This window comes from Candidatus Gorgyraea atricola (genome assembly GCA_030765235.1).
Lineage (GTDB): Bacteria > Omnitrophota > Gorgyraeia > Gorgyraeales > Gorgyraeaceae > Gorgyraea > Gorgyraea atricola.
The window spans coordinates 1-45,667 of record JAVCCW010000023.1; the positions used below are offsets into that span (position 1 = coordinate 1).

General features: G+C 41.0%; 1 protein-coding gene. It reads right to left on the bottom strand.

Going from position 1 to position 45,667, the window contains the following annotated elements:
* Positions 1–45,667 (bottom strand): hypothetical protein (locus P9L93_04725; GenBank protein MDP8230392.1); only part of this gene is annotated, 45,667 nt, incomplete at both ends.

Below are 45,667 nucleotides of genomic sequence, written 5' to 3' on the forward strand. Positions count from 1 at the left end.
ATCCTCTTCCCTTATTTCCTTGGCATCTTCATCAAACTTAACACTATATGTAAATGGTGCATAAAGCTTATCATCTTCTGTTCTCTTTAATGTCCATTCAAGGAAAAAGCTAAACTGATCCTCTATATTCCATCTTGTATTTTTGTCATATAGATTCCTCATGTTAAGCAGCATATTTAATGCCTGATTAGTAGTAGTCATCTTGTTATCTTTATCGAAAAATACTTTCATGGTTAGATCATTCTTTTTAGCATCATAGAGTCTTGTCCTCTCATTGGCAGCAGTTATGTCTTTCCAGTAGAACTCCAGAAACCCCTCTTCTGCAAAAATCTCAAGAGTTTTTAAGACTTCCTTAGACCTGGCAAAGTAACCCTTCTCTATAAACTTACAATATTCCCTTATCCTTGTTTTGAAAGGTTTTTTCAAGTAATCTCCCAGTTCAATCTGAACTTCTTCTGGTAGTTTTTTTATATCTTTACTTGCTAGACTAAATCGTAATTCATGCACACTGGCGTTTGTCTTTCCAGTCAAGTATTTCTTTGTAGAAGCGCTAAGGCCTTTTAGGATATCATCTGAAACAGCAATAGGGCCTTTATCTAATGTTTCCTTTATTATCCCTGTAGGTGCCTCTGGCTCCTGTGCCAGGCCTAACCAGTAAAAAATCTGGGCAGGTATGTTTTCATAAGCAAGGTTTTTTTCCTGTGAAGGATCTCCTTGATTATCCATCTGTATATGCGAAAATCTATCCTTGGCCCTCCATGTCTTTGTTCCAAAGGCCATATATTTCTCTATGTTAATATTATAATCAGGATCAATACTCATAAGATATGTGCCTGCTTTTTCGTCTTTAGGATCCTTGACTACCCAGTGATACTTATTAATCTCGCCTGTATCCTGTCTAAAGGTAATTACAGGGCTATAGGGCCTGTCAAACAAGATAATTTCTTTATACTTACGCTTCTGTCCTGCCTGGACCTGCGTATCGTAATACACATCATTTATCTCGCAAAATACAGGCAGTTCAGGATTGTCAGTATATATAGTTATCTTTTCAGTGTTATCTACCAAATCATTGGCAGTTACAGTTATGTATTTAGTTGTACCTATGACTATTGTCCTGCTCTGGTATGTCTCTATTACATTCTTAACTTCTATATCTCGGCCAGAGGCATCCTGCACTGTCATGGTAATTCCCTTTTTCCCTTTAGTATCAACAGCATACTTAGGCCTTGATTCTTCTCCTGTATTGTCAATAAACACCTTTTTATTATCCTTCACATAGGTTATTGACTGTACCTTGTTTGTCTTTTCCGACCTGCGCTCTATGAATAAGGGAACTCTATCTTTGTCTTCTATGGTTATATCTCTGTATTTATTTCCGCTATCATCAATGTCCCAGAATCTACCTTTATCCTTATAGAGCTCCTTGTCAAGCACATGGAAAAATATACTGCCGTCTGGGGTAACCTGTAATTTAAGATAGTCTGGAGGAACACCTTTTTCGCCAAAACCCCATACATAAGATCCTGACTCCAAGCCTTCTTTAGGGATATAATGCCTGGTAAGTGCATCATTAATACGTTTGAACATATTTTTGACTATCTCTGGATCTAGCTTTTTAAGCGCAGTACTATCGCTCCTGGACATATCCAGGCCAGGAATAGTAAAGCTGGAGATATTGTTTTGTGTCGAATCAATGCCTGACTTCTTAAAGACAAATTTATCATTCAGTATCTTTCCAATGCCAAAATGTCCGCCTTTTTCTCCAAGCAGCTTTTCACTACTGATCTTTGCAGGCACATCCTGCACTTCAAATAAATAACCTCCCCAGCAATATCCTGTATTTGAGCCTGGAAGATTTCTCACTATATTCTGCCACTGCTCATAATTTTTCTTCCTCTGCTCGTCTTCGCCTATTCCATAGCTGCTTTTTCCGTATTCACTAAAATATACTGGCTTACCTGTTTCTACTCCGAATTTATTGATTGAAAGCTGCTTACTGTCTTCAAAGTCATTCACAGCATAACTATCTATATAATCCATTACCTCTAAGCAATTACCCTTTAGGTTCGGGTCTTTATCCAGTCTATATTCAAACGTCTTGATAAAACGAATCATACCTTCTGCACCTTGCCTGTACTCCTCTTGCGCAGCATCCTCATATACGGTTACAGCAGCTTCATAGTCATCCAAGAGGCCCTTGTCTTCAAGTTCCTTCTTCCATTCTTTAATCCCTATCTTAGCGATATTTTCCTTTTGTTTCTCTCTATTCAAGCCACTCTTTTCCAGCGGCTTTAAAAACGTATCTCCTAATGCAGCAAAAAGCTTCTCAGCCTCGTCTTCTCTAAGCTTTTGATTTACTGCATCTTTTCCATTTACTTCAAATTGGCCTTCAAGGAATTTCAAGGTGTTGGCAGCAATAACCTCTGTGGACAGATCGCTGGCATGAGGTGTCCAATTCCCAAGCACTATAGAGAAAATATGTTTTCCTGGTATAAGCGACTCTTTAAAGTTTTTTACCTGTTGTTCCGGCGTAAGCTCTGTATATTTGTATTTACTGCAATATTCCTCTGCAGCAGACTGTAGAAATGATTCATAGCCAGGGGATAGTTTACCTAAGAACGACTCTACATCCTCATAATTTAACGTGTATTTTGGATATTCATAGTCTTCATCCACGAGTTCGTGTTTCTTAAGGAGTCTGAAGAAATTCTCTGTTGCCTCTACTACTACCTCTTTCTCAGCTAGCTTACCTCTACCACACGTGAGATTCTGAAAACCAGATAGCTTAGGATGTCCCCAATCGTATTTTGCCTTTCTTCCCTCGACTCCATTGCCATTGCCATCTTCGTTTGCAAAAAGATTTGGTTCATTAGATACGAAGAAATCTGATACATATTCTTCGGGTGACCATGTCCTTACATATTTTGCATATTCATCCAGATTCTGGATTCTATCCTGGCGTGCATCTTTTTCGCCTTTATGCTCACCTGCAAAATGACCCAGGGCTATCCACTGCCCGCCTCCATTATAGAAATTCCACCTCATTATGTCCTTTGTCCTTTTTACATCATATCTTGATGTACCAAACTCGTAGAACCTAAAGGACTTGTTGTTAAACGGGTCAGCAGCTAATATCCTGCCCAGGTCAAAACCTCCTTGTTCCTCAGGTAATAATGATTTAATCCAGTAAGACATATCCATGCTGTAATCTCCCTGTAATGTTCCATTAGCAGGTGTCTCATATACAGCTCCTGGTTGATGTTCCTTAAGAATATTTACTTCGCGATCTACTTTAACGCCGTTTGCATACCCTACTTCATACCTAAAAGGCTTGCCATCTATATATCTTACCTCATACTGCCTAGGAGGGCCTGTGGGTACATCCCATGCATAAAGCGGTGGGAGTTCTGTTTGTTTTTTCTGGAGTTTAGAAAGAAAATCTGCAATAATAGGATGTTCTTTTATGTCCTTTAGTAAGCTGGATGCGACACTGGGTTCAGAATCATCTGGAGGCAAGCTATCATCTTGCTGTGTAGTCTCTTTTGTCTTTCCATAACTTACAGTAGGTAAAATAAGATTTATAATGTCATCTACAAAAGATGGCGCTGATGTATCAATAGGCTCATTATAAGATGTTCTTCTGTCAGGCTTGCCGCTGTCTGTTGAATCAGGCTTAGTCTTTGTTCTTGTCGTATCAGGTGGGGTCGTTCTTCTACTAGGCTTGCCGCTCTCTGTTGTATCAGACTTGGTCTTTGTGCGATCTGCTTTCTTGGCTGCTTCCTCGGCTGCTGCCTTCTTGGCTGCTTTCTCAGCTTCCTTGGCCTCCTTAACCTTATCAACCTTGACTTTATCGTAGGTGCGATCAAATTTACTCTTATATCCTCTTAAACGCCACTCATGTAGATCATCATCCCTAGGACCTGGGGGAGAATTATAAGGCCATTTTACTACCCCTCCATAATTAAACCAGTCAGGCAGTGGGTCAATAATATCATCATTTTCTCTTGTCTCAACATCAAAAGGCTTAGGGATATGGCAGTGACCTTTATGATAATTTGTACCTAATTTTATGCTATTATCCTCACCAGTGTCTGGTCTAAATAAATCAAGCTCTATCTTGTTGGGGAAATTAACCTGAAATTCTCGATACATCTTAGAATTAAAATTATCCTTTGATATATTAAATACAGATCCTTCTTCGCCGTTTGCTGAGATATGAATCTCTTTTAATCCGCGTGTTCCAAACTCATATGAGCCGTAAAACATGGCTATGTATCTAAAATACCACTTTCTTGATGTACGATCATAAGCCATGGCAGGATTACCGTCTTTGTCCAGTAGCAATGCAGCTATCATCGACACTTCAGGTTTACTTCCTGTAAACTCAGCCCTTACAAAACAATCTGCCATAGTGTCTTCGCCGCCATTTACATTAATAAAAGAGACATTCCATGTGTACTGAGTTATCTTTTGATCTGGATCCAAAGACGCCTTTGTCAAGCCAAGCTCATCCTTGAAATAATCTACAGGTGCTTTATCAGGATTAGCACCCAGGTACTCGTATATCTTGCTAAACAATTGGTCTGCCGTATATATATCCTTGGCTTCCAAGTCTCTTTTTGGCTTGGTTAGAAGCTTGTCGAAAAATAATTCTACAAGTCGTTTCCTGTCCTCACGAAATCCAGAATCAAAAAGCTCTCTATCGCTAAATATTGCAGAATCGAATATATTCACCTCTTTTACAGCTCTTTCGAAAAATTTCTGGTCCTTTGAATTAAAGGCATTTTGATATTCTGTGTCTTTATCACCGTGCATATCATACATAAGGCTGCCATCTACCCCTGGAAATCTAGTAAGCCGGCCCAGGTTATCAGTAACAGGGTTATCAAGGACTGTCCATGCTGAACTGCCTCTATCTCCTTCACCCAGCCATTCTCCCGTACGCATATTGCGTTCTTCAATCACACCATTTTTTGGATGTATAGAGCCATCTATATAAGAATATGGTATAAAGCGCATGGTAGGACTCTGGATACTCTTCCTTATACCAAAAGCAAACTCTTCTGTCTTGATCTTGCGGCCAGAAAGAAGCTGATATACATCTGTATCATGTTTAAATCTGCTTCTGTGGTTGGCCATTATATCACTCATTTCCCAGCCTTTATCTGTCCTAATAAGAGCCCTATTCACATCCACTGGCCTATGTAATATAGTATGGATTACATATCTCTCTTTACCAACCGGCCAGTTATTGTTATTTCTATACTCCTCGGCATGTTCATCTCCTATAATATCCTCGAGCTTCTTTAGGCCAAGCTCTTCTATCTTTGTTTCACCTTTGTACAATCGGAGTCCACTGCGACGAGACTTGGCTGTGAACTTCGTAGCCATGTCTGTACCATATGCAAATTCTGTATTATCAGTTGTCACTTCATAGCCAATGGCTTTTACTGGTTGACTCTTGAAATTAAAATACTCTCTTAGATAATCAATAACGCGGTCAGCAGCATTAGCATACGTAACATTATATACAAGGTTGCCAGCACTATCTCTCTTGTATTTTCCGTCCACTTTCTGCAATTCTCTATTAACAACAATGTCGTCTTCTTTTCGGGCAGAACCCTCTGTCCATACAGTCTTTGCCTCAATCGCTTCGACTGAATACTTGGATACAAACTTATCCTCATCTGTTGTAGTTATGTTCTCGTCAAGCGTACCTTCTCCTTTGATTACCCTAACTGGCTGGCCATAGTTATTTGGGTTTTCTATCCACTTGAATAGGCTGTTTGCAGCGTTTACTTTAAAGGTGCCGTCATCGTTAAGTTTTGGTATAGTAGCTTTGTCTTTCTTCATCTCGAATTCTCTTACAGCTGCATAGCCCTCTTTATCAACTGTCATGCTCTTTAGTGCTATGTTTGTGCCTTCGAGGAATTCTATGTTGTAAGATACGGTATAATCGCTCATGTCATGATTATATTCGATCTTCATTACTGTCTGGCCTTTAGGATTTACATATATGCGCTGTGTCTTGCCTAAGCTGTCTTCTACTAGATATACCACCACATCACCTATCACTTTTTCCTGTGTACCTTCTGCCAGGTAGCCATCCTCATCTATGTGCACGAATTTCTTAAAGCCTGGTTCTACTGTTATCTTTATGCCGTTGCTAGGATTAATGAATGTCCATGTAAAGTCACTTGGAGGCACTTTTATCCAGGTCTTAATCTTATTAATGGCTGCTGCCTTCTTCTTATCTGTACCAGCCTGGTCAAACTCATCTTTAGCATCCTGAAGGCCATCTGAATAATCTATGTCCAGAAGCAGCTGTTTATACCATCTAAGAGTCTCGTCTACATTATCTTTCGTAAGTCTATTTGCAAGGCCTTCAACTATATTAAAATAATGGCCCCTTGCTATTGCACCTGCATAGCTTCCGTAAGTAAAGTCTCTTTTTGCAGGCTCACCTTCTTCATCAAGGAGAATACCTTGGTTAATAATCCTATTTATCTCTTTTATCTGGTTTTTATCAGATTCTGTTAGGCCATCAAGAGCTCCTGCTCGAGCTACTAATGCTTGGCATCCTGTTACAGATTTTGCAAAATCGCCATCAATCTGTGGTTCACTTACATCAGCATCAAAAGGCGCCTCGGTAACCTTGCGATCTTCCCTCTCTTCATCCCTTGCTGTTTTTTCTACCGGTTTCGCCTCCATCTCTTTTCTGATATTATAAATCTCTCTATCAAGGTCTCTTACTTTTTGTTTAGTACCGCTAAGTAGCTTTATAAAATTGAGTTCCATGCCTAGTTTTTTAAAGCCTTCTTTTCCTATACCAAAATCTACCTTAAGCCAGGGTCTTTGCACAGAGACCTGGACTGCAGAACCTGGTGTAAATGGTGATTCTGCATACTTGTCTCCATCTTTAACATAACTATAGCTCGCGCCAAAAGAAGTCTCTTCGAATCTAACGTTTGCCCCTAGTTCAACAGATACGGGAGAAATACTTGAATAGACCTTTGCTGCTCTCTCAGGAGTATATGTGCCGTATTCTAAGCCAGCTTTCCATGTTATACGATTTAAGCTCGCGGTCACTTCTGCATTGGCTTTTAACAAGCTTTCCTTACTGAATTCTTCTTTTGTTGAGTAAGTTAGCGGCAAGGTTATATAGGGAGATATCCCCTCTTTAGTGTTTTCTACGCCAAGATCTACAGGCTCTAAAGTAAGTCCATGAGGCGCTATTGGTATACGCTGGAACTTAAGTCCAAGTGTCTGTCTTGCTGGCCCGCTTAATCCTCTTGCACCACTACTAATCCCTAACTTAGCATGATCTCGATCAAATCGCGTAACCCCAATCCCTATATCAGTTATTAAGTTGCTATAACCAAAGCCGCTTGGGAAATTTACGCCGAACTCGTAATGCTCTTTCCAGTAATCTCCTTTAGTAGCATCAAGCTTTGCTGCAGAGGCAGTCTCTGCTAAGAACTTAAGCCTTGCGCCTCCGCCTATATCAACATAGGCATGAAACATAAAGTCCATGAACTGGTTTCTTATGGCATTAAATGGCTGATCTAATATATCCAATAGATCCTGTACTTCTTTTATCTCGTCATCTATGTTTTTCGGGCCTTGTTCTAATGCCCACTCAGTGTCACCGCCCTGCTCAAGGATAATCTTGTCCATGTATAGCTTCTCTAAGTCCTCGCGTATACCCTTAAGGCGCAATTCGTGCTGCTTAGAGGTAGTGAAATTCATTCCTCCTGAGGACCTTATAGCAATCTCAGTGCCATCCTTCTTGTAATCTACAGGTAGCAGCCATCGCAATCCTGGCAGGAATTCAGTCTTAAAATGCGGCATATTTCTATATTCTGCAGTAAGGTAAGTACTTTCTTCTATTGTCTCCCAGAGCTTGGCCCATGTAGTTATGTATTGATTGCTTATTGCTTTCTTTAAGTCAGCGTATATCTTTGACTTTATGTGCTTTGCCTCGACATCTAAGAACTTCTGGAATAGCTCAGGCTTGTACTTTGCTAACTCTGTAATGGTATAACCCTTACACTCTTTATCTTTTATTCCTAATGCTTTCAGATATTTCTCGGTATTTAACAGTAGCTGATCTCTATAATTCTTTTTTGCAGCCTCAAGACTTCCAGGAACATCAGGATCATATCCAAAATCTTCCATAAACTTTAAGTACCGAGTCCTCTGCTCGTTTATCTCGGCCTTGTGCTGCTCGCCCATCTCTATATCAGACGCTATTGTGCCGCCTTCTTGCAAGGCCATCTTATATTTATCTATAGCCAAACCTACGTCAACTATTCTATCTTCATAATCCTTAATAGCTACATTAGTACCCTGTACAATAGTGCTCCTATATAGATCTCCATCGCGCTGGTAGTAGTAAGTGTTCTCTGTAGCATTGTACTGCACAGGATCCTTAAACGAACCTTTAATCCCTGCCTCTCTGGACAGGCGCTTCTCAGCATCCTCAACTGCACCAATGCCTAATTTTATTGCATCACGATGGGTAGTCAGGTTAGTCGTTACGTCCATTCCTTCATAGTCCCCTATGCCTGAAGTCGAACTATTAGACATCATCTCTTCTATTAACGTAATCCTAGGGTCTTGAGACCTCTCTCCAAAAAGCACCCAGCCTGTTTTGCCAGGCTCCTTAGAAAATATCCTTTCGGGTATCTTTTCTTCACTGCCAATTAATTCCCTGACCCATTCCAGGACCTTACCTGCCTCAACCTTTTCCACCTCTGGTGGTAATTCTGCTGTTCCTTGATAGTAATAATATTCAAAATAGAATTTAGACTCATCTCCTGATGCTGCATCCCCTGTCTTCCTGGCACCTGCGCCAAAATTATCTCCCTTAACCATGGCAATCTCTTTTATCTCATCGTATCTTTCAGCAGCCTTTCTAAATTCAGCAGCTATCTTATAATCTCCAATATATGGCGGGGCTTTTAAGGCAAGGATATATCTTGCTATATTAGCCCTCTTCATACGGGTATTTTCTGCTGATGGCTGTTGATGCTGCAGCTCCCCTAACGCTATGTCAGCCCGCCTGATTTCCTCATCCAGCCATTCATCATCGCGCATTGCCTGGTCCTTGTCTTCTAATAGGGCCTCTGTGCTTAATTCAATTGAATAACCATCTTTACTTGCTATATCCAGGATCTTTACGCGTCCGACATTTTCATAAGGCAGCCATTTATCCACAACCTGGCCGCCTTTTTGAGAGTAAAGCACTCTATACATTGATTTTTTCTGTATATCATCTATAACATCTGAAACGCTCTTATCGCTATCCTGGTAATAAACCTTGGTGGGCATCCATTCATCATCGTGCTCTATTGCAAGGATATCCCCACTATAGGCCTTGCCGTCAATTACAGGTGAATAGTCATCTCCAAGAATAGCTTCTCCTTCTTTCACCTCTTTGCGCGCTATAGCCCTGTCAAGTGCTGCCTTGTCCTCAAAACACGCCTTTACAACCAATACTGGTTTGGTCTTTTCTGTTCTCTCCCATGTTATCTCGTCTTCTCCTAATGCATTCTTAGTTACTTTGGATTCATATTCATAATATGTAAATTCCTTTTCTCCCAGTATAGTTGCATATCTTAATTTGGCCTTGCATTTTATCTTTCTATTATTGATCTCTATATCCTCTAACTGCTCCTTCATCTTCTGCATGGCAATATTTACTCCGCTCTCTATTTCGTGAGCTTTAGCTTTGATAACCTCTTCCACAGTGGAAATACCCTGTGCATCTACACCCTTATCTATGAGAAAGATCCTGATGTTAGCTCCGGAGCGGCCATCATCATCTTTATCTTCTTCATCACTAACCCTCTTAACATCAGTCAACTGTGCCAATTCCCATTCATTAAGTATTTTGCTACCTGATTCATTGAAGTATAACAGTCTTCCTTTCTGGTGCAGGTGTCCAAGGGTCGTGATTTTCTCGTCCTTCCCGTCGGTTTTGACATGGATTATTTCGTAGTCGCCTGTCTTATACTCGTCTTGATTATAGATCTTTTCGTACTTTTCTTTACTAATACCCTTGATCTTAAACTCGCCTGTCTTAAGGCCTCTAAGAACCTGCTTCTGTGTATAACGTATCTCTCCGCCTACAATGCTCATATCTTTGTTCTCATATCTGTAAGGTGCATTGTATTTGTCTCCCTTGCAGATAATATTCAGAGACCCGCCATCTCTGGCAAGATCTTTTGCATTTTCCCTTCTCTGTACTGGCGCTGGTACAGCACCTTCTCCTGTGCCAGGATGTACATAGCCTTTTTCACCTGGTTTCTTATCCAAATTCCAGCCTTCTGCCATGTCCTTGACTGGACCCATAAGCTGGAGAGGCTTATGCAATGTCTTTTCCAGATCAGGAGGTGGAGGAGGAGGCGACCCTGCAGAAGGATCGTATGGCGGTTCATACTCAGTTTCACGTGGTCCCTTATCAATCCACTCTCCAAGCTCATTCTTATAGACCTCTTCTCCCTCTTCGTCTTCTGGATCTGGGCCAGGACCCGATCCTGCGCTTAAAACTTGAACTTCATGTGATTCCCTGATATCACGGTCTGCACGGTCTGCTAATACAGGTTTACCTTCTTCGCGTTCTTCCTCAATCTCTTCTTCGTCAGGGGTCTCTTCCTTGGGTTTCTTTAGGTCTGCAGCATATTTTTCAGTCTCTCCCTTATGTTCTTTTAGCTGCTTCAGATAGTTATCTTCGGTACTTACCAACTCTGAGAGTTTCTCAGGCTCAAGATTTTCTACATCTTGGAGGCTGTTTATTCCTACCTCAAGGTCCTCTAATGATGAGTAGCTCTTCAGGCTGCTTTCAGTCATGTATGACAAATAGACCAGGGCATTATATGCGCCTGCTTTCTTACCTTTGATCTCAGCTTCTATATCAGGCCTTGATTTCTTTAATAAACTAAAAATCTCTTTTTCTTCTTCGCTTGATAAGACTTCTTTTCTCTCTACCTTAGATTTCAATGCAGCCAATTTTTCATTCTGCTCATTTAATTCCTCAACTGTCTTTATGGTTTCTTTTGTTTTCTCTAACTGCCTGGCTGCAATTTTCTTTAGTAAATCCTTATCATTCTCATCCAGCTTCCCTTCCTTAGCCCTTTCTTTGATGGCCTGCAGCGTTTCTGTAGTAGGCAAGTCTGCAATCTCCTTCTCAAGGCCTCTGATCTGTGCAGATACCGACGCATACTGCTGGGCTTCCTTTATATCAACAAAATCTCCTCCGCTAAACTTATAAAAAATATCACTGACATCAACATGTGTAATAGTCGTAAATATGTCTCCTACCCTGCCACCCAGGGAAATAGCTCCTTCATCTCCCTCTATCATGCCTGCTAAATAATGAATAGCGCCAAAACTCTTTATACCAAGGGCCCCTCCCAAAACAACATCCAATCCATGAGCAGCCTGTAGTACTCCTGCAATCTCAAACTCCACGAACCATATGCCGCCTGCCGCAAGGAGAATAGCTGCTAAGTTGGGCACTGTGAATATCTTTAATGAACTTGCCAGAGTATTTGCTATGCCCCTTAAAACAATGTTATGCCACTTTCTTAAATCTTCCTTTTTCTCTAAGATCTCTTTCTTCTGGTATTCTGTGGATAAGTTCCTGATTTGTCCATACATCCATTCTTTCTGTACTTTAGAGGCCTTGATTCTTCCCTTTAAGAGATCATCACTCAAGGCCTTTACGAGCATGTTAATTGTCTGCTGGGTAAGCTTGTCTTTATTGGCTGATGCTGTATTTAACATCCTGCGTATGGCCTCGAAATTATAACCGCCGAACCTGCCTAATACCTTTTCCAGTTTAGGGTCCCCTATAAGCTTTGTCTGGTCATTCCATTCCTTGCTGTTCAGGAGATGTTTTTTAGCCCATCTTTCTTCCTTTGCCTTGCGCGAGAACTTGGTCAGGTTAAGTCCGAGTGCTGTAAAGATAGGTGATGCCATACCCTGGATACTAAAACTATTCTGGAACTTTGCAGCGCCATGGGCAGCTGTAGATGCAGCATCACCAGTCCCTGGGAGTATTGTACTTAAAAACGTGGATACGGCATCAGATCCAGGGAGCAGTGTCGTCAAAACGTCTCCACCCCCAAGCAAGCCAAACATTACACCTGTACCTATGCCGCTGATAATAAACATCACAGACCTGCGTTTTAAAAATCTTAGAGTAGCCCGGAGAATAACATCGTTAGAGATTATATCTGAAAGCATCATCATGAACTGATTCTTAACAAACGCATCACCTAAGCGGTTTGTGAATCTATTAAACCCTGTGGCTCGCATGTATGAATCTTCTTCGCCCTCAAGTATCACCCTGCCATCTTTATCTAACCTGGCAATATCTGTCTCTACTATCTCTCGGATCTCATCCTTTGCATATTTCTCTACTACGTCTCTATAATCACTGGCAAGGTTAATAGCGGCAAAGTAACGGTAAAATGCTGTAAAGAACATATCCATGAGGTGCAAGCCTTTTTTAGCTACTTTCATAGTAATCTTAAAAGGAACAGCGGGAAGCTTGGCAAGCTTAAAAGGTATGGTTTTAGGATTTTTCCTTAAATCCTTGATCTCATGCATGGTAGCCTGGCCTAGCCTCTTGAGCTTTTCCTTCATGGGCACCTTTGGTCCCTTTAGCTTGGCATCTACTGTTTGTTTATTCTCAACAACGATCTTATGTATATCCTGGCACATCCTGTAAAGTTTTTTCTGGCTATAGGCGCTTAAATCTCCTGTCTCCCCAACATCCTTAAGCCACTGGCGTATTTCTTCTGCTGAAGAGTTACGATAGATCCTTCCCTTCTGACGCAGGAACTTAACTCCAGAGCTGGCCAGGAAATTCATAAATGCATTAGCAAAGCTTAAGCCTATTATTGCCTTTACAACTACAAGGCCAAAAAGGCCTGCAGAAGAAACAACACCAAAACTAGGCACGAGGGCAACTAATGCCACAGTCGCAATAGGCCAAAGCACTCCAAAAAGAACGCTGAGCTTTACAATAGAAATCTTCTCGTTCCAACCTCTCAGGATGTCATATATCAATAAAGGTATAAGTCCTACTGCTACACTAGCCCAGGAAGCTACCTCATTCGTCCAGAAGCCAGTGTCATATTTTGCTGCCATTCTTTGCTGGATTGTCTCTTTTCTATAGATTAGGAATTGGATTGGCTTAGGATACTGGGCTATTAAAGGTATTTGATTGTCTCTATCATCTACGAAGGTCTTATAATGTACGTTTCTGTCTGTAGGATCATAATAATAAGGGCCCTTGCCTTTATTGTTATTGTCTAAAACTACCTTGCCTTCCTCAATGGCCTTTTTAATGGAAGGGTGCAGATCTTCTATAGACGGCGGCCCTGCGCGTATCTCGTCCAAGTTCTTTATATCCTTGGCCTTCTTAAGCATGACTGATAGAGCAGTAAACATTGCAGAGCTGAACGAGCCAACAAGTATCATTGTCCTATTCACTATAGTCGATAAGTCTATGCCGCCAATGTCAATACCCAGCGCACTGAGCAGACCCACTATACCAATCCCAGCAAATAATACTGCTATCCCAGCTGCCACCTTAGGCATCATAGGCTGCTTAGAAGTTGCGGTTTTGCGTTTAGACCTTGCTTTGCCTGTTTTTTCAAGGTAAGCCTGATATTTATCGGATGGCGTGTATTCTAATCTTTCAAATATCTCATCAGGGATAGCTCTTCTGTATTTTTTAATCTTCTTTAAAGTAGCTTTTTCCCATTTTCTATAGAATACTGGATTGGATGATTTAAGGTCTATTTCTCCTGCCTTCATTAATCCTTCGTTATGACATATAAATTCATCTAAAGCAAACCATACGGTACGGGCTTTATCTTTACCTAGTTCATCAATAAAACCGTTATATAATTCATTATCTTTATTTAAGCCTTCATCAATGCCAATATGTCGGAATTCATGTAATGCTATTTCCTTCAATATAAACTCTTTGGTATCTCTAGGTCTCTTGCTAATCTCAGGTAATATAACTGATCTCAAACCTTGATGTCCTGCTGATGCAGGCGGCGCTGCTTCGCCTCTAGAGTAGTCTTTTCTACCGCCATCGCTACGTATCCAGCCAACCTTTTCCCATACTCCAAATTCGAAACTAAACCAGTTATGTCCAACGACTCTAGTCTTACCAAGATCAACTTCGTATGTGCGACTACCATCTCTATTAGCAATTTTAACGACAGATTTCCCTACATAAGTTTCATTGTATTCGAAATTATTTAATATTTCATTCAGCATTCCTATTGTTTCTGAGGAAAATAGTTTGTCAACATCTGGCTTAAACCCTGAAAAATAATTCCTTATCTTTCTCTTCTTAACCTCAGCTGTGTCTTTCTTACCAGCAGCCTTACTTATATCTTTTTTGTCAATAGTACAAGATGAGAAGAATATCATCAGACTGACCAATGGTATCAACAGTAAACCAAACATTCTCCTTATGGAGCGAGTACCTATAGCGTCTGCTTTGGCTCGCAATGACAAGCGAGGAATAAGGGCGCCCGCGGCTTTTGCGGGGGCAAGGCCGGTGTCTGTCTTAGCAACAACAGGGGCGCCCTCCTCTTTAACAGAAACTCTCTTCTTAAGCTTAGCCATGGTCTTGGTCCAAGTCTTTTTCAAGATCGACCGGATGCTCGGAGCTTCGGGGGTGAGGTCGTTGCTCGTTAGACTGGCAGGGTCTTCCGAGTACCCTTTAAAATATTTTACTACGTTTGTATTAGAATTATCTATCAGGACAGTGGTCTTGAATAATGAGCTTAGCTCTGGAGATCCGCCATAATAATCTTCTAGTTCAGCTTTATGCTCGTCAGTAGGGATAATCGCAAAGATATTTCTTCCTCTCCAGTGCTTCTGGAGTATCTCTTGTTTGCTTATAGCTACGTCTTTCCCATCTAATGTCCTTGTTACAAAGTAGTTTTCGCCTTTTCTATCACTATATGCTCCAACTATTGGCATGAAATGGTCAGGCACCAAGAGAATAAAATTGGTGCCTAAGCTCTCTATCTCATCTATATTTATACTGACTAATTTTGCATTACTGACTCCGTGTTTCGCAGCTACCTTACTGATCAATTTGCTGTTAATCTTGCCTTCCATTAGATTCTTAAGCATGGTTGCGTCACTCAGGCCCAGTTTAATCATGTTCACAAGCTCATCACTCATCTCTTTTGCCAATGTATTTCTTGTAACCTTTCCGCCTCCCCACTGCTCAAGCACAACACTAAGCGAATGTACTCCACAATTAACAGCTGAGACCGCGCCAATAGCTATCTCAGCTGTAATTCCTTTAGTATTCTTTACATCTTTTCCAAAAAGCATCTCTATGATGGATTGTGACACTGAAGGATCATCTCGAAGCATCTTATATATAGGTGAGCTTAGTATGGCCTTGGCATCATCAAAAACCTTTTCGACAAATATGTCTACATTGGCCTGATTCGGCATGCCTTCTAACTCTAAGGTTTGCTTGAGGAGTGTGAAGAAAAGCAATGTTTTTAAGGGGAGTTTTTGAGATTCCTTAGAAGCGAGTAATCTGTCAATTTCAGGGCTACCCCTTTCACCATTTCTTACTGCATCATTTAACCATTCATGAGCAATCCCTAATGCAACCATATCCTGGTATCTAGCCTTTGCTCCAGTAATCTTTTCTATTGCGATCTTTATCTGGGTATCTTCTCTTCCTTCAATTATATCTATTTCTCTTTCAGCCCTGGAAACTGGCAATTCTATGGCATTGTCTGCTTCTGTCTTCGGCCTTAACTTGCCGAATGCCTTTATTAACTTTCCTAAACCAAGGCCTGCAGACTTCACAACGCCAAATATAGCCTTATGAGAAGCTCTTGCCCTGGCCCTCTCAGCAGATGATGATTTTCTAGGAGTGGGCTTCTTGACTGATGGGCTGGTCAATTCTTCTCCGTCTTCGCCTTTTGCACCTGCTAGACTTCCATCTCTAGTCTCGCTAATTTTCCAATCCCCATCATAGCCATCTTCAGTACCAACTGTTTTAGGTTTAACTCCAGCTGGAACTTTTTTGCTGACTTTAAAGGCAGGGCCTTTGCCATCTTCTATTGGTAAGCCTACTACTATAAATTGACCTCTTGAGGTATCATAAGCAAGCTTGAATTGATCATCCTGGCCGTCTTCCACCTGAAGTTCCTTAGCAGCTTCAGCCGCAGATGTCTCTATTGTCTCGCCGCCAACATCTATCTGGCTAATCTCTGCAACTTTTACAGCCTTAGGCATCTCACCCTTTGCTTGAGTCTCAAGACCTGTCTCATCATAACCAAGCTGCTGTATTTGAGCATCTTCTGCCTGCACCTTTATCTCTGTCCTTCTATCAGCGCGACTGAATGTATTTGTCTTTTTGTCATACTTTAAGCTGAAAGACACATTACCTACTGAGATCCTTACATCTTTTCCTTCTTTGGCCAACTGCTGTGCACGCTCTATAATATATGGAGCAATAAGATCTGAGGATGTCACGCCTGGTATACCTGTATCAGGCGCTATTCCTTTTTTACTGCCTATATCCATGCCTGCGCCTGCGTCTTCTAAAACTCCTCCTGCTCCGATAATAGCAGGCGCCTTAGTCTCCTTGCTTATACTGCTTATATCGCTTGGTGTAAGTCTGCCCTCGCCTATTATACCTGCATCAATATTTTTCATGTCCAATGCAACATCACTCTGCTGACCATCTATTAATAGGTTCCGCACAGATGCAGAAACAGGACTACCAGGCATTACCATGCCTTCAGGAGTCTCCACTGGCTGCTGAATCCTGCCTGAGATATCTTGCTGGCCAGCTCCTGTTAATACTCCTGAGTCTTTTTCTAATTCTGCACCCACGCCTGCTGGGGCAAGCCCTGCTGCCTTAGAATCTTGCGTTGCTACTGCAGGCGGGTTATTTAGTAATTCTAATAATGCATCTGCTGCCTGATCTAAATCAGCGCCTGGAGCCAACTGCACATTCACAAGCAACACTTCTTCTGACTTCTTTAAATCTTCTGATTCATCTGGCTTTGCCTCTTTTGGAGCCTCTAATAATTTCTTTGCTATCCTTCTTGCCTTTGCAGCAGTCCTGTTCTTAGGATTCTTCATTTCTTCGCTAACTTTAACCAAATAATCCATTTGCTTATCCTGAGGCATTTTCTTAAAGGATTCGTTTATTGCTATCCCGACAGCTGGATCAATGCCTGTCATTTCAGCAAAACTCTCTAATTTCTGAACAGTATCCCATGTTATGTCTGCTGTATTTATATATGCAACGTTTGTCAGAAAATCATAAACACTGCATGCCTTTTCCATCCTGGCAGCCATGTCTTTGGCACCTAAGCCTTGTTCACCTACAAATGAACTCAATATACCTAATTTCTCCTCATTAGATTTCTCCTTCATTACCCTGGTCATAAGACCTTCGAGGCTATTAGCCAGCTTAACTGAATATGCCTTGTTTTCCTTGCCGGAGAGATTAGAAAGCTTTAATGCATTGGCTGGCATGTGGCTCATCTGTGCCATCTCTGCAAACTCTGGCATCTGCGTGATCTTTTCAAACTGCTCAGGATCTTTCTCTTTCATCTGCATAAGCTTTTCAGGCAATTGATTGGCTGGCGTGATTAGCCATGCTGCGAATTCAGGATCTATATTGCTTAGCATATCATAGACATCAAAGGCCTTGCTCATGGTCTCAGAATCAGACAGTACCCTCACATCATATGAATTGGCTAAATTAGCATTTATATCAAGCAATCTCCTCTGGTTTGTCCTGACGAGTTTTTCTTTTTCTGTGCCAGTCTGTCCTATGGCTATGGCATATGCCTTTTTCTTGGATATGCCCATCTTACGTCCGAGACGCCACACTGTATCAAGGGTTATTATCTGGCCAGGTGTCCATATACCTTTATATAGCTGCACTGGTTCTTTTTGAGTGCCTTGAATCATGCTATTATACATATTCATAAAGTTAAGCTCTTCTTTTACCTTAATAAGCTCTTTCTTTTCCTCGTCTGAGAGATAGTATTGCTTGACTAGATTAAGGATAAACTTATCCTGGTCTTTGCCTCCACCAGGAGCAGTACCGTCTATGACTACATTCCTGTAATCCACTAATGCAGACTTCACATCCTTTGAAGAAGCGCCTGATATGGCATTCTTAAATATCGAGAATAACGGAGACTCGCTCTGGACACCTGAAATAGTCTTTGATATCCTTGCCCTGAACTTCTTAAGGCCTTCTTTGTCCTCAGCGCGAGCCTTATCTTTGGTAAGCATTATTGCGCTTGTCGGTAACTGGCTTAAGATCCTTACTATCAAGCTAGGAGCACTAAGTGAGAATACATTAAGGACTTTTGTTACTAGCTCTAATGCAGGCACAGCTATGGCTATGGCCAAAATCCCTGTCAGCATAAGACCTTTTTTAAGAGTCATTTTCTTGAGGTTTAGCTGGCCCTGCATGATCATTCCTATTAAGACAGCTACGGGTAATAAAGCCGGTGCCCATAGAAAAGCAGCTATGCTCAGGCCAAGCGAGAATAATGTCTTGCCTATAGAAGCGCCTTGACCCATCATCTTTGGCATGGTAATCTGCGAGCTCAGTGTCTTGACACTAATGCCTTGTTCTTGCAACTTGCGTATATCTTTTTCAACCCTTTCTGTATCTGTCTTTTTCTTACCTATCTTTACAAAATTATCCTTTACGAGCTGATTAGCACCAGCATTTACGTTCTCACCAGTCGCGTCTATATCCTGGATAAAACTATTCTTGCCTGCTCTTATGCCTTTAGCAGATACATTTTCAATATGTGCATTATCTCCTGCGATGATCTTATTCTCTGTCACTACATTTGATACATAGGCATTCTTACCTATATTAACACCCTTATCAGACACTACATTTTCTACCTTTGAACCTTCTCCTATCTTTCCTGAAAGGATCGTGCTTCCTGTAACAAGTGCCCCTGCAGCTATTACAACGCCATCTCCTATAATACAACCGATGACTATAGCTCCCTCGCCTACGATTACGCCCTTACCTAGCTTAGATTTTTCATCTACCTTTGCTGTGTCAGCAATCTGGGTCGCGAATATATCAACAACAGGTTGTTCTGTCTTTGTTTCAGCCTTTGCCTTAGTCTTTCTTGTTGTCTCCACTACAGGCGGGGCCTTGTCTTCATGGTGTGCTGTCTGATCCCCGGATAAAGACTCACCTATGATTGTCCTAGCAACCTTGATGTGTAATATCCTGCTTAATACAAAATCCTTTGCCTTTATTGCAGAACCTTTTATTGCCGCAGCTACCTTGCCCTCATCTTTTCTTGCCTCAGCTTCTTTACTTGTCAGGACTGACTTTATGTCTCTTACTTCTATCTTCAGGATAGACTTGGTGTCTTCTAATGCCTTATCTGCAAGCTCTCTCTCTGCCTTCTTTTCTTCAGCAATCTTATCTTCCTCAGATTTTCTGGAGATGCTTACAAGTGCTTCTATGATACGAACATCACGGTTCTCCTTCAGGTCTTTATATTTCTTCTTAATCTCCTTTGTAAACTTACCCATCTTATTGAAGTTCTTCTCGTGGGACTGTTTTACAAATTCAATATAACCTACCCATACCTCTCCTGTGGCTGTCATGATCTGTTCGCGCATCTTGTCCTGTGAAGAAGCGCCTAAACTATTCTTGATAAAGTTCTTGAGCTTGTCATCAGAAAGCTTAGAAAGCTCCTCTAAATTAAAGGTCTTTTTATCCAAGGTAATGCCTAAAAGTCTTTCCAGAGACTCTCTAAGTTCACTTACTGCCTTTTTCTTCTGTGCCACAGCCTTCTTTACACTTCCCAGGTGCTGCATGGTCTCTGAGAATTCATCTACTATCTTATCAATAGCGCCATCAAAATACCTCTCAATGTTAGCCTGACTATCTTCGCCTTCCTTTAATATATCGTTATAACGCGATTCAAACCAATCTGCTGAAATATCATGCTCTACCTCATTTGCATCCTTAGTCTTCTTTTTCTGATCAAGATCTTTTTTCTTAAGGACCTTCTGGGTTTCATTAAATAAATCAACAAAATAATCCTGCAGTTTATCAAATTCCTTTTGCTCCTTTGTGGTAAGATTTTGCTCCTTTTCTAATTCCAGGAATCTTTCTTTCTTAGAAAGGACCTTACCCATCTTTATGCCTGCAAGTTCCTGGCTAATTAGATTTTTCTTGTTATAATATATGGCCTCTTCGATCGCATACCAGTCACTTCCATCCAGCATAAGATTCTGGAATGCCTTTCCAAGCATACCGTTCCTTCCACAGCGACCTACTATCTGCAATACTACTCTGAAGCTCCTTGGGAGATAATGGGCTTTAACCCTTACACCATACACTGCTGTTGCAAAATAGTTCATCCTTGCTTCATTAAACTCCTCTTTATTGGCAATAGATTCCTCATCGATCTTATTGAACAGGTCCTCGGCGACTTCAGCCATGAGCTTTCTTTCAGCCCCAAGTTTCTCATCAGTCAATTGCTTTTGGCCAGGCTGTCTTTCAATCTGGTTATATCTACCATCAAGCCCTTTAAGCCTATCAAAAATATTACTATATTTATCAGCATCTTTTCCTAATGAGGATTTAAGTTTCTGTATAACCTCGCCGAGCTTCATAGTCTTTATATCAGTGCCGCGCGAGGTTATAGGAGTAGATATGGTAATCTTCCCGGGCTGGCCTGCTTCTTTTATGAATTTTACTTCATCTGCTTCTTTAATCAAAACCTGGAACTTGTCTTTAAAGGCCTTTCTACTTAATCCCATTTTCTTCAATTTGCTGTCAAGTTCACCCTTGTCTATTGTCTCAAAGACGTATTTCTCAAAATCCTTAGCTTCCCTACCGTCTTTAAAAACCTCTAGCTGAGGAGAACCTGGCTCTTCTTCATGAACTCTAATTATCTCATTTAGGGCGTGCTTAAACTTACTCTTATTGCTGCCGAATATCCTAGGTTTATTGACAATACGCTTTGATACAAAGTGAGATCTCATCTCTATAGTCTTTTTGTTCAAAAGCAGTTTGTTCTCTTCGCGTGACCCAGAAACAGAACCACTGGCACCTCCAAAAGAACCGACCATCTTGTTCAAAAAGATCAGAGCGTTTATCTTAGAAGAGGTCCTGTTTTCCGCCTGTATCTGGATTCCCTTGTGCCTGTGCATGGCCTCAAGGGCTGCATGTATATTCTCAGACCTCTGACCCTCAAGCCTTCTACCGCTTAATAGATCCTTTAATACTATTACTTTTTCGCCGGTCTCATTGCCCTCTTCATCCTTTGCGTCTTCTATTCCATACTGCACATTTTCCTTATATAAATACTCTGCCTCCAGGGCATATTTTACGTCTTCAATGCTAGGCAATTCAACATCATGACCTAAACCCTTTAGGCCCTTTGTTATGTTTGCGATTTGTCCCTTTATGATACCCTCGCCTTCTTTTGTAATCTTGACCTGGCGATTTACAGTATTATATTCTACGAGATACTGTTTTTCGCCTTTTGTTGCCTTCCAATCAATGTCCAGGAGACCTCTTGTCTCTTCTCCGACATATGGAGTTAAACCTTCGGCTATCATCCTTGCTATTTCCTTTGTTGCCTGTTTTTTGGACGAGAGGCCCTTATCTGCGAATGATGTAATAGCATCTGCCATATCCATGACAGTATCCACTTCGTCAATGGTAATATGGGCTGCCTTGAGTAATTCCTTTAATTTCACAGAGTCTGCATCATCCATCTGTAATGCAGAAAGGCCTTTGAATAAAAGTGACTGGAAGTCTGTATAGCATACATCTGAGTTCATTGCATCTAAGGCTTCTTTACTTGACATCTCATTCTTCATGATCGAGATATTCATGCCCAGGGTTGCAAAGGTAAATCTATTATCCATTGCATCGCGCCATGCAAATTCATATGCTGTGCCTGTTACAATAGAAGTCTGGCCCATAAGCGTCCTACAGAAAGCAGAAAGTGTCATGCCATAGGTCTTACCCTCTCCTGTCCCAAACTGCACAAGATTCCCAAGGCCCATTAAGTGGCCTGTGGTTATCTGTTCATCATACTGATGTGAGCCTGTATTAAGGTTCTGCCCGAAATTCAATATTGCGCCTGCCTCTGCCATTACCTTATCAGTAAGGCCTTTTGTCCGCGCTTTTTGCTTTAATGCCTCGGTTTCTGTGCGAAGGACTTGCATAAACTGGTTTATATTTTGAAGTGAGGCATTAAACTCAGCATTGTCCTGTAGCCCTAAGCTCGCTATTGCCTGATTAACATCAATGCCTGTGGACAAAAGCTTATCGCCTGCAACCAGTACCTCTAATACTATGTCTTCTATTGTCTTACCGCCTTCCATCTGTTTCTTAAAGTTATCGATCTCTACCTGCGAAACTCCCATATTCTTCAGGATGGTTTCTGGGTCACCTTTGTGCGCATTAACTACTCCTTCTATTGTTTTCTGAACATTGCCAAACAAGGCCCCCTTGACGGTCTTAGCGATGTCGGTCCATGACTCTTTACTCTTAAGCATCTTGTTTATATCAGCTTTTGTCTCTGCGTCAAAAGAACCTGCGAGTTTCTTAAATAATTTTCCGTATTGTCGCCTTATGGCACCTGCCTTTTCATCTATGAATTGGCCTATCTCTTTTTCAGACTTTGCCTCGTCAAGCTTAGTAAGCCATGCCTCTTGCTCTTCTGATGCCTGATAAACACCTGAGGTATCTGCCTGGTCTTGAGCATCAGCTGTGTCTACGCTGTCAGCTGTGTCTTGGGTTTGAGTCTGGTCAAATGCATCGCTTCTCTGCTGACTAGTACTTGCATCTGCCAGTGTTTCTACCAGCTCTACAGCGTTCTTTTTGGATATGCCAAATTCTTTGGATAAAGCCTTAATGCCCTGGGTTGAAGTAGTTAAGTCGCCTGTCTTTGCAGCTATTGCATTGTTTAAAACAGTATTTGCGCTTTTAAGGAGGGTGTTGAAGGTGGGTAAGTTCATGTTACTGACCTTATTTGTAAGTTTAACTGCATCAGGTGCCCTTGACTGCTGCATCTTACTGAACGCGGCTGTAGCGATATTGAGCTTAGCAGAGTCCGTTGTCTCACCAGAGAGTTTCAAAATCATATCAGCATTAGAGCCTTTGACCTCGCTCTGTATGTCAAAAATCTGCCCTACCGTGAGAGGTCTTTGTGACCAGCTCTCGTTAGATATCTTAGATGCGACCAAGTCTGATTTTACATGAGAAAGTCCCTTTGCATTAAATATCTTCCTTGAAACATTAGCCACTGTCTTTGCCTTAGGACTGTCTACGCTCTTGGCAAAGTCTTCAATATTCCACAAGACCTGGCTTTCATTTTCGGAATTACCTATAGTAAATGCTGAATCAAATGTCAGCTGATTTGCAAGTTCAGGGTTAATGCTAGCTACCTTGTTATAGCCGCTTAACGCACTGACTATATAAGTCTTGGAAATACCCTTTATGCCATTTGTTTCTATAACACCTCTGTACAGTGTATTTCCTGCCTGTGCTATAGATGTTATGCCTGTCTTTTTCATATGACTGGCTACTTCTGAAACATTTGTAGACTTAAACATGCCTTCTGTAATTTTAACTTCTGTAGTCTTGTCTGATGTCTTAAGCTCTAATATACTGGCTTTTTTGGGTGCTGTCTTTGTTTCGCTTGGTGCTCTTTTGGCTGGCGTGGCCTTACTGGTTGATTCTCCAGCAATTCGCATAGGCGTAGATACAGGAGTTGACTCTGCTGCATCTGTGCTTGGTTTTATTTCACCAGTTTCTTTTGTTTCGCTCGCAGGGGTCAAGGTAACTTCCATGGTACTGCCGTCAGTACCTGTAGGAGCAAACTGTTGACCTTCAGATGCCATGGTCCTATCAGCACCTTGCCCCACAATAATATCTATGACGCCTCTGGTAAACCTGGCCTCATTTGCCTTTACACCATCAATAGCAGCGACCACATCTACATCTACGCCACAATTAGAGGCAATACCATTATAATTTTGCACAGACTCCTGTCCCGCAGAATACACCGAAGCAAGTTCTGAAGCAGCCTGTTTTATATTGGATAATATATTTTTATTCTCGGATATTACTTTTATAGCAGTATGACTACCTCTTGTCTTCTTATCAGCAAAAAGCACTTCTTGAAATGAAACATTCCCTAAGATATTAGAACCACTAGCTACTTCGACCTGTTCTAATGTCTGCACTGCCGCCGTCACGGTCTCGCCTTCTTTGTCTGTTAAACCGCCTAAGTTTTCTATTAGAGCTGACAGATCAGAAGTTTCTGTTAAATCACTCTCTCTTGCCACGCTTGAAATCATCTCCAGATTCAGCTCCGGAAGGTTATCTTCTGAAATAGCAATTTCCAACGCACTCGATATATCTTCACTATTTGCAATAAAAGATGTCAGATCTTTATCATTAAGATTGAGGCTATTTAAGCTGTTTAACCCTGAATCCTGCAGATTACTGACTACTTCTTGAGCTGAAACTTCATCTAAAGCATTTAACTTTGCGCCTATTTCATTTCCGGTCTTAATGTCATTAAGTTTACCTATGTCAAATGTATTGGTTGTCGCATCATATGCATCAGCTACGACCATCCTATTGCTAAACACTATACCTGCCTGTTCAGTGCTTAGTTTGGTATCGTCAAGGCTCATCATAGTATCTGTTATCACTGCCAATGCTCCTATGGCGCCCGGTATGCTGACCCCGCTAGATACAATTGCATTTTTTATGCCCTGCGTTACAAGGGTCTTAAAACTTAAGTTCTTTTCAACAGCTATATTGGCCCTTATATTTTGTAATTTTGTCCTTGCCCTGTTAACTCTATTTTCTATAGAACCTTTGTTTTCAGTAATAATAATCTTGCTTTTCATGCTACCACTTTTCCTGACTTCCTTAACTTCGTTTTTCACCTGGATTTTAGACATGTGCCTCTTCAATACATCTACAGTATAATTCTTTGCCCCTCTAGCCTTCTTCAAAGTAAAGTTTGCATCAAGGGTCTGGGCATCATGCGCATAATATCTACTCTTTGCTATGCCTTTAAATCTCTCTCCTCCGATCCTGCCTGTGCCCTGCAATAATTGGGTCTCTGTCATCCTTTCTGCATCTACGATAAAGAGATTAATCTTCCCTCCTTTTTTCTTAAGGAAGTCCAGGCCTGACGAGCCTTTCTTTGCGCCAGTCAATTCAATTTGCCTTGCGTTCTTAAAGGCATAACCTTCCAGGTTCGTGCCTCTGCCTATAAGGTTTGCATCCCCTACTAACCAGCGCACCTTACCAGTGCTTAATTTTCTTAATCCTACTTCCTTCATAGAAATAGTTTCCTTACCGCCGACCATACGTATATGTTTATCTGTAATCAAGCCTTTGTCCTTTAATTTATTTATGAATTGTTTGTTTTGGCATATGTCTCTTCCACCGCCAATCAGTACAATTTCGCCTGCCTTGACCTTGCCGGTTTTTACAAGATATTTTACAAAGAGCCTTGCTTCTCTGGTATCGCTGGTTAAGCTGAGATTAAAGTCGCCTTTTCTTGTCTGCTTTTCCATCTTTTTAAATTTTTCCGCTTTGGTCTTTGAAATCTCTCCGTTTTTATTTTTAAGATACTTGAAATCTCTGGCTATTCTCGAACCTGTTCCCCCAACCTTTATTTTCAACGTATTAGATTCAGTTACAGCTTTTACTGCGCCGGACTGAGTAGCACTCACTCCCGCTATATTGTCAAATAATCCCATGAATTCCGTTGACGTCATCCTTATTGAATCAGCAAGAGGTTTACTGATGCGCTTGCCCCATGCGATTTCAAGCATCTGCATCTGGCCTTTGGCAAGCTGCAGGTTTTCCACTGCCTCGCCAGAACTATATGCATCCACTCCATCTTTGGCCATCTGATATTCTGTGCCTATATGATACTCTTGGGCTGAAACACTGTTTGAGAGAAGTTCTGTAATCTCCCTTTCACTATATTTTAACCCCAGCTTCTTGAATTCTTGCGTAATCTGATGTGCCTTCATTTCTATCGCATTGCTCTCTCTTTCTTTAACATTCTTATCTATAACATCAAGTTTTTTCTTAAAAGTGCGGTCTGAAACCTCGGATTCTCTAAGCTTGGCTTCTTCCCTGTTTCTAAAATTATCCTTTTGAGATACAATCCCTTTTGACGTGTCGCTAAGTCGCTTATAAAGCATGAATTCGAGGATCTCCCCTTTAGTATAAGACTTATTATAAGATCTTCCTCTGCCTATGCTTTTATTATATTTTAGTATGCCCTTTGTCTCTGCTTTTACCTGCTTGTCACTAAGATTCTTTATTCCCTTTTTACCATTTTTACCTTTTTTACCGTCTAAGGCTTTGATTATTAGTGTCATTTCCCTGGCTGTGTGCATCTTGTTTCCGCCTCTTGAAAGCGAAGTTACTGGCAGCAAAAATGCAAAGTCAAATTCATCTCCGATTATAGAACCGAGGTTGCATTCCTTCTTTACCTCGGCATCTATCTTTTCCAGCTCTTTTTCGCTTAATTTGTCAAAGTTTTTCTTGTCAAGCCCCAGTTTTTCAGTTGCTTTTGCCCTGGCATCTGCCATCTTCCCTTTACCTATATCGTATGTTGTGACTACAATGCCTCCTTCTCCAGTGTTCTTTAAATTTGTCTCCCTTCCGACAAGTTTAATCTTGCCTAAACTATCGCCATACAATGTCTCCATTGTATTGAATAATTTCTTTGCCTCCTCAAATGTATTTGTCGCAAGCCAGGTCATTTTTCCAACCTCGCCTTTTACCATTGTGCGTATAATAGGAGCTATGACTTCCAGCACTGCTGTCTTTCCTTCTCCTGTGCCTAGAAGGCGGAGGTATCTCCTTGCCTCTGCAACATCACTTTTTACTACGATTGCCTTAAGTATGCCGTCTATTGCCTTTAGCTGGCCTTCGCTTAATTTGAAATCTGGATTAGAATTAAATACTATTTCGCATGACGTTACATAGTCTATCATGTCATTCTTCATGTTTTCCAATGACTTTTCTTTTCCCGCACTATCCTTTGTGTCTAATATCTTTTTCTCTTCAAGGAATTCATTTCTTAGGCTCTTAATCTCAGGGCTCATTTCTCTTTTAACTTGATCCACATCTTGTTCCTTCGCAGCCTCCAATATCAGATGCATCTCGAATTCTTCGCACTTTATTGCGAAATCTTCTCCTCCTATATCTCTAAGATTCTCTAATTTTTTAATCCTCTCTGCATCCTTGGAATTAGACTTGTCAAGTACCTCTATCTTCTTATTGCTGATGTCTATTACTGCATTATCACCTAATTCTGCTATTTTCTCGCGTTGTTCAGTAGTCAGATTCTTGTCAACCTCTTTAAGTTTGGCATTTCTAGCCTCGGTCCTCTTAGACTCGGTTTGTTTTATAATATGATCTCTCAAACCTTTAGCGTCATGTATTGCAGCCTCGACTATAGTTTTACCTACGGCCTTCACTTTAGCCTTCCATCCTTTGACAAGCCTAACATGCTTAATGCCTTTGAGGCCAATATGCCATCTTCCTGCAGTGGCCAGATTTAACGGCGTATGAAGCGCCTGTTTAAGCGACCTGCCCCATTGTTTTAGTCCTGCCATTAATGCTCCTTTTTTACCCCATAAAGCACCTCTTAGACCTTTGCCGCCCTTACGCAAGGCCCTGAAGGTCATTCTCCCTGCCTTAATGCCGCCTTTTCCCAGTAAGCCGAGAGCAGCGAGCTCACCTATGCCCCACCAGACATTTCTGCCCTTACCTTCTTCATCACCTGTAAAATTCGCAAGTATTGCACTGCCCATGGTGTATAGTATCGAATTTTTAAAATCTTTGGTAAAGGTTGCATAGATAGAATATAAGGTATGCATTTCCTTTTTAAATACTTGCTTGTCAAATCCACTTGCGGCATAATCTGTTAATTCAAAAAGCATATTTGTCATGAACTGTACACCATACATAGTGGTGAAGATAAGAAAACCGGTCACTGCTGATGCTGCCGCATAACTAGTGTAAGAAACACCGCTTGATTTACTTAAGCCCTGGGTCATGTCATGTTTTATGGATTCGATTACATAAGTAAAAGAATCACCTGATTTCTTTACTTCTTTTTTATGGTATCTCACATTGTCTTCTTTACCTATTAAACCTGCGGCTGTTTGTGCCCCTCTATGCCATATTCCTTTGACTGCTACTGTTACCATCCTCTGTATACCTTTATTTGAAACAGCCATAACCTTCCCATCGATCTCCTCAATCAGATAATCCTTTGATGAATCCCCTTTGTAACCAAGTTTTTTACTGATCTTTCTATCGAATTTTGCAAGCCAGGAACTTGCAAACCAAGAACCAGATGCCTTTATTGACTTTGTCACATCTACCAATTCATTGTTCTCATTTACAAATAATCTCGTTCCATGCTCATATACACTAATCTCGCCATCTACATTTTTAAACCTCACTGCGCCATGTATGCCACTAATTTCAATATTATAACCAACGCCTATGATAGCTTCGTCGCCATGCGAAAATTCAACTTTATTTTCCTCTCCTTTCGTTGTAATCCAGTAACGGCCGCTTACAGTAAACCCTTTATCGTCCTTATCTCTGGTTATCTTGATATATTTCGTTTTTGCCTCTAGTCTAGGAGGTGGGCCTCCTCCTTCTGTGCCTTCATCTTTTGTAAAAGATACATTTGCGCGGAATGTACCATTCTTTCTGAAATGATGCCCAAGGACAAATGCTGCCTCGTTATCCTTTGTGTAACCAAAAAGTATCTCAGCGCCTTTATCAAGTTCAAACTTAGTCCAACCTTTTCCTCTGACGTCTCTATCTTTAGCAGTCTTTATTTTACCCAGTTTAGCTACTGTAAGATATTCTGCTCCAATCTTTCCTGTCAGATAATCCATACCCTTTAAGTTCACCCATGATTTTTTATCAACATCGATTCTGATTTTACCATTTTCCCGCCTTATTGTTATTGCTATATTACCTCTTTCTCCAGCCTTTAGTTCTGTTCTTACTCCCTTATTCTCCGGATCATGATTGTCTAAATATTCATCAAGGTAATATTCGGTAAACTCTGCGCCTCTTCTTCCATCCCCTACTATCCTACCGCCTATTGTGCCTTTTAGCTGAAATTTACCAAAATTTGTGGAGCCAAACTTCTTAGTAGCTGCTGTTTTGCCTTCTCCCTTTAGTTGCAGTTTTCCATTCTCGTCTCCCACAAAAGTACCTTCTGTAAAAAGTAGCGTCTGCTTTTGTCCGTCTATTATCATTTCGTGTACAGACTTTTTCGTAGACACTACTTTCAGGCCATGGCTCCAAAGATCGCCACGCTCTGTAGAAAATTGTTTCGCGCCTTCCGCTATCTCTGCATGGTCCTCTGTACCTATCACATAGTTCACTGTGTCTATAGTAAACCTTGCACCTTTGGCAAAGAAAAGCATCTTCTCATTCTTGACTTCTATAACACCTCTTGTTATATGATAAACACCATCTTCATCCCTTATGCCATAGGTATTAGTGATGTAAGTGTTTGGTTTTTTAGAATCGTCTCCATCACCATCGGAAGAACCGCTTGGATCTATCCTTACATATCCACCCTTTTTTGTTCTCAATGTGATTACGCCAGAGGATAGAGCAAATACGCCGTTCTTTTTTGTAAAAAACGTTGTTTTGGATTTGCGAGTATCTTTTAATGAGCCTGGACTCCACTCTCTCATTATTCCAAATCTTTCAGTGATGCCGTCTTCATTTTTCTTCTCAACCACTAAATTAGTCATTAATTCATAAGTGGTTGCATCCACTTGACTAAATACACGGACCCAGTTATCTTGGTGATTCTGACGCTTAAGGTTTCTGCGCTCGGAATCAGTAAGTTCAATCGTAACTATCCTGCCAGCAGCTTTAATCTTTACACTACCTCCCTTGAGAAGGTCATCCTTTTTAACATAAACGTCTATAAGACCTGAATCCTTATCCTTTACTTCTTTAATCTTACCTTTATTTTCCGTGACAACCTTACTACGCTCCTTTCTTGAAGTCTTTTGAACAGCCTGTCCCTGTATTATAGTACGTCCTGGCTTACTCAGGTCTTCGCCGGCTACATAATCTTCCATTGCGATGTATGAATTATAGGTACCTTTTATAAAATTTCCGTTTTTGTCGGTCTTCAAAGGTTTGCCATCTTTCGAGCGAATAACATCGAACATACCATCATTCCTTCTAGATGCATACTCATATGTGTCTCCTGTGGACGAATGGATCATCATGTTAGCTACTTCAGCATCCTTATATTCTTTGGTCAACAACCTATCGAACCCTATAACCTCCCTTGTCTTGTGTACGGTTTCATTGTTTTTACCCTTAGTCGTAAGCTTTGCTACTACACCGGTCTTGAGCTGTAATTTTCCGTTTCTATAATTCCATGCACCTTCTGTAAACTTCTCTTCTCCTATTGTAAAGGTGCCACCTTCTGCAATATTAACTTCCAGACCTTCCCTCCATATCACTTCCTGTCCATTCATTATTATGAAATTTCCAGTTACTTCCAAATTGCCGCCATCTAAGTCTTTTACTTCTACAGAATCTCCTGGAGCAGCCTTTGGCACTTCTGGCTGGATTTCTTTTGTCTTTGTTTCTTCTTTATCTTTTGGCAAGTATTGATTTTCAACTATGGTTTTACCTCCAACTTCAGCTTCAGCATAAGCTTCAGCATACAAAATTACGAATTCGCCTTTATCCGTTATAGCGAATTCTCCTTTCTTTATTGTGTAATTTTTGAGACCTTTACCCTCTTTATTAGTGATAATTATCTCTGTGCTATCTTTCTGTTTGAAGGTAAAATCCTTCAGGTTGAAACTTATATTCTCTATACCAGTAAAATCCACTTCTTCTCCGCCTATTGTAAGTTTTAGGTCTAGCTTCTGTATGGCAGAAGCTAACTCGTTCTCAAAATTCTCAGAACTATCCTTATCTATAAATATAAGACCTCCGTACTCACCAATGCTTTCATCTACTTCAAATGCAAACTCTTTCCCTGCTATCTCAAGCGTTACGCCCTGGGTTGACTGTTCCCGTGTCTTCCAGTTGTATTGAAGAGTATCCTCGCCTTCTGCATCATGGCCATCAACCAAGACTGCTATCTTTCCACCTATTATCTTTACCCCACTATTAAAGGTATCTGTCAAATACACCGTACCCTCAGAATGTGTGACTGTGCCGTCGTCATTAAAATTAATCTTTCCACCAAGATAGTCCTTGCCGCCATAGCTCACTATTACAAATTTTTTCAGTTCTTCGACACTCTTTTCTTTGTACGAGCTTTTTACATCTATTTTTGCCTCGATCCATACATCAGCACCTTTAACGAATATCTTTTTCTGGCCCTCTCTTACATCTATAATGCCTTTATCATTTTCTCCCTTCTTGGCCCTTAATACATTGTCTTTATCTCTATATAAAGTTATGCTGGTTTTTACAGGGGATTCTTTTGTTTCTTCTTTTTTAGGATCTGCTGCTTCTTCCTTAGGCTCTTCTATTTTGATATTTCCGTTTTCGACTTTTAAATCAATAATTCCGTTATATACATTGAAATTACCATCCGCTCCTTGAGCAAATAAAGTAGAGCCTTCCTCTATAAGGAAAGTCTGGCCAGTAGCTTTATCAGTTATAAGGATGTCTTTTGTAACTTCGAGAGAGCCGTCTTTTCTTAATTCTATTGCGCTTGCATCGCTTAGCTTAATGCCTTCGATAGAGGTAATCTCTATACTGCCTGGTCCAATTCCAAAGAACTGCGCTCCGTTTTCACCTATCTCTAATGTTATGTCCTTATTCTTACCTAAACCTTCTATGGTCACGACTCCATAAGTCTTATGGAAGCCTGCCCACTGAAATTCTCCGTCAGGCGACTTTTCGGAAAACTCTATTCGCACCTTGCGTTTGCCCAGCTTAGTATCTTCGCCCAGATCAACCTTGCCGAATGCAGTATTTAAATAAGAAACATCCTGCCAGGCTGATCCGCCTTCTCTTAACTTAGCAATTCCGTTGCTGTCATTCTTAAGCTTGCTTCCTTCAGTCCATTCTCCGTAACCGCCCTTGCCCACATCTATGAGCATATTTGCTGAGGTCTCGTCTGTAATCTTTCTGACTAGCTTTCCGCCGCGGTCAAATTCCAGTGAATATTTCATCAGACCAGCTATGGTTCTTTTTCCTGTTTCCTTATCATCTTTAACTACTATGTGACCACCTTCTCCGTCCAGGGGCTTCCCGCCTGATTTACTCTCATCAGACTGCTCAGTATCTGTCTTTGTATCTACCTTTGGTATATCCTTTTTTATGATTCCTACAATCATTGCTTCTGCAATAATGGCCTTATTTCCTATCTTGACGAGCCTTGCTCCAGCTTTAAATGTATAGGTAGCACTATTAAATTCAGTGCTCTTCCCTTCGACAACAATCTCATCCAGATCTTTAGTAGTCCGCCATCCATCGCTGGTCAGCACTGCTTCTACATCTTCAAACTCATGGCCATCTATGGTAGTAACCTTAGATATTTTTATCTTTATATCCAAGTCTTTATTTATGTCAAACTTCACATTACCCTTATCATCTATCGTGACTGCGATTGTCTGGCCTGGATTAAGGTCAAAACCAAAAATCCTGGTTGCATTAAAGGTTATACTGCCTTCTAATGCAAGGGCCCTATTACCAAAGTCTAAAGTAAACTGTTTGCCAGCTTCTAAATGCAGGTCACGACTATCGCTAAAGCCGCCTTCACCTGCTGTATATGTTCCTCCTGCAAAGATCTTTCTTCCACCCTTTACTTCTATATCGCCATCGACCCAGGCCTCAGTATTTATATCACCGTAGATCTTACCTTCAGATTTTTTACTTGTCTGAGGCTTTGTATCTGAAGGGCTAGATCCTCCCTTATCTATCTTAACCCATCCTTTTAACATGCCATCCCAGATAAGCGGGGTCACTTTACCGCTTATAAATACTAATTTAACCTTTGAGTCTATTGTAATAGTCTGCTTGGCGTTATTGTCATCGCTCTTCTCGGCGCTTTTCTCTATGGCTTTATCTATGGACCATAGATCATCTCCTGCTAAGGTATAAGTAACGCCTCCATGTACAAACTCCTTGCCTATCTTATCTTCTAATGCCTTTTCAAATTCTACGCCTACAGGTGTAAGCCTTACGTTTATATAGGTATCCTTTTCTCCTTTAAGTTGCGCAGTGCCTAAAACAAGTTTACCTTCAACATCTTGAACCTCAAACTTTAAGGTCTGGCCTTCTACCTTGACCTCTACCCACTTATCCGCATCTCCATCTTCTAAGATAAACTGACCTTCCTGAGAGATGATCTTTCCAGTAGCAGCGTCTCTGTATACAGTGACCTCTGCGTATAGGACCCTTCCTGTCTTGAGCAGGCTCTCTCCGAGACGAAAGCCTGTATTTATTATTAAGGTTTGCTTGGCGCTCCTGATCCTTATGCTATTGACACTAAAGAGGTTCTGGCGCACAGCTTCTTTATTGTTCTCTATGTAAGTCTGGTAATTCTTGTAACCCTTAGAGTTCTTATCGCTGTACCTCTTTTCTGTCTTGTCCTCTATTTCTCCAAGTATCTTCAGGGATTGGTTAAATAGCTCTGCGGCCTCTTTAAAGTCGCCGACTTCCCTGGCTGCCTGGGCTTTTTTAAAGGTCTCTGAGAATAGCTGCATGTCCACATAATCTGTGTAATCGCTGAGTGGGATTGCTTCGTCGCTCGCGGAGTTTACCCTCCGAAGCCTTGGCGAAGGAGGGCTCCATCCTCGCAATGACAATGACTCTTTCAAGGCGCCTACTATCTCTGTTAGGGCGGGTTTTGTAAGGCCGAATGGTGTAAATGCATCCATGAAATCCTTGGCCAACTCCTTATCCTCATCAGAAGGGTTAAGGATGGCCTTGTAGAACCCAATTATATTCTGAAGCGCTATTTTTGTCCTTTCCGCCTGATCTTTTACGCCAGGAGGAAAGAAATCTGCGCTTGCAAATTTTTCCTTGTAGGTCTCAACAAGGTATTTAGCTAGACCTGCCCAGCCTCCTTCTTTAAAGGCTTCTGCCATCTCCTTGTAATGGCCAACAAGTTCTTGAGAAAATACCATTGCTGGGAGTGCATGTTGAGGGTCTCCTCCTACAAACAAGTCACGGATTACCTGATGAAACTCATGGTGGCCATATTCGTGTTTTGCTGTTGGTACAAACTCTTTAGCGATCTCTTCATCAGTGCCTTCTACTAGTTTAAATAGAATCATGCCATTACTAGGGTCATAAAGCCCCTTGGTATTTGCGCCTAACTTTGTATCGTTTTCCTTAATATAGCTTTCACTAATGGCGTCGATCTTTTTATTATTGTTGAGATATTCAATAAAATTCTCCAGGGCCTTATATTCTTCTGTGCCTTTCGTTAGCCCTTCCAGCTCTTTCTCAAGCTCTTCCACAACAACATCACGGATATGCAGTGCCTTGTCCTTTCTCTCATTGTCACCCTTTGTGTCTTTATCTACAGGAAGTGCTTTACCTGATTCAGAAGCGAATATAACAACAGGTTTTGAGAGCTGTATAGCATCAGAGGGCGCCTGTGTTATCTTTTCAAAGTCTGCGTCACTCTTTATGTTGATATGATTGATCAATCGATCAAAGAACTCAGAATAGCCTGGATAGTTTGTTTTTGCCCCCTCTAAAATGTCCAGTGCTTCTTGGCGAGTAAGGCCGCTATTTTGAGTCCTGAGTGCATCATAGGCGTATTCGTCCTTTTCTTTGTTGTCCGTGAAGTCTTTGTTATTGGATATGGTTATCAGCATATTTATCAAGCCTGACTTTCTATCCGCAGACCAGGTACTCTTCCTGTAAAGCTCCATATTGCCACTTTCTGTCCTGACAATTTTTATAAGGCTTGCGCCATTGTTATCAAAATCTTCCTCCAGGACTACAGGGGTAGCTGCGTCCAGGAGATTTCCATCTGGATCTTTATCCTTAAACTCGTTAAGATCAATGCCTAATTTTTCAAGCTGTCCAAGTTTAAGGCGACATACCCTCTTTATGAACGGTAACTCAGGCTCTACTGGTCTTGGACCAGGGGATTTTGCTGCAAAAGCTGCTATAATCTTGTCTATAGGTAAGCCCTCTGCTTGCGTGCCTCTTTTTTTAACTGTTTCACGCTCAAGCCGGCCATCGCCTGTCAGCCTAAATAATTCGTCAGACTCACCATTTATTACATCACTTATTACAAGTTCTTCTTGTTCGTTTACTTTTACAATTTCAACCTCTACTTCGCTCTCTCGGTCTAAGCCTTCAAGGGCATCTTTGTCAACGCCTAATTCTATAAGTAAATCTATAACTTCACCGAGCAGCTTAAGCTTATCATCCTGCTTGACTAACCTATCAACTCCTCCAGCGCCTGACTTCTGTATCCACATCTCAGACCAGTTCCCATTCATGAAATCTTTGAATGTCTTATAAAATTCTTTGGTTACCTGAGAGGTAGCGCCAGCTTTTTTAGGATCAATTGTCTTTTCAGCTACAATGTATTTTACGGATTCTGTTTCTACTTCCTTTCCTGCCTTTTCTATCGCATCTTGTTCTGCTTCTGTAAGTATAGTACCTGTATCTTTCCTAGTTTTATGCTTTTCCACAGAGACATCAGTGTATGGAGCCATTCTTTTTACTGTATTGACAAAGCTGTCAAAACCAGTTAAAACTGAGTTTCGGAAAATAGTATAGATCGGATTTTCACTCTCAATGCCCCATTTGTTTTTCTTTTTATTCTTAAAAGGCTCTACTGACTTAAGACTTGGCAGGGCTGCCTCAAGGGTTACCCTTGTCATGCTCAACAAGATAGGATCAGCTGGGGAAAGCAGTATAAGCGTGAGGGCTGCGGTCCACCTCTTCCATTTCTTATACTGGTTATTCCATTTGCCTAAGTCAATGACTTCAGCAGCAGTCTGCCTGGCTGCATCATAGGCTGCAATGGTTAAGGCCATGGCAACAGTCTTAAAGATAGAGCCGCGGCCGAGATCTCCTGCCCCTTTACCAAGCCACAGATATTTCTCGCTAATCTCTTTCCATCTCTCAAAAACACCCCCGGTTTTGGCTATCTTGCTCGCTAATTTTTTAGAGGCATTTCCGAGAAATTCACCAATATACTTGCCTGTTACGTCGAGCGCAACAGATATGCCAAACGTGGTAAAATCAAAGTAAGGATTATCAAAGAGCTTGAGTTTAACCTTTTTCCTGCCATTAATAGCTTTCTCATCATCTATTTCCTTTACAGTCGGAGAGCCATCCATGCGCCATCTGGCATAGCTTAGCCAAAGATTCTTTATGACGCTATTTCTGAGGACCTTCAAAAACTTTATATATTTCTTCGCCTTCCAAACCTTTTCCAGCTTGTCTAGGTCCTTCAGGTCCTTTAAGATGCTGTTTGCCAATTTTAGAAGCTTTGGAGAATCTTTGAGGGCAGCCAATATTTCAGCTTTACTTAAATATTCATGCACTTCTCCCAGGGCCTCTGTTATTTTTGCTACGGTCTGGGCATTCTCAAGCTTCTCTATTAACTCCGGTACTTTTTCTAGTTTCTTTAGTTCCTTTAACTTTTCGAGTTTGTCTGCCTGCTCTCCCTCTGGTGTTGGTTTTGCCAGAGAATATACAATCGCAACTATTATAAGAGCAATGGCAAATTTCTCAAAAAAGTACCCAAAGTTATGGACTTCCTCTGTCTTGCCGTCTTTTTCTTTCTTGTGACTGCTAGCTCGGCTGCCTTCACTATCATAACCATAGGTCATTATTACTTTCTGGTTTTTGGTCATGCTAGCTACTGCGTAGGTAAATGTACTTCCTATTGCCCGGCCAGCCTGTTCAGCAAGAAAACCTATTATCATGGCAACCAAAGGTCCTAATCCTGCAGCAGTACAGATTATTATTGCCAAAGCGCTGAATATAATGCCCAGCGTGCCCTTGCCGCTCTTTATAACCTTGGTGTATGTATCAAGATCAGTAACGCTCTTTACTAAATGTCCGTTCTTATAGCTATTCTCAATAGTCGCGGTGGTGGTATATTTTACTGTGTTGCCGCCTTCTTCCTTGGTCTGGTATCTCTTTCCTTTTTCCCTGTAGGAGGCTATGTTTCCAAAGCCGTCATATTTTATGTTCTTTCTTGTAAATATCTGCTGTTCTTTGCGGCCGGATGGGCTATAATTAGTCTGGTCAAAGGATGAGATTTGTCCAAGGGAATTGTAGCGGATATTTGACTGGGTATATGGGTCTATCTTATCAAATCTATGTTTATTGCAATTCCAAAATCTAGAGCCAGTACTCTTAAACTCCTTGACCCTGCCTTTTAGGTCATATTTAAATCCAGTCGATGTTTCTTCATGGTCATATAAAACTCTGTATTGATATTCTAATTTGGTCACGGGCACTAAGTTATCGTAATAATAGTCCTCATCATGAATGGCTTCTATAAGGTTTGTCTCGAAGTCTGTCGTGCCTAGAAGATATGCATAATCCTCGTCGCTTACCACATCTGCATGTCCTAGTAACGTATCTTTTTTATATGTCCACTTACTCCAGCATGTTCCTTTTGTATGCTTGGTCGCAATCTGACCGTAGTTATCATAAGTGAGATTAACCTCCCAGCTATATTCACTGAGATTCTCATTAGACCCTGTTTCATAGTAATACGTGGATTTTCCATGATCGTGATAATTTCCATAGTAGTAATATGTTCTATGGAAATTAAAAGTACCGCGGCTATCTTCTCCATGGAGACTCTCTACGTCAAGGCGATTCATGCCACCATAATAGGTAAGATTAACTACTGAATAGCTGGTAACTTCATAACCTTCCTCTACGAATGCCCCCCAATCAAGCAATCCTGTTTCATCACCTATTTCATCATATATTTTTATCTCATTACCTATGCCTTTTGTGTTTTCTGTGTTTTTAAGTTCAGTACCCAGGATCTCTTCTACCCTTAAGGTCTGGCGCACAACAGTCCCATCTATATTATTCACCTTTATCCTCAGCGTCTTCTCAGTAATATATTTGTCTCCGCCGCTTAATAGTGCACCTGTTATATCAAAGGTAATGCTACGCGTCCTGGTCCCGACTTTCATATGAGAGTTCTCATCCCTTATGTAGGTAATAAAATCGAAACTTTTCTCATCTGAATAGTGGCTGGTCCACTTACTCCTAAGCAGATTAGAAAGTCTATTAGGCTTGGAGAAGGCGGTCAAGTTAATCCCATAACTCTCATGATTTATTGCGCCTTTCTGCCTTCCTGCTATGTCTTTAAAAATATCGCTGTATTGGGAACAATATTCATAGAATAAGGAGCTGCCGCGCATTATTAAATTCTCCCACTCAAGATTCCCATCTGCATCTACATCTGGCTGATCTGTAAGATTAACACTTATAAGAATATCCCATTGTGCGCTTAATATGCTTGTCTCTGTAAGAGTAACAGTGCCAAATGAATAGCCATCTCTTCTTCTCAGAAAATATATCAAAGAATTCTTCTCTGGTATAATAGAATCTTGTGAGGCGACACCCCATTCATCTAAAGACTGCGTGGAATATCCCACAATTACACCCTGATTATTTCTATAACTCTCTATCCTTTGAAGGGTGTAAAACTCTGGGGAGGCAATGTTATAGTCCCTGATTTCCTCGCCCACCCTGATTCCTTGTTTGTAATAGCCTGCTGTTGTGCTCTTTCTTACAAGGATTCCATTGGTGAGGTCCTTAAGAACTGTATCGCCAATATTTTCGCCAAAATCAAATAATTCATACGTATCTATCTCCTGCGCAACCTGCCACCTGTATGTAGCGACATAGTGAGACTGATTTGCTGTTTCCGACCACCTCCCAAATGCTGCCAACTGCTTAAACACGCTGAGTATCACCTTTCTTTCAACAGCAACCTCGAACGGGTCCTTTGTCAAAGATTCATTTACATCATCAGTGGCAAGATCATCGTCCTGGGTAACAAACTCATATGAGCAGATTTCTGTAACAAGATAACCGCCTTCATTTACCTTCTTTGATGCCACCTGCTTGGTAACAGCAATGGGATCTTCATAATCAGCCGTACTTAAATCTCCATCGTATCCGGGGATATAATCTTTAAATATAGTCTCTGTCTCTACAGAACCATCTAAGGTGTTTTTCTTTCTCCTTACTTCTTTTATTCCTGATTTGAAATGCATCTGATTATCGGAATTATTAAAATCGTTTATAATATAATTACCGGAAGAAAAGTCTGCCCTGTATATGCGGGCCACTACAACATCATATGTAGAGGTCTTGGATACAATTTCGCTATCTTCTATCGCGGTCCACGATATTTCCTTCATGCTTTCTACATATTTTGGAGAATCAGGGGAACTGGAATCATAGATTGCATCATAAGTTATCACAACTGTACATAATTCTTTTATCGGATTTCCGTCCCCATCCACATCTCCGTCCTCATTCACAAAATCTCTGTAGAACTCTTGACGAGAAACATACTGTTTAGAATAGATTTCATTAGAAAGGTCGTGGCAGATGATATCAGAGGTATCTATAACTTCAACTACTCTTTTGACATTCTCTATAGTCTCTATTTTTTTCGAGTATTCTTTTATAGTAGATAATTGCCATACAGTAGCCTTTAAATCATCTATTGCATATTCCCTGTTTTCAACGACCTTTTTAGCTCTATAAATGCCTTCACTTATTTCCTCTTTCTCACGGTATATAAGCTGTAGCGACTCTTTGAAATGCAGGCCATCAATATTTACCCAGCTCTCTACGTGGCTGACCGGCATTGTGCTGTCATCATATAGCTCCTCCTCGGCATAGTAACTATAGGTAAAGGTATCAAAGATATCTTGGTCACCAACACTTATAAGATGCTCTGAGACGCGGACGAGTCTGTCATCTGAAATGCTCTCATTGTTCTCATCGGTGGCACTGTCATTAAGTAAGGTTTCATATTGGAAATCAACTGATTCTCTTACGAGATTTGTGCCGCTCGGGTCTACGATATTTCTTATGTCTACCCACACGACTGTCTCTTCCTCATTTATCTCGTTCTTTCTCTTATCCCTGAATGTATAACGGATATTGTCTGTGTAAAGAATCCCGCCTACATTAAACTTGGTATTTATGATCTCTACGTGGATCTTACCTTCTTTCTGAGACTCAAAATCTCCAGCTATCTCTCTCCACTCATGGTGGGTCTCCTGTACATATTCCATTAGTTGTGTGTTTACCTTATATAGGTTTATAGCTTCGTTGTCAGGCACTGAAGAATCTTCCTCCCAGTAGCCATCTTCATTAAAACTGCCTGATTCCCACGCTCCAATAGCAAAATAGATCTCTATGACATTCACGGTTGTATTAGGCTTTATGGTCCCATCTGTTTCGTCTATTACCTCACGCTCATCAGAATAGTCATACCTGATATTGTCCAGTAACAGCTCATCGTCAAACACGTGGAAGGTCTGGGTTATGGTCTTGGTTAGAATCAATTCACGTACATCGTCCCACACGTCCTCTTTATGGATATGCTGTACAGCCTCAACAAAATAACCTCCACCTTGATAAATGACATCCCAATCAGTGGTGTAATATATGCGTGTCTCTACTACACTGTCAAATACGCTGAGTCTATAGTTATACTGCACAGTATCGAGTAAGAATAAGTAATCTTCTGTAGGCGTATAGTTTTCTGAATGTGCGTGATCAGTATAATTATTTGACCCTTGCACTAAACCTAAAGGTATAGGTACATAGTTTTCCACAACTTGCACTTTGCGTGGATCTTCTGACCCAAAAACTTCTTTCTCGGACTCATATGCATACTGGACCTTGTCTAAATATCTTTGCTCTTCATCTATGAATCTCCAGTCATAATACTCAATTACCTTTACAGTCTTTAGTCCTTCAAGGGTCTGTCGTTCGGTAATATATTGCTCTATATTTGAACTCATGGACTGCAAGCCTGGCTCAGTACTTTCAGTATTGGTATAAAGGACATCGTTATCGCCTTTAGTATGATAGCGTTCCTGGGTCTTATAAATAGTCTTATTGCCAGGGACATCATATGTGAGTGTAAAATTAGTAACAGTATATGCCTTATGCTTTTTAGGACCTGGCTTTGACTTATCTGATATACCCTCTGTAGCATATACCTCATACTCTTCATCATCTATTTCATGCAATTCCCTGGTACTCTTAAAAGAAATCTGCAATTCCGTTTTTATCGAGCCTTCGTATGTCTGCGTGTTGGTAACAACCCTGCCACCTATGCCAGGTATTGGATCCTGTTCAAAGGTCTTCCATGATTTAAATGTGGTGGTACCTATATACTGATTAGTCGCGTTTATACCTAAACCTGCTTCGTAATTTTTCAAGACATCTACGATAATGCCGTCTTGCTCTTCTTCTCTATAATTAAGCTGCAGGGCTGTAAGCACTGGCTTATCCATGCCATGTATGGACTCATAATAAGCTGATACGCGTTTAGCACTGCCATCCAATTCATCCACAACTGTATAGTCCTTTTGAAGATTTATTAAGAATACGCCTGGAGTATCGACCATGTCTATACCAGATAGATCCCCTTGCATGCCTTCAAAGGATTCAATAATAGTAACATCTTTACTATCTGTCTCATTGTTTTCAGGATTAATAATTACTTCATCGTCATGGTCCAATGTGTATATGTATCTTACAGAAGATACTATGCCAAGGAACTTTGTCTCCTGAACCCTTATGTCACGAGTCATGCCATCAAGTTTAGTTTTGCGCTTATCAAGGTATTCCTCTATGGTACTATTAAGGAATGACTCGTTATTAATGATATCGAAATTCTTTATCGTAGTGATGATTTTCTGCCTATCGGAATCCCAGTCTTTGCTGGTGTTTTGTCTAGAAACAAGGTGTCCCTTACCGTCTATAACATCGTAATTTTCTGTGACTTGCTCTAACTTGCCATCTCCTGATATCTGCGCGTAGGACTTTTGAGCTGTTGCAAAGTCAGAGTTAAAGGTGAAACCAGCTCCTGATGGCATTACTATCTGGTCCTCACGGTGCGTGACTATGATACTATTTCCAGATGAGTGAAACCCCTTATAGGTAAACCAGCGACCTGTGTGGGTAATGCCATTACCTAGATATGTATCAGTAATAGTTAAAACTGTAGCATCAGCTAGGCCCTTCATATCCAAGTTCCTCAGGCCAACGCCGTTATAGATGTATTGGATTTGATATGGACGATCCTGGGTTATATTAGCCCCATTTGTAGCATTGTAGAACTTTACTACAGTGACGAGCTTGCTAGTCCAGTCTAGATCTGTATCGTGTATAGTCTTATAACTCCTGTATGCCTCGCCTACGACAAGTATGCGGCCCGAAGGCAGGTCTATGTATTCAAATTTCACTGAGAAACTAACAATGCCATTCTCTGCAGGATCCCATTCTTTACAAGAGATAGTTGTGCTGTCCTCAAAACTAAAGTGTCTATAATCATTTGTTATATTAGCTACCTCTCCAGCACCTACCCACTTAAACATCTTACCCTGTCCATCAGATACCTGCTTATAGATCTCTTGTCTGTTATCAACTATGGGCTGGCCCTGAAAAGTAGGGATATACTGGTCAGATCCAATGGCCTGATAATTAACAACTACAGTAATAGTGCTGGTCTTGGCTTCGCCAGATAAGCCTCCGGATGAATGCGTTTCTCTATCTTTCTTATACATCTCCTGTTTCACATTCAGATATTGTGTACCAGCGATAAAATCAAAGTAATTATTTACACTGACAAGGCCCCTGTCTTCAGTGGTCTGCCATTCCTTGTGCGTCTCTGTTACACTGGTACACACGCCTAAATAATAGGTGTACTCAACCAGGATCTTTCTATTATTTGTAGAGTCAAATGCATTAAAGTACCAGTGGACTGTGGTAGGCAGAGAATAGTCTTCCATCTGTCCAGAAGAGTTTAGATAGGCATCATGGTTTTCTGTAATGGTAACGAGTCTGTTATTTATGTTGCCGGATTGGTGATTTAGATGTACGCCTTCAAGAGATTTGTAGGTCTTCTGTAGTGCACTTAGATAAGCCTGGCTATCAATATAATCATATGTGCGAGTAACACTATAGGCAGCATCTGGTTTTGTAGGATCAGATTCCTTAAGTGTGGTCTGTATAGTAGATAGGTGCTCATCATAGTGATAATCATTAAGATCGCCGGATACAGGATTATTGGGCAGCCAGTCTATAGTGTAAGTCACCTGAACCACTTTCCCTGCTTCCTTCATCTTAAAGATGCGCTGTATGGTGCTTGGATCCTCTAATATGCGGTCTAGTTCATTCGCTACAATGCCTATCACATCATAGTTTTTAACCACAGTTATGGAGCTGGTATCAACATTTGTCCTGATGTCTTTTTGCGGGTCTATCTTATAGCTCTCTGAAAACGCGCTCAAATATCTAACATCTGCTATTAGATCATACACTGTATTCTCAGTGACCATGCCTAATGCAGCATCCCATCTCTTTTCAGTTTTTGTTACATTGCTAAAAATCTCTGTATAAGTGCCGTTAATAGGTACATTCTCGTAAGTATAGGTAAACTGCGTAAGTTTACCTGTCTCAGGTGCGCTAAAGTACCATTGAATAGTGGTAGGCGCTTCTGTAAATAGCTCCATGGTATTAGAAGAATTTATATAGGCGTCATAGTTTTCTACTACAGTGACTAATCTTTCGCCGCCTTCAAGGGATTTCTTTTCCTTATAGCTTTCCTGCTGTGAGCTGAGGTATTTCTGGTCTCCTATCTTGTCATAAGTAGTGGTAGTTGTAATAAGGTTAGTTCCAGAGGCGCTCTTTCTGATCTCTTGTATGGTTGAAAGGTAAGAGGTGTCCAGATAGTCAAAGTTATAAACAGTCTGCACGAATTCGCCGTCTATATCAGCGCCAAAATACCATGTAATGGTAGTAGGTTTATCCAGCAGTGCTAAGTCTGGACCTATAACATCATAACTTTCAACAACTGTCACTGCCCTCATATCTGGTGAAGTCTTAGTGAAATCCACATCTCTCTTGTCCTTGTAACTATACTGTAAGTTTGAAAGATATTCGGTCCCGTCTATCACATCATATGTCTTTATCTCTTGGGCCAGGACAGAAGTGTTATACACGTTTTCTATTATCTTCTTATGCATCTTTTGTGTCTGCGTATGGAAACCAAACTCCTCTGTAGTGGTTATGATCCTGTAAGGCATGAAAGTAAAAATTACTTTGAAAGAATTGGCCAGCCTCTTTATTTCATTATCATTAGTATGCCTAAGGAAAGACGGTTTTAAAGAGCGCCAAAATATCTGAGCCTTCAGCTTAGTGATAGTAACTATAATTGCAGCTATTGCCGCAAGATCTGCTCCTTCCTGTGTGAGGAGTGCAGCAACATTGTTTTCGTCTAAGGATGATATGAATGCCCTTGCTGCAGCAGCCTTATCACTGGATGGGTCTTCTTTAGACAGTGTGTCCATAACATCCATAAAGCCTATGATGAAACTCAGGTCTTTACTGATTTCCTCATGCTTTGTGTGGAGGCCGAACTCATAGGTGTCTACGATCTGAGTGAGGCTATTGTTTGTGTAGTTGGGCTTCTGAAAGGATTCCTGTGTAAAGGTCTCGATGCCATGCTCTTTGTTCACTACAGTAGTAACGATTCTATATTCACCATCTATAAAGCGAACATCCTTTGTTATTTCCTGGGTGGAGGTGGGGATGCCATATTCAGAGATTTCAGTAGTGGTGGCAAGCGAAGAGTCAGGATCTGTGGATGCTATAACGTTTCTTAACTCGGTAATTGTAGGGACATCATTCTTTAGCACCATGGCCATGGTCTTCAGCATCATACCACTAGCCTGTTTTAACGAAGAGACGATTTCTGTTATTGTAGAGGCGAGTTGTGGATCTACTCCTTCCTGCATCAAAAGCTCTTCTATCTGAGACACATCATCATCAGTAAGAGATAGTATAAAGGCCCTGGCATCCTGTGCTTCCTGGCTTGAAGGATCAACTAATGCCAGTGTATCTATGGCATTAACTAAGTCTCCTGCTATCCTGGAGCCAAGAATAACATCCTTAGAGATCTCTTCGTGTTTTGTGTGAAAGCCAAATTCATAGGTGTCTATAGCCTGGACTATGTTGGGCTTTGTGTCGTTCAGCTTTCGGTAGGATTCCTGTGTGAATGTCTCGATGCCAAGTTCTTTGGTCTTTGCTATGGTGACGATTACAGGATCAGGCAATCCATCTATTGTCCTTTTTTCTTTGGTGATTTCCTGGGTAGAGGTCAGGATGTCGTATTCGGAGATTTCAGTAATAGTAGTGTCTGCGGAAAAATCACTTGATGTAAGCTCATCTCTAAATGCAGCAAGCTTTTCTATTATGGTTGAAAGACCTGTATTAAAGCCTATTAGTGCAGCAGGATCAGTCGTATTATCAATCCCTTTGAGGATG